The 56,451-nt window shown below is 67.0% G+C and carries 51 protein-coding genes and 2 pseudogenes (2 of these 53 cut by a window edge); 30 read left to right on the forward strand and 23 right to left on the reverse strand.

Going from position 1 to position 56,451, the window contains the following annotated elements:
• The 3 genes in view from AC1MFL_RS05270 to AC1MFL_RS05280 are tightly spaced (at most 43 nt apart) and all read left to right on the forward strand, a layout consistent with a single transcriptional unit that may run on beyond the window.
• Positions 1-60 carry the end of an acetamidase/formamidase family protein gene (locus tag AC1MFL_RS05270; RefSeq protein WP_479813822.1) on the forward strand. The gene continues 1,086 nt to the left of window position 1, outside the view, so 60 of the gene's 1,146 nt are visible here — the last part of the coding sequence; its start codon lies off the left edge, out of view; its stop codon occupies positions 58-60.
• Positions 57-1,310, forward strand: coding sequence for an amidase (locus AC1MFL_RS05275; RefSeq protein WP_479813824.1), 1,254 nt, complete (start codon positions 57-59; stop codon positions 1,308-1,310). The genes AC1MFL_RS05270 and AC1MFL_RS05275 overlap by 4 nt, the downstream gene beginning before the upstream one ends.
• Before the next feature lie 43 nt (positions 1,311-1,353).
• Positions 1,354-2,061: a YoaK family protein gene (locus tag AC1MFL_RS05280; protein WP_479813826.1), complete on the forward strand. Its 708-nt coding sequence runs from the start codon at positions 1,354-1,356 to the stop codon at positions 2,059-2,061.
• Here the strand turns inward: AC1MFL_RS05280 and AC1MFL_RS05285 are convergent.
• Together AC1MFL_RS05285 and AC1MFL_RS05290 are read right to left on the reverse strand one after the other, a co-directional pair.
• On the reverse strand, positions 1,985-3,346 hold the full coding sequence (locus AC1MFL_RS05285) for an MFS transporter (protein ID WP_479813828.1): 1,362 nt from the start codon (positions 3,344-3,346) through the stop codon (positions 1,985-1,987). The genes AC1MFL_RS05280 and AC1MFL_RS05285 overlap by 77 nt on opposite strands.
• A gap of 203 nt (positions 3,347-3,549) precedes the next feature.
• The gene (locus AC1MFL_RS05290; protein ID WP_479813830.1) at positions 3,550-4,725 is read right to left on the reverse strand and encodes an acyl-CoA dehydrogenase family protein; all 1,176 of its coding nucleotides are present in this window, start codon (positions 4,723-4,725) and stop codon (positions 3,550-3,552) included.
• Between the two features lie 228 nt (positions 4,726-4,953).
• On the opposite strand from AC1MFL_RS05290, the gene AC1MFL_RS05295 reads away from it, so the two are divergent.
• From AC1MFL_RS05295 to AC1MFL_RS05310, 4 genes are all read left to right on the forward strand, one after another.
• Positions 4,954-5,520 carry a MaoC family dehydratase gene (locus AC1MFL_RS05295; RefSeq protein WP_479813832.1) on the forward strand — a complete coding sequence of 189 codons (567 nt, stop codon included), beginning with the start codon at positions 4,954-4,956 and terminating at the stop codon, positions 5,518-5,520.
• On the forward strand, positions 5,517-6,395 hold the full coding sequence (locus AC1MFL_RS05300) for an HpcH/HpaI aldolase/citrate lyase family protein (protein WP_479813834.1): 879 nt from the start codon (positions 5,517-5,519) through the stop codon (positions 6,393-6,395). Before AC1MFL_RS05295 ends, AC1MFL_RS05300 begins: the two co-directional genes overlap by 4 nt.
• Complete coding sequence (locus AC1MFL_RS05305; protein WP_479813835.1) at positions 6,396-7,568, forward strand: CaiB/BaiF CoA transferase family protein; 1,173 nt, start codon at positions 6,396-6,398, stop codon at positions 7,566-7,568.
• 107 nt (positions 7,569-7,675) lie between these two features.
• Positions 7,676-8,368, forward strand: a complete 693-nt coding sequence (locus AC1MFL_RS05310; RefSeq protein ID WP_479813837.1) for a GntR family transcriptional regulator — start codon at positions 7,676-7,678, stop codon at positions 8,366-8,368.
• Positions 8,369-8,571: 203 nt separating this feature from the next.
• Here the strand turns inward: AC1MFL_RS05310 and AC1MFL_RS05315 are convergent, their stop codons facing one another.
• The 5 genes from AC1MFL_RS05315 to AC1MFL_RS05335 all read right to left on the reverse strand — a co-directional run bounded on the left by AC1MFL_RS05315 (position 8,572) and on the right by AC1MFL_RS05335 (position 13,883).
• On the reverse strand, positions 8,572-9,945 hold the full coding sequence (locus AC1MFL_RS05315) for an MmgE/PrpD family protein (RefSeq protein ID WP_479813839.1): 1,374 nt from the start codon (positions 9,943-9,945) through the stop codon (positions 8,572-8,574).
• Positions 9,946-9,991: 46 nt separating this feature from the next.
• Complete coding sequence (locus AC1MFL_RS05320; protein ID WP_479813841.1) at positions 9,992-11,443, reverse strand: aldehyde dehydrogenase family protein; 1,452 nt, start codon at positions 11,441-11,443, stop codon at positions 9,992-9,994.
• Positions 11,444-11,503: 60 nt separating this feature from the next.
• The gene (locus tag AC1MFL_RS05325) at positions 11,504-12,649 is read right to left on the reverse strand and encodes a zinc-binding dehydrogenase (RefSeq protein WP_479813843.1); all 1,146 of its coding nucleotides are present in this window, start codon (positions 12,647-12,649) and stop codon (positions 11,504-11,506) included.
• Positions 12,646-12,900, reverse strand: a complete 255-nt coding sequence (locus AC1MFL_RS05330; protein ID WP_479813845.1) for a hypothetical protein — start codon at positions 12,898-12,900, stop codon at positions 12,646-12,648. Before AC1MFL_RS05330 ends, AC1MFL_RS05325 begins: the two co-directional genes overlap by 4 nt.
• A 164-nt stretch (positions 12,901-13,064) precedes the next feature.
• On the reverse strand, positions 13,065-13,883 hold the full coding sequence (locus AC1MFL_RS05335) for an N-acyl homoserine lactonase family protein (RefSeq protein ID WP_479813847.1): 819 nt from the start codon (positions 13,881-13,883) through the stop codon (positions 13,065-13,067).
• A 565-nt stretch (positions 13,884-14,448) separates the two neighbouring features.
• Between AC1MFL_RS05335 and AC1MFL_RS05340 the strand changes: the two genes are divergently transcribed.
• Positions 14,449-15,558, forward strand: a complete 1,110-nt coding sequence (locus AC1MFL_RS05340; RefSeq protein WP_479813849.1) for an alcohol dehydrogenase catalytic domain-containing protein — start codon at positions 14,449-14,451, stop codon at positions 15,556-15,558.
• A gap of 157 nt (positions 15,559-15,715) precedes the next feature.
• On the opposite strand, the gene AC1MFL_RS05345 is transcribed toward AC1MFL_RS05340, so the two are convergent.
• From AC1MFL_RS05345 to AC1MFL_RS05360, 4 genes are all read right to left on the reverse strand, one after another.
• Positions 15,716-16,483: an amino acid ABC transporter ATP-binding protein gene (locus AC1MFL_RS05345; protein ID WP_319004579.1), complete on the reverse strand. Its 768-nt coding sequence runs from the start codon at positions 16,481-16,483 to the stop codon at positions 15,716-15,718.
• On the reverse strand, positions 16,480-17,517 hold the full coding sequence (locus AC1MFL_RS05350; RefSeq protein WP_479813851.1) for an amino acid ABC transporter permease: 1,038 nt from the start codon (positions 17,515-17,517) through the stop codon (positions 16,480-16,482). The genes AC1MFL_RS05345 and AC1MFL_RS05350 overlap by 4 nt, the downstream gene beginning before the upstream one ends.
• 6 nt (positions 17,518-17,523) lie before the next feature.
• Complete coding sequence (locus tag AC1MFL_RS05355) at positions 17,524-18,426, reverse strand: ABC transporter substrate-binding protein (RefSeq protein ID WP_479813853.1); 903 nt, start codon at positions 18,424-18,426, stop codon at positions 17,524-17,526.
• Positions 18,427-18,510: 84 nt separating this feature from the next.
• Positions 18,511-19,782, reverse strand: a complete 1,272-nt coding sequence (locus tag AC1MFL_RS05360; RefSeq protein WP_479813854.1) for an alpha-hydroxy acid oxidase — start codon at positions 19,780-19,782, stop codon at positions 18,511-18,513.
• A gap of 118 nt (positions 19,783-19,900) precedes the next feature.
• Between AC1MFL_RS05360 and AC1MFL_RS05365 the strand changes: the two genes are divergently transcribed.
• Complete coding sequence (locus AC1MFL_RS05365) at positions 19,901-21,550, forward strand: PucR family transcriptional regulator (protein WP_479813856.1); 1,650 nt, start codon at positions 19,901-19,903, stop codon at positions 21,548-21,550.
• A 9-nt stretch (positions 21,551-21,559) separates the two neighbouring features.
• Here AC1MFL_RS05365 and AC1MFL_RS05370 read toward each other — a convergent pair whose 3' ends face one another.
• Positions 21,560-22,912, reverse strand: coding sequence for a diacylglycerol/lipid kinase family protein (locus tag AC1MFL_RS05370; protein ID WP_479813858.1), 1,353 nt, complete (start codon positions 22,910-22,912; stop codon positions 21,560-21,562).
• 70 nt (positions 22,913-22,982) lie between these two features.
• Positions 22,983-23,318 (reverse strand): cupin domain-containing protein, encoded by a 336-nt coding sequence (locus AC1MFL_RS05375; protein WP_479813860.1) that lies wholly within the window; start codon positions 23,316-23,318, stop codon positions 22,983-22,985.
• 193 nt (positions 23,319-23,511) lie between these two features.
• On the opposite strand from AC1MFL_RS05375, the gene AC1MFL_RS05380 reads away from it, so the two are divergent.
• A complete protein-coding gene (locus AC1MFL_RS05380) occupies positions 23,512-25,308 on the forward strand; it encodes a RecQ family ATP-dependent DNA helicase (RefSeq protein WP_479813862.1) in 1,797 nt (598 codons plus the stop codon).
• Here the strand turns inward: AC1MFL_RS05380 and AC1MFL_RS05385 are convergent.
• Positions 25,283-25,588, reverse strand: coding sequence for an acylphosphatase (locus AC1MFL_RS05385; protein WP_479813864.1), 306 nt, complete (start codon positions 25,586-25,588; stop codon positions 25,283-25,285). The genes AC1MFL_RS05380 and AC1MFL_RS05385 overlap by 26 nt on opposite strands.
• A gap of 202 nt (positions 25,589-25,790) precedes the next feature.
• Between AC1MFL_RS05385 and AC1MFL_RS05390 the strand changes: the two genes are divergently transcribed.
• The 3 genes from AC1MFL_RS05390 to AC1MFL_RS05400 are packed head-to-tail and all read left to right on the forward strand — an operon-like array spanning position 25,791 to position 28,349.
• Positions 25,791-26,054, forward strand: a complete 264-nt coding sequence (locus tag AC1MFL_RS05390) for a YegP family protein (RefSeq protein ID WP_479813866.1) — start codon at positions 25,791-25,793, stop codon at positions 26,052-26,054.
• 52 nt (positions 26,055-26,106) lie between these two features.
• The gene (locus tag AC1MFL_RS05395) at positions 26,107-27,081 is read left to right on the forward strand and encodes an ABC transporter ATP-binding protein (protein ID WP_479813868.1); all 975 of its coding nucleotides are present in this window, start codon (positions 26,107-26,109) and stop codon (positions 27,079-27,081) included.
• Between the two features lie 2 nt (positions 27,082-27,083).
• Positions 27,084-28,349, forward strand: a complete 1,266-nt coding sequence (locus tag AC1MFL_RS05400; protein ID WP_479813870.1) for an ABC transporter permease — start codon at positions 27,084-27,086, stop codon at positions 28,347-28,349.
• 39 nt (positions 28,350-28,388) lie between these two features.
• Here the strand turns inward: AC1MFL_RS05400 and AC1MFL_RS05405 are convergent, their stop codons facing one another.
• The 3 genes from AC1MFL_RS05405 to AC1MFL_RS05415 all read right to left on the reverse strand — a co-directional run bounded on the left by AC1MFL_RS05405 (position 28,389) and on the right by AC1MFL_RS05415 (position 31,169).
• The gene (locus tag AC1MFL_RS05405) at positions 28,389-29,510 is read right to left on the reverse strand and encodes an alpha/beta fold hydrolase (RefSeq protein WP_479813871.1); all 1,122 of its coding nucleotides are present in this window, start codon (positions 29,508-29,510) and stop codon (positions 28,389-28,391) included.
• Between the two features lie 95 nt (positions 29,511-29,605).
• Positions 29,606-30,415 carry a hypothetical protein gene (locus tag AC1MFL_RS05410; protein WP_479813873.1) on the reverse strand — a complete coding sequence of 270 codons (810 nt, stop codon included), beginning with the start codon at positions 30,413-30,415 and terminating at the stop codon, positions 29,606-29,608.
• 1 nt (position 30,416) lies between these two features.
• A complete protein-coding gene (locus AC1MFL_RS05415; protein ID WP_479813875.1) occupies positions 30,417-31,169 on the reverse strand; it encodes a hypothetical protein in 753 nt (250 codons plus the stop codon).
• 188 nt (positions 31,170-31,357) lie between these two features.
• Here AC1MFL_RS05415 and AC1MFL_RS05420 point away from each other — a divergent pair, with 188 nt between their 5' ends.
• Both AC1MFL_RS05420 and AC1MFL_RS05425 read left to right on the forward strand, forming a co-directional pair.
• Positions 31,358-32,665: a mechanosensitive ion channel family protein gene (locus AC1MFL_RS05420; protein ID WP_479813877.1), complete on the forward strand. Its 1,308-nt coding sequence runs from the start codon at positions 31,358-31,360 to the stop codon at positions 32,663-32,665.
• Positions 32,666-32,810: 145 nt separating this feature from the next.
• Positions 32,811-34,577: a glycoside hydrolase family 13 protein gene (locus tag AC1MFL_RS05425; RefSeq protein ID WP_479813879.1), complete on the forward strand. Its 1,767-nt coding sequence runs from the start codon at positions 32,811-32,813 to the stop codon at positions 34,575-34,577.
• 472 nt (positions 34,578-35,049) lie between these two features.
• On the opposite strand, the gene AC1MFL_RS05430 is transcribed toward AC1MFL_RS05425, so the two are convergent.
• From AC1MFL_RS05430 to AC1MFL_RS05440, 3 genes are all read right to left on the reverse strand, one after another.
• On the reverse strand, positions 35,050-35,847 hold the full coding sequence (locus AC1MFL_RS05430) for an alpha/beta fold hydrolase (protein WP_479813881.1): 798 nt from the start codon (positions 35,845-35,847) through the stop codon (positions 35,050-35,052).
• Positions 35,848-35,995: 148 nt separating this feature from the next.
• A complete protein-coding gene (locus AC1MFL_RS05435; protein WP_479813883.1) occupies positions 35,996-36,910 on the reverse strand; it encodes a pullulanase X25 domain-containing protein in 915 nt (304 codons plus the stop codon).
• A 231-nt stretch (positions 36,911-37,141) separates the two neighbouring features.
• Positions 37,142-38,008 (reverse strand): DUF1295 domain-containing protein, encoded by an 867-nt coding sequence (locus AC1MFL_RS05440; protein ID WP_479813885.1) that lies wholly within the window; start codon positions 38,006-38,008, stop codon positions 37,142-37,144.
• 165 nt (positions 38,009-38,173) lie between these two features.
• Here AC1MFL_RS05440 and AC1MFL_RS05445 point away from each other — a divergent pair, with 165 nt between their 5' ends.
• From AC1MFL_RS05445 to AC1MFL_RS05465, 5 genes and pseudogenes are all read left to right on the forward strand, one after another.
• Positions 38,174-38,635 carry a MarR family winged helix-turn-helix transcriptional regulator gene (locus tag AC1MFL_RS05445; protein ID WP_479813886.1) on the forward strand — a complete coding sequence of 154 codons (462 nt, stop codon included), beginning with the start codon at positions 38,174-38,176 and terminating at the stop codon, positions 38,633-38,635.
• Positions 38,636-38,697: 62 nt separating this feature from the next.
• Positions 38,698-39,882, forward strand: a pseudogene (locus AC1MFL_RS05450) (AMP-binding protein); the annotation flags it as partial.
• 130 nt (positions 39,883-40,012) lie between these two features.
• Positions 40,013-40,126, forward strand: a pseudogene (locus tag AC1MFL_RS05455) (hypothetical protein); the annotation flags it as partial.
• Positions 40,127-40,354: 228 nt separating this feature from the next.
• Complete coding sequence (locus tag AC1MFL_RS05460) at positions 40,355-40,489, forward strand: hypothetical protein (protein ID WP_479815627.1); 135 nt, start codon at positions 40,355-40,357, stop codon at positions 40,487-40,489.
• Positions 40,486-40,920, forward strand: a complete 435-nt coding sequence (locus AC1MFL_RS05465; RefSeq protein ID WP_479813888.1) for a DUF2177 family protein — start codon at positions 40,486-40,488, stop codon at positions 40,918-40,920. The genes AC1MFL_RS05460 and AC1MFL_RS05465 overlap by 4 nt, the downstream gene beginning before the upstream one ends.
• Positions 40,921-41,027: 107 nt before the next feature.
• On the opposite strand, the gene AC1MFL_RS05470 is transcribed toward AC1MFL_RS05465, so the two are convergent.
• On the reverse strand, positions 41,028-42,761 hold the full coding sequence (locus tag AC1MFL_RS05470; protein WP_479813890.1) for a SulP family inorganic anion transporter: 1,734 nt from the start codon (positions 42,759-42,761) through the stop codon (positions 41,028-41,030).
• Between the two features lie 262 nt (positions 42,762-43,023).
• Between AC1MFL_RS05470 and AC1MFL_RS05475 the strand changes: the two genes are divergently transcribed.
• From AC1MFL_RS05475 to AC1MFL_RS05485, 3 genes are all read left to right on the forward strand, one after another.
• Complete coding sequence (locus AC1MFL_RS05475) at positions 43,024-43,998, forward strand: aldo/keto reductase (RefSeq protein ID WP_479813891.1); 975 nt, start codon at positions 43,024-43,026, stop codon at positions 43,996-43,998.
• A 303-nt stretch (positions 43,999-44,301) separates the two neighbouring features.
• Entirely contained in the window at positions 44,302-45,336 is a 1,035-nt protein-coding gene (locus AC1MFL_RS05480; RefSeq protein WP_479813893.1) for a TerC family protein, read from the forward strand.
• Positions 45,337-45,361: 25 nt separating this feature from the next.
• Positions 45,362-45,748: a helix-turn-helix transcriptional regulator gene (locus tag AC1MFL_RS05485; RefSeq protein WP_479813895.1), complete on the forward strand. Its 387-nt coding sequence runs from the start codon at positions 45,362-45,364 to the stop codon at positions 45,746-45,748.
• Positions 45,749-45,866: 118 nt separating this feature from the next.
• Here the strand turns inward: AC1MFL_RS05485 and AC1MFL_RS05490 are convergent, their stop codons facing one another.
• Positions 45,867-46,958, reverse strand: a complete 1,092-nt coding sequence (locus AC1MFL_RS05490; RefSeq protein WP_479813897.1) for an adenosine deaminase — start codon at positions 46,956-46,958, stop codon at positions 45,867-45,869.
• Between the two features lie 48 nt (positions 46,959-47,006).
• Here AC1MFL_RS05490 and AC1MFL_RS05495 point away from each other — a divergent pair, with 48 nt between their 5' ends.
• On the forward strand, positions 47,007-49,616 hold the full coding sequence (locus tag AC1MFL_RS05495; RefSeq protein WP_479813899.1) for an excinuclease ABC subunit UvrA: 2,610 nt from the start codon (positions 47,007-47,009) through the stop codon (positions 49,614-49,616).
• Between the two features lie 262 nt (positions 49,617-49,878).
• Positions 49,879-50,565, forward strand: a complete 687-nt coding sequence (locus tag AC1MFL_RS05500; RefSeq protein WP_479813901.1) for a transglycosylase family protein — start codon at positions 49,879-49,881, stop codon at positions 50,563-50,565.
• 191 nt (positions 50,566-50,756) lie between these two features.
• Here AC1MFL_RS05500 and AC1MFL_RS05505 read toward each other — a convergent pair whose 3' ends face one another.
• Positions 50,757-51,284, reverse strand: a complete 528-nt coding sequence (locus AC1MFL_RS05505; RefSeq protein ID WP_479813903.1) for a hypothetical protein — start codon at positions 51,282-51,284, stop codon at positions 50,757-50,759.
• 215 nt (positions 51,285-51,499) lie between these two features.
• Here AC1MFL_RS05505 and AC1MFL_RS05510 point away from each other — a divergent pair, with 215 nt between their 5' ends.
• The 5 genes from AC1MFL_RS05510 to AC1MFL_RS05530 form a co-directional block, all read left to right on the forward strand.
• Positions 51,500-52,402, forward strand: coding sequence for an MSMEG_6728 family protein (locus AC1MFL_RS05510; protein ID WP_479813905.1), 903 nt, complete (start codon positions 51,500-51,502; stop codon positions 52,400-52,402).
• Positions 52,403-52,449: 47 nt separating this feature from the next.
• The gene (locus AC1MFL_RS05515) at positions 52,450-53,412 is read left to right on the forward strand and encodes an SDR family oxidoreductase (protein WP_479813906.1); all 963 of its coding nucleotides are present in this window, start codon (positions 52,450-52,452) and stop codon (positions 53,410-53,412) included.
• A gap of 47 nt (positions 53,413-53,459) precedes the next feature.
• Positions 53,460-53,849: a DUF1622 domain-containing protein gene (locus AC1MFL_RS05520; protein ID WP_479813908.1), complete on the forward strand. Its 390-nt coding sequence runs from the start codon at positions 53,460-53,462 to the stop codon at positions 53,847-53,849.
• Positions 53,850-53,918: 69 nt separating this feature from the next.
• Positions 53,919-54,761 (forward strand): YqjF family protein, encoded by an 843-nt coding sequence (locus AC1MFL_RS05525; protein WP_479813910.1) that lies wholly within the window; start codon positions 53,919-53,921, stop codon positions 54,759-54,761.
• Positions 54,762-54,896: 135 nt separating this feature from the next.
• On the forward strand, positions 54,897-56,451 hold the 5' portion of the coding sequence (locus AC1MFL_RS05530) for an HNH endonuclease signature motif containing protein (RefSeq protein WP_479813912.1). 1,004 nt of this gene lie beyond the right edge of the window; the window shows 1,555 of its 2,559 coding nt (coding positions 1-1,555); its start codon is at positions 54,897-54,899; its stop codon lies beyond the right edge, outside the window.

The following is a 56,451-nucleotide window of genomic DNA, read 5'->3' on the forward strand; positions in this document are numbered from 1 at the left end:
GTGGTTGACCTCGTCAAGGGGGTCCACGCCCGCATCCGGGTCGAGGACTTCCTGCCGTGACCGCCGGGTCACGGGCCCCGGCGGCGGATCCGACCGTGTGGCGCGAAGCGGGCAGTCCCCTGCTGCCGGCCACCGGCGCGGGGCCGCTGACGGGGATGTCCGTCGCGGTCAAGGACCTGTTCGCGCTCGAGGGGTTCCGCGTCGGTGCCGGCAACGCGGTATGGCTCGCCGGGGCTGAAGCGGAATCGACGACGGCGCCCGCGGTCGCCGCGTTGCTGGCAGCTGGCGCGGTGGTGGCCGGGATCGCCCGGACGGACGAGTTCGCGTACAGCCTGGCCGGCACGAACGCGCACTACGGCACGCCGCCCAACCCCAGGGCACCGGGCCGGATCAGCGGCGGCTCCTCCTCGGGGTCCGCAAGTGCGGTATCGCTGGGACAGGCCACCATCGGCCTGGGGACGGATACCGGCGGGTCCATCCGGGTGCCGTCCGCCTACCAGGGACTCTTCGGCATCCGCTCCACCCACGGCGCGGTGTCAACCACCGGCCTGCTCCCGCTGGCCCCGTCGTTCGACACGGTGGGCTGGATGGCCCGGGACGCGGCGACTCTCGCCGCCGTCGGCAGCGTCCTGCTGCCGCAGCACCAGCCCGCGGCGCCGCTGGCGGACGCGGTGTTCGTGCCGGAACTGATCGCCATGGCGGAGCCCGACGTGGGCCGTGCCTTGAAGGAATGCCTCAACGACTGGGCCGGAACCCCGGGGCTCCCTAACCTGGACACAGCATCCCTGCGGACCGGCGAGCTTCCCGAGTGGCTCGCAGCCTTCCAGACCGTCCAGGGCCACGAGGCCTGGCAGCAGCACGGACCGTGGGTCAGCCGGCACTGGGACTCCCTCGGCGCTGACGTGGCCGGCCGGTTCAGGGCCGCGTCCCTGATTGGGCGCCGCCAGGCCGACGACGCGCGGGATGTGCTCCGCGCTGCCCGGCAACATATCCGGGCCGTGGTGGGCGGCGGCCTGCTGGTGCTCCCCTCGGCGTCGTCCGTGGCGCCGCTCCGCAGTGAGGCCGCCCTTGGCGGGGACGTCATCGAGCGGGTGCGCCGCGCCACCATGCGGCTGAGCTGCATCGCAGGGATCGCCGGGCTGCCCGCCGTGAACCTGCCCTTGACCACCGACGGCGGGCTCCCCTGCGGCCTGAGTGTCGTTGGCCCCGCCAACCGCGACGCCGAACTCCTCGCCCTGGCGGTCCGCCTCGGCGGCTCGCTCCTCCGGCCACTCCACCCACTACACCCACGAACGGCTTCCCTTGCTTAACCGCCTGAAACCCACCGATCACGGCCGCCTCCACTTGATTCTCATGCTGGCCCTGACCTTTTCCACCGGCGTCATCGACGCCGTGGGGTACCTGGGTCTGGACAGGGTTTTCACCGGGAACATGACCGGCAACGTGGTGATCCTGGGGATGGCCCTCGTCGGCGCGGACGAGCTGCCCGTGCTGGGCCCGTCAATTGCCCTGGCCGGCTTTGTGGCCGGCGCCGTGATTGCCGGCCGGATCCTCCGCCCCGAAACCGCGGGCTGGAGCCGGCGCACCACGGCCCTGCTGACCGCCGTCGGACTGGTCATGGCCGCTGTTGCTGCCGTGTTGTTCGTGTACCCGCCGCGGGCCGGGGCACCGACCACCCTGGTCATCACGGCGGCGCTGGCCATGGCCATGGGCATCCAGGCAGCGACCGCCCGGCATCTGAGCGTCAAGGACGTCACGACGGTGGTGGTGACGTCCACGCTGACCGGGCTGGCCGCGGATTCGCGGTTGGGCGGCGGAACCGGGGCGCACTGGGGCCGGCGGCTTGGCGCCGTGGTCCTGATCCTGCTGGGAGCCGCGGCCGGAGCGGCGCTGCTCCATGTCCATGTCGGGCTGGGCGTGCTGCTGACAGCGTTGCTGAGCCTGGGTGTGGCAGTTGCGGGTGGCATCGCCCGCCGTCGAACGCCTAGCCCCTCCGCTCCCGCCACAGCAGCGACACCACAAACACCACCGCACCGAGTCCCAGCATCACAAAGACCATGAGCCCCCAGTTGGCCTGGTTCACCCCGGTCCCGTAGAAGATCCCAATCAGCACGGTGGCCGTGATGGCGCCGAGGTACCGGCAAGTCTGGAAGATCCCGGCAGCCACGCCGCGCTCCTCCGGCCGGGTGGATACGTACATGCCCTGGCTGGAGGCGATGCTGACCACCCCGTAGGGCACGCCCAGCAGCGCGGTCAGCGCAAACACCAGCGGAACGGCCAATGAAGCCGTCAGCAGCCACATCACCCCCGACGCCACAAGGAGCAGTACGACGCCGGCGATCAGCACCCGCTTCACACCGAAACGGTCGATGGCGCGGACCGCGAACGGCGTCACCACCACCGACATCGCAGCCAGCGGCAGCATCAGCAGGCCCACGACGCCGGGATCGTAGCCGCCGGCTTCCTGCAGCAGCTGCGGCAGCCCGAAGAACGCGAAGTAATAGACGCCGCTGAAGACCGCGAAGCCCAGATAGACCAGCAGCAGCGGCCGGTTGCGGCCCAGCAGCCGCAGGTCCAGGAACGGCGGGGCGAAGCGCAGCTCGCGCCAGACGAACAGCACCGCCATCAGGGCGCCTCCCCCGAGCAGCCACCAGCGGTAGGCGGGCAGCACGTTCAGCAGCGCCATCATCACCAGGACCATGGAACCCAGGAACGCCAGGATCCCGGGGATGTCCGAGTCGCGCAGCAGTTCCGAGACCCGGCCGCGTTCCCGGTCCTCATCCGCGGGGGCGAAGCGGCGGACCAGCAGGATCGCGGCCAGTGACAGCGGGACGTTGACCAGGAACAGGGCCTGCCAGCCGACGAAGCCCACGAGCAGCCCGCCCACCACCGGCCCGACGGCGGCGGCGGAGGTGTTGGCCATCTGGATCCGGCCCAGCGGCCGGGTGGACTTCACATGCGCCTGCTTCGCCAGTGCCCCGACCATCACAACGGCGCTCGGGTACGCGGTGGCCGTGCCGAGAGCCATAAAGGCGCGGGCCACGCAGAGCACCGCGAAGTTCGGCGCGAACGGAGCCAGCGCGCAGGTCACGGCCACCAAGGCCATGCCGAGCATAAACAGCCGCCGCGGCCCGAACCGGTCCGCCAGCCGCCCCATCAGCGGCTGGCCTGCCGCGGAGGTGAGATAGAAGGAGGTGATCACCCAGGTGACGGTGGCGACGTCGAGCCCGAAGTCGGCGCGCAGCACCACGAGGGCGACGGCGATCATCGAGGAGTTCAGCGGATTCAATGCCGTGCCCAGGCTGAGTCCTGCGACGGCGAGGCCCGTCCGGGGAGAGTTGCTCACGGCAACAGTCTGTCCCACCGCGGCCGCCTAAATCGAACCGGACGACAAAATCCGACGGCGACACCGAAGCTGGCGCGTGACACAGGGCAGGCTTATGGCCTCGCGGCTGATGGGAATCCGGGGCCACCGCGGAAGATCCCGGGGCGGGGGATTCTCTGGATCAAACTACGGCCCTAACCCGCCGTTTGAACCGGGCTTCAGTTTTAGTATGAACGCGGCAAACCGAGCACCTTGGTGGCGACGAAGCTCTTGATCAGGTTGTTGTTGACCGGAGCCACCTGGAACATGCGGGTCTCACGGAACTTACGTTCGACGTCATACTCGTCAACGAAGCCATAGCCGCCATGCGTATCCAAGCAGGCATTGGCGGCGGCCCAACTGGCCTCGGAGGCTAGGTGCTTGGCCATGTTGGCTTCTGCGCCGCAGGGTTCGCCGGCGTCGAAGAGCCGCGCCGCCTCGTACCGCATCATGTCCGCGGCGCGGACTTTCATGTAGGCATCGGTGATGGGGAACTGCACGCCCTGGTTGGCGCCGATCTTTCGGCCGAACACTTCACGGCTGTTGGCGTAGTCCACGCCGCGCTGCGTGAACCAGTAGCCGTCGCCAATCGCTTCGGAGGCCAGGAGAATGCGTTCGGCGTTCCAGCCGTCGATGACGTATCGGAAACCGTTGCCCATGTCGCCGATTACGGCCGAGGCAGGGACGCGCATGCCCTGGTAGAAGATCTGGTTGGTGGCGTAGTTGAACATAGTGCGGACCTTAACCACTCTGAGAGTGTCCGGCTGTTCCGCCCGCACCTGTCGCAAGTCCACCAGAAACAATGTCAGGCCATGCGTCTTGTCAGAGCCCTTGCCCTCCGGCTTCTTTGACGTGCGGGCTAGGACCAGCGCGAGATCAGACTCGTCGATCCGGCTGGTCCAGCTCTTGTGGCCGGTTATGACGAAGTCGTCGCCGTCACGCACTGCTGCGGTTTCGATGCTGGTGGTATCCGAGCCGGCCTTGTCCTCGGTGATGGAGAACGCCTGCAGCCGTAGCTTGCCGGCGGCGATCTGCGGCAGGTACTCCTGCTTCTGGGCGGCACTGCCGTGGCGCAGCAAGGCGCCCATGGTGTACATCTGCGCATGGCAGGCCGCCGAATGCCCACCTGATTTGTTGATTTCCTCCATAATGACGCTGGCCTCGGTCAGGCCCAGGCCCAGCCCGCCGTAGTGCGCGGGGATCAATGCCGAGAGCAAGCCCGCCCTGGTCAGCGTGTCCACGAATTCCTGCGGGTAGCGGCGGTTGCGGTCCGTCTCACGCCAGTACTCGTCAGGGAATTTAGTGCAGAGGAGTCGGGTCTTTTCGCGCAGGTGTTCGAGTTCGGCAGTCTGTGTGGGCATCGATGTTCCTCCGAATTCGGGCCGGGCGTCCCGGCGTCACCTCTGGGAAATTGATACTACTGTAATATATTGAGCTCGGGCAAGGAACTGTCCAGCCACCTCCGTCAAGGGACAAAGCCTTGACATATAAGGCAAAAAGCAACAAAAATTGCAGAGGCAACTAATATATTGCAGCTCCCGCCGGAACGGGTGTTGCGGCGGCCGTACTGAACCTAAGGAGAGCAATCGATGACCGAAACAGCAACGCAGGTACCAGGCGGGGAAAGCCGCGTGGTACCGGGCTGGACAGGCCGCTTGTTCGAGGACTTCTCCCCCGGGGACATCTACTACCATCCGTTCGGCAAGACGGTGACCGAGGCGGACAACCAGAGCTTCACGCTGATGACCCAGAACGTGGCCAAGACTCATGTGGATCGCAATTTCGCCAAGGGAACCGACTTCGGCCTGCCACTGGTCAATTCGACATTCACTCTCGCCCTGGTCACGGGCCAGTCCACCATCGACCTGTCCATGAACGTCTTCGCGAACATGGGCTGGGACGAGGTCCGCATGCCCAACCCCGTCTTCGAAGGCGACACGATTTATTCGCGATCCAAGGTCCTCGCCGTGCGGGAATCGAAGTCCCGCCCCAACCTCGGCCTGGTGACGGTGGCCACCGAGGGCTTCAACCAGGACAGCAAAATCGTGATCAGCTACCGCCGCACATTCATGGTGTACCGCCAGGGCCACCTGCCCGGCGTCGAGTCGGCCCGCCCGGACGAGTCCAGCCTGCCGCAGCCCGGCGACTTCCGGTGAAGGCGCCGGCATGCCGCGTCGAGGTCGGCACCTGCACCTGCGCTGTGGCAGCGGCGGTCACCGCCCTGTTCGTCCCCGGTGACCGCCCCGAGCGGTTCGCCAAGGCCGCGGCCGCGGGGGCCGGCATCGTGATCATTGATCTGGAGGATGCCGTCGTACCGGATGCCAAGGCCGCGGCGCTGACCGCGGCGCTGGAGGCCGTGGCGCCCGCCGGCCTACGCGACCCTGTGCGAGCACTTGTGCGGACGAACCCGCAGGGAGTAAACGGGTACGACGCCGAGATCACCGCGTTGCTCGCCGTCGCCGATACGCCGGGGTCGGGCCTGCTCGGCATCATGGTGCCGAAGGCGGAAGATGCCGTTTCGCTGCGGCAGCTGCGCGCGAAGATGCCAGAGCGTCTGGCGCTGGTCCCGCTGATCGAATCGGCAGCCGGCGTGGTGAACGCACTGGATCTCGCACGGGTCCCGGGCGTGACCCGGCTGGCGTTCGGTGCCATCGACTTCGCCTTGGACATCGACGCCGACAGCGGGGACCGGTTCCTGGACCATGCCCGCGCGCAGCTGATTCTCGCCTCCCGCGCCGCGGGCATCGCCGCGCCGTTGGATTCGCCATGCACCGAGATCAGGGACGCCCGAACGGTTGCCGATTCCGCCCGGCTCGCCCGGAACTTCGGCTTCGGCGGAAAGCTGTGCATCCACCCTTCGCAGCTGGATGCCGTGCACGCGGCATTCGCGCCAAGGCAGGCCGACGTCGCGTGGGCACTGTCCGTGATCGGCGCCGAAGGCGGCGCCGCCCAAGTCGACGGACAGATGATCGACCGACCGGTGACCGAACGGGCCAAACGAATCCTGCATCGCGCAGGGAAGGATCAATAAATGAGCAGGCTACCACTAGAGGGAATCACCGTCGTCTCCCTGGAACAGGCCGTCGCGGCCCCTTTCGCCACCCGGCAACTCGCCGATCTGGGCGCGCGCGTCATCAAGGTCGAACGGGACACCGGGGACTTCGCACGTGGCTACGACGCCAAGGTCCACGGCATGGCCAGCTATTTTGTCTGGCTTAACCGGTCCAAGGAAAGCATTGTCCTGGACCTGAAATCCGCAGAGGGCATCGCCGTCCTGCGCGAGCTCGTGTCCCGGGCCGACGTACTGGTCCAGAATCTCGCACCCGGCGCCGTCGAACGTCTCGGCCTTGGCCCGGACGAAGCGCTGGAACTGAATCCCCGGCTCATCCATGCCTCGATCTCCGGCTATGGCCGCGGCGGAACTTACGAAGAGAAGAAAGCCTACGATCTGCTGATCCAGTGCGAAGCGGGCCTGCTCAGCGTCACCGGCACCCCCGAATCCCCCGCGAAGGTAGGCGTCTCGATCGCCGACATCTCCGCCGGAATGTACACATATTCCGGCATCCTGACTGCCCTGCTGCAGCGGGCCACCACCGGTCGGGGTGACGTGTTGGAGGTCTCCATGCTCGAGGCCCTCGGGGAATGGATGGCCCAGCCTTACTTCTATGCCGAATACGGAGGTGCCCCGCCCTCCCGCAGCGGCGCCGAACATGCCAGCATCGCACCCTATGGACCGTTCAGCGCGGCTGACGGAACCGTGTTCTTCGGCATCCAGAATGAGCGCGAATGGGCCCAATTCTGCACCGACGTGCTAGGGCAGCCCGCACTTGCACAGGACGCGCGCTTCGTCGGCAACGCCCTTCGGGTGGGCAACCGTCCAGCGCTGCACGAGGCCATCGACGCGGTCCTCAGCGCACTGCCTGCAGCCGAGGTCCTCTCCCGGCTCGACGCAGCTGGCATTGCCAACGCCCAGCTGCGGGATATGCACCAGTTCGCCGCCCATCCGCAGCTGACCGAGCGCAACCGCTGGCGGGACATTGATTCACCGGCGGGAAGGCTGCGCAGCCTGCTTCCGCCAGTCACGTCCCGGGAAACGGACGTACGGATGGATGCAGTTCCGGAAATCGGCGAGCATACCGAGAAAATCCTGGCCGAACTACGGCTAGACGGCCACAGCCTGGGCGCATTGGGCATCCATGGATAAACGACCCTTGTTTACTCATCAGCTACGGCGGACCCGCACCCCGGGCCTGTCGTGGCTGATGCAGTATATTTAGGCGCGTAGGAATGATCAGAAAGAGTCTGCAGACCATGAGTAGCCGCGTACGCCCGCAACTGAGCGAGAAAGCGACCGCCTATATTCGGGGCCTGATCATGTCCGGTGAACTGCGGCCCGGGACGGTGGTCCGCCCCGAGGTCATAGGCGAGGCCCTGAGTATCTCAACGACGCCGGCGCGCGAGGCGCTGCAGGCCCTTCGAGTGGAGGGCTTCCTGGAACTGGTGCCGCGGCGGGGGTTCCTCGTGGCGCCGCTGACCGGACAGGACATCCGCGACCTCTTCCAGGTCCAGGCCCTGATTGCCGGGGAATTGGCCGCTCTGGCGGCCGCCAAAGGGACCGAGCAGGAGGTTGCCGAACTCGAGGCATTGCACCACGAGCTGATCGCCGCCGCCGCCCGGAATGACCATGCGCTACTCGAAGAGAAGAACCACGCCTTCCACCGTGAGATCAACCTGATGGCCGGTTCCCGGAAGATCATCTGGGCGCTGGGTATGGTCACCCGGTACGTCCCGCGGCAGTTCTACTCATCCATCCCGGGCTGGCCGCGGGCCACAGTGGATGACCACGCCGAACTACTTAAAGGCATTCAGGCCCACGATCCAGAAGCAGCGCGAACCGCGATGCAGCGGCATATCGTCCACTCCGGCGAGCTGCTGGCCGCCAATTTCGACGCGCGCGTCGCGGCTGCCACGAGGGATAATGCCGTCGGCCAGGCTTCAGCCTGAACCGCACGCCGCCAGGACGATGGCACCGACTGCCCATCCTCATGTTCCCCCGCACGAACAACTGCGCACCGCCCATTCCACTAACCCCTTGGCGCCCACGTTGAAAATCCCGCGTCCTCCAGGGGGCGGCCTCACACCCTCTCCAGCGGAAGCAACGACTCCCGACCCCGAGCACGCAGGGCAGTCAGCGGCACCCGGTCACCCTACTTAGGTTCCAGCACCGATACTGCAAGGTCTGCAAGAAGCAATCGTGCGGGTTCCGTCCGAGGTTGTTCGAACACGTTGAGCAATTTCCGGGCCCGCTCAGCGCCGATGAGACCGGTCGCCTTCATGAGCAAGTCGTCCCGCGTGGGTCGCGCCCCGGGTGACCCTCGAAAGGCGTTCGTGCTTGATGTCAGCACTGTGCCATCCGCGAGCGTCACCCGCGCCTCGGCCGTCCATGCAGCGGGAAACGCCCGTTCAACAGCCGGAGACGTCACGCAGCGTACCTTTCGCATCAGCGGCAAGAGGTCGGCGGCGAGCTCCGCGGCATGATCGAACTGTTCGACGCTCGCCGTACCTGTCGTAAGTGCGAGTGCCGCGCCGAAGGGCATGTTGAACTGTGCATCGACAGCAGACTCGACACGAAGCTTGGCATCGGCGGGCAGGCTCACAAGCCGAGCCCCTGCCTCGATGACTGCGATTTCGACGTCTTCGATATCGGATGAAGTGAGTCCCGGCCGTTGGGCCGCGACGTCGAGCAAGAGATCAAGGTTGCCGTGCATATAGCGACAGCAGGGGTAGAGCTTGATGCTCGTACGCCAGGCATACTCCCCCGCTTCGATGGGTAGGACGCGGCCAGGCGTGAAGCCTTGGCCGTAGTTGACCAAGAAACCATCGCGCCCTTCCAGCGCAGCCTGCGGCGCAATGAATCCGGCACCTGCGAGACGAGCAGCACGCACGCCGACGGCGGCCGCGTGGCCGGCGTTCAGGCGTTTCGTCCATGCACCGTCCGAGAGGAATTCGAGCGATCCTGCAGCAAGATCGGCTGCCACGCCGATGGCGTTCCTCGTTTGGTCCTCACCCAGCCCACGAAGCCGCGAGACGGCCGCGCTTGCCCCGATCGCGCCGGTCACGCCCGTTGGGTGAAATCCTCGCCCGTAGCTTTCGGCCGCGCCGAGGACGACGCCGACGTGGCACATGATGTCATATCCGACGGCGGCGGCATCGAGCACTTCACCCAGCTCGGCTCCCTGCTCCTCGGCCACAGCGAGAAGCGCAGAGAACACAACGACGCCCGGGTGGAGCGATGCTTCCTCGAAAGTGTCGTCGAGTTCCAGACCGTGAGCCGTAATACCGTTGACGAGCGCTGCCTCCTCGGTTCCGAGCCTGTCCCCGACACCGATCATCGATGCGGGCCCATCCGATGATGTGAGCGGGGAGTAGGCCGCCCTGGCAGAGCGCGCAGATTCGCGTTCGACACCGCCGAGCGTGATTGCGAGGTAGTCAAACAACAGCGCGCGCATCCACTCGCTGCGCTCCCCGGAGAGCGTCAGCGGCGCAAGTGCATGGCGCGCATAGGTTAGGGCGAGGGACATGTCAGTCCTTTCAGATTCGGACAGCGAACTACTGGTTGGGTCCGCCTCAGAGTTTCACGATGACAGTCTTGGTCGCGGTATAGGAATCGAGCGACTCCACGCCCTTCTCTCGCCCGTACCCTGACTTCTTGAACCCGCCGAACGGGTACTCCACTCCGCCGCCTGCCCCGTATGCGTTCACGTACACCTGCCCGGCCTGCACACGCGCGGCGAGGCGGTGAGCCCGCGAAACATCGCTCGTCCAGATCGCCGCCATGAGCGCGTAGTCAGTGCCGTTCGCCAGGTCCACGGCTTCATCCTCGTCCTTAAAGGTCATGGCCACGAGAACGGGGCCGAACACCTCTTGTTGCGCTATGTCGGCCGCCGGGTTGACGTCGGCGATGATCGTGGGTTCGAAGAAGGCCCCGGCTTCGAACTTGGTCGGTACCTGGCCGCCTGTGACGACTCTCCCGGCTGCTCCCTCGACGAGTCCCATCACCCTCTGCTGCTGCTTGAGCGAGACCAGTGGTCCGAGGTCGGGGTCCTCCGACCCGGGTCCGAGTGTTACGGCCTCGAATGTAATCTTCAGTTTCGCCAGCAGTTCCTCCGCAACATCTGCGTGCACGAGAAGGCGGGAACCGGCCGAACACGTCTGACCTGCGTTCTGCAGTATCCCCTTCGTAATGTAGGTCGCCGCCTGATCGAGATCAGCGTCAGGAAAGACTATGTGCGGGCTCTTACCACCAAGCTCGAGTACTGCTGGGATCACGTTCCGTGCCGCGGCTGTTGCTATCGACGTGCCGACCGCGGTGGATCCAACGAATCCAATGTGGTCGATGCCGGGATGCGATGCAAGTGCCGCACCGGCCTCGATGCCGATTCCGGTGACGACGTTGAGAACCCCGGCCGGGATGCCGACCTCGACGGCAAGTTCCGCGATTCGTACTGCTGTGCGCGGGGTCTCGTCGGCAGGCTTGATCACGACCGTGTTCCCCGTGGCAAGTGCGGGGGCGACTGCCCGCCCGAACAGCTGCATGGGGTAGTTCCAAGCGATGACACTGCCGCAGACGCCGAGCGGCTCACGACGGGTGTAGACGTGGAAAGCCTCGTCGACGGGCAGACTCAATCCATAGTACGAGTCGATGGCGCGGCCGTAGAAGGTGAAGTAGCGGGCGACCACGGTAGCATCGGCACGCGCCTGCGTGGTCGGCTTGCCCGTATCCTCCGATTCGAAACGGGCGAGTTCGTCACCGTTCGCCAGGATCGCTGCGGCAAGAGCCTGCAGCAGGTCGGCCCGGACCTCGGGCTTGGTTGCAGCCCAGCCAGGCTGCGCTGCCCGGGCGGCTGCAACGGCACGGTCGACGTCTCCTGCATCGCAACGCGAGACGTCACCGAGCACTGCGCCCGTTGCCGGGTCGATGTTCTCGTAGGTGCCAGACGCGGCGACGTGCTTGCCGCCGATGAACGCAGTCGTGACGTCTGTCTTGGTTGCAACGGAGGCGTTAGTGGTGTGGGACATTGTTCTCCAGAGTTCGATGGGGGTCGTCGGGGGCGGCTTGGCCGCCCCCGACAATGCAGTTCAGTCGTCGATGATGATGCCCGCGCGGGTCACTTGCCGTGATTCGGCAGCAGCGACCGCGTCGGTCACCTGATCGAGGGTGTATTCAGCGTCGACAAGCGACTCCCACGGGAAGTGCGGGGTTTCTGCGATGAATCGCACCGCCTTCCCAAGCACCTCCAGCGGATAACGGATGGCTGCACGGATCTGGACGCCGGTGCGGGTGAACAGACCGGGGTCGAAGTCCGTGTACTTGTTCGGTGAAATATTGCCGATCTCGACGACGATGCCGCCCGAGCGGGCGGATCGAACCGACTCGGAAAACGCCGAGGGCACGCCCGTGACGTCGATGACGACGTCTGCGCCGCCGGTAGTCGCATCCTTGACGAGCTGAACGCGGCTGTCACCGTCTGCTGCCTGCGAAAGATCGATCGTGTGTCTGGCCCCGAACGCCGTTACCTTCTCGAGCCGACCGGGCACCATCTCCGCGACGAACACTTCGGCGCCGAAGGTCGACGCGACGGCAGCGGCACACACACCGAGGCCGCCCGCACCGAAGATGACGACCTTGTCGCCGTAGGAGACCTCGCCGAGGAGGCATCCGTAGTACACCTGCGACAGGGCGCAGTTGGCCGAAGACGCCGCTTTCGACGAGACACCGTTCGGCACTTTGTAGACGGCCTGGTTGGAGCCCACGGAGTAGTAGGTGCCGAAGGTTCCGAAAAAGTGCGGCGAAACGTCCGACGTCGTCGACCAGCCCGTGTAGGCGTTTCGACAGATGTTGCCGTGACCGTTGTTGCACTCCGGGCATCGGCGGCAGGCCTGGAAGTAGGTCGCGACGACTCGGTCTCCAACTGCGAGCGGCTCGCCCGCAAAGTCTGTCGTGACTCCCTCTCCCAACGCGGCAACCCTGCCGATTCCCTCGTGCCCCATTACGCAGCCGGGACGAACCAGCGGATGGTTCCCGTGAAGGATATGCACGTCAGAGCCGCACACATTGGCGCGGATCATCTTCATGACGAGGCCTCCCGCGACGGGTCTCGGCATCTCGTAGGTTCGGGATTCGATTCTGTCGACGTCGGCGAGGACGATCGCCGTCCCGACTTTGGTCCCCGTCCCGCCACTGGTCGCCGCTCCGACAGTGCTCGCCGTTACCGTTTCAGTCACTTTTCCTCCTTGGAAGCGATGTTTGATTGGAGCTGCGCGGCCGTGGTGGCCGCAGCAACCGACGCACCGATATCGTCGCCGGCCCGCAGGGGCCGGCCCGAGAAGATGCCCTCGTGGGCGAGGACGGGGCGTCGGTCGCCTGCGAGCTCGGGATATTTTTCCTCGATTTTCTCGCGCCCCTGGATCTTCTTTCGCCAGTGCGCCACGGCGTCCGGGTGTCCCCGGCCGATACCCTCCCAGCTGTGCGGCATCTCTGCCCGGCTTGGTCCAGAATCAGCCACACCCCCGATGTGCATACGACTCGGGATGCGGTTCGTCGCCGCCCCACATCCCGGGCATGAAGGGTTGGGCGCGCTCATTGACCCCACGCCGAATTCGAATCGGTGTCCGCTTGAGCAGCGGAAGTCGTAGATGATCACGAGTAGTAGCCGTTCGGCGCGAGCGTGAGTTCCTTCTTCTGCTCCTCGTCATGCCCGAAGATGACTTCTGCATTCGTTTCCTGCGCAATCTTGCGAAGCTTCTCCACCGATTCCAGCCATGCCAGGTTGTTCCAAACGATTGCGGCCCCCACTGCGGGCGGCCCCCAGGAGTCTGCGAGATAAACGGCGTCCGAGGTGAAAAGCTTGGTGCCGTCATTCTTCAGATCGACCCGCAACGACATGGTGCCCCAGGTGTGCCCGGGGGTCTGGATGACGCTCACCCCGGGCATGATCTCCTCGTCACCTTTGATCCCACCGATGTCGAGTCCCAGGAAATCGTCCGGTATGTGTGCGCCTTGGCTGTATCCCGTGATGGAAGCAACCCCATCGAGCTCTGCCTGGCTGGTGAAAATGCGCGTTTTGCCGTTGTTGAACATCCGCGCATTCGCCGCATGGTCGAAGTGAAGGTGCGAGAGTACGAGCACATCGATGTCTTCGGGCGCGAGTTCGAGTTGCGCGAGGCTCGAGTCGAGGTACCCAGTGTCGGCCGCAGGATCATCAAGCACGGGGAAGAATTTGTCGAATCCTGTGGGCGCCCAGTGCTTCTCCCAGTTCCGGGGCACGCCCGTGTCCCAAAGGATTCGGCCCTCGGGATGCTCGATAAGGACCGCGTGGGTCGGCACTTGCCCCCAGGCACGGTCCTCGTGCCGATGGTCCCGGTCCTTGATAACCCGGCCCGGCTTCAACAAGAGCCAAGACAAGTCAGCCTCCATCGTGCCCGATTCCAGAATGTGAAGCTTAATCTCATTCACCATGTGGCATCTCCTTTGATTGGCGTTCCGTTCGCCTCGCCAGCGGTAGTTGTCGCTCGGTTAAAGGAACGATGCCGGTCACGCTAGCCGAATATATTGAGACGGTCAATAGTGTTGTAAGAGGGTGATATGCCTGCTAGTTTCAGGGAATCCACAAAATATTGCATCTAGATGACGGTTCGATGACGGTTCGATGCCGGTTGCTGCAGCCTAGTCAGGAAAGTAAGTACCCGGTACGTTCGACCGGACAAAGGAGTACGCGTGTCGATCCGACCGAAAGGACAAAGCCGTCCTGATCTCCCAAGGTGGATCATCATTCGGGATGAGCCCACCTTGCTGGCGGTGAGGATCCACCTTGCATCCAGCCACGTGGTATCAGATTGGGCGGATTCTGACTGCCGCTGCCTGGGTCTACCGAGGGTGATGCGCGTCCAGTTGGCATCGGCGTCAGGGTGATCCGCCGGGAAGGAAAGCCGGCACGGTGGACGTAAGTCGAGCGGAGCGCATCCACCCGTGCCGCACCTCATCAACACCGACAACAACATTCTGCTAAATCCAAGGAGTCCCTATGAAAATCACCGGAGCTGTTCTCGAGGAAACCGGAATGCCCCGCCCATACGCGCAGTCGAAGCCGCTGAAGATCGTGGAGTTGGACCTCGACGAGCCCGGTCCGGACGAAGTCTTGATCCGAATCCGCGCCGCAGGTCTCTGCCACTCCGATCTCTCCGTTGTCGACGGCAATCGTATTCGCCCCACCCCCATGCTGCTCGGCCATGAGGCCTCGGGAATCGTGGAGAAGGTCGGTGCGAACGTCTCCGATCTCAAAATCGGAGAGCAGGTAACTACTGTCTTCCTGCCTCGTTGCGGCGAGTGCGACAACTGCCTCACGGACGGGAAGCTCCCGTGCACGCCTGGTACCGCCGCGAACAACGCTGGCTACCTCGTGGGCGAACATTACCGATTGCACCGCGACGGCGCCGACATCTCGCACCACGTCGGCGTTTCCGGTTTCGCGACACATGCCGTACTGAACCGGCAGTCGGTCGTCCCAGTCGGTGCGGACGTCCCGCCAGAGATCGCTGCCGTGCTGGGATGTGCAGTGCTGACCGGCGGCGGTGCCGTCATCAACGCGGGTAAACCAAAGGACGGCGACTCGGTGATGATCGTCGGTCTGGGCGGGGTGGGAATGGCCGCGCTCATCACCGCAATCTCGCTCGGCAAAGGCAAGGTTATCGGCGTCGACGCAAACCCCGAGAAGCTGACACGAGCCACCGAGCTCGGTGCCGACGCGGTGTACTCGCCTTCCGAACTCGAGGAAAACGGTATCAAGGCAACCATTGTGATCGAGGCAGCGGGGCACCCCCGCGCGTTTGAGACGGCCGTCGCCGCCACCGGCATTGGCGGTACGACTGTAACTGTGGGACTCCCCTCTCCCGCGGCACGTTCAACGATTGCACCTCTTGGTCTTACGGGTGAGGCCCGCACGATCGTGGGCTCCTATCTCGGCTCGGCAGTGCCTTCACGCGATATCCCCGTGTTTGCCCAACTGTGGCGAGAAGGCAAGCTCCCCATCGAGGAACTGATCTCGGGGCGAATTGCATTGTCTGAGATCAACGATTCCCTCGACCAGCTTGCCGACGGCCTGGCCGTGCGACAGGTGATCATGTTCGACAGCTAAACCCCCAGCGCGGAGAAGGCGGCGTGCACCACGGCGCCGCCTTCTCCATTTTTGGCAACGCGCCGATGGCTTCAGCTAAGGTCGTCTACGAAGGACGGGCCGGCCGGGTCAGAGATCCGCCGCCGCGTGGTCGGCTCCCGGCCTCAGCGAACCGGCGTCAGAGGACCTTGGAGAGGAACGCCTTGGTCCGGTCGTGCTGCGGATTGCTCAGGATCTCCCGCGGCGGTCCGGCTTCCACCACCACGCCCTCGTCCATAAAGACCAGGGTGTCCGCCACTTCGCGGGCGAAGCCCATCTCGTGGGTCACCACGATCATGGTCATGCCGCTCTTGGCCAGTTCCTTCATGACGTCGAGCACCTCGCCCACCAGTTCCGGGTCCAGGGCGCTGGTGGGCTCGTCGAAGAGCATCAGCTTCGGGTCCATGGCCAGGGCACGGGCGATGGCCACGCGCTGCTGCTGCCCGCCCGACAGGTGCGCCGGGTAGGCGTCCCCCCTGTCGCCCAGGCCCACACGCTCCAGCAGTTCCATGGCCCGGGCGGTGGCTTTGGCCTTGGAAATACCCTTCACCCGGATGGGGGCCAGAGTGATGTTTTCCACCGCGGTCAGGTGCGGAAACAGGTTGAACCGCTGGAAGACCATTCCGATTTCCTGGCGCTGGAAGGCTGCTTCCTTGAGCTTCAGCTCGTAGAGCTTGTCCCCCTTTTGGCGGTAGCCAACCAGTTGGCCGTCGACCGAGAGCCGGCCGCCGTCGACCCGTTCGAGGTGGTTGATGCACCGCAGGAACGTCGACTTGCCCGAACCGCTGGGCCCCACAATGCAGAGCACCTCGCCCGGGTCCACCTCCAGGCTGATTCCCCGCAGCACCTTGTTGGTGCCGAAATTCTTGGAGACCCGCTCCGCAAGCACCATCGGCGCGTCCGTCATCCTTTTCCTCCAAAGTCGTTTCCGAGCGGTGCCCCGGGCTCGCCGGGACCCGCCGTCGGTGCCGTTGCCGGCGTCGCCGGTTCCTTGCCTGTCTTGACCCGGCCGGTTCCGCGCGAGAAGCGCTTCTCAATAAAGTGCTGGCCCACCATCAGGACAGAGGTAAAGAGCAGGTACCAAAGGGACGCCACCAGCAGCAGCGGCACCGGAGTGAACGTCACCGCGGAGATACCGCGGGATACCCCATAGAGGTCGATGCTCAACGGAATAGCGGCCACCAGGGAGGTGGTCTTGAGCATCGAGATCACCTCGTTGCCGGTGGGCGGAATGATGATCTTCATCGCCTGCGGAACCACCACGAACCGCATCGTCTGGCCCCAGGACATCGCCAGGGCCGTCGAGGCCTCTGCCTGCCCCTCGTCCACGGACAACAGCCCGGCGCGCACGATCTCAGACATGTAGGCGGCTTCGTTCAGCGCCAGCCCAATCACGGCGGTGATGAAGAGGTTGGTGAAGATCTCATTCGGGATGGTCACCCACGGGTCCATAAACGGAATGCCCAGCGTGAACACCGGATAGATCAGGGACACGATGCCCCAGAACACCAGTTGCACGTAGACCGGGGTGCCGCGGAAGATCCAGATGTACAGCCAGGCGATGCTCTTCAGCACCGGGTTCGGCGAAAGCCGCATGATGGCCAGCAGCAGGCCGATGACGATCGCGCCGATCATCGCGTAGATGGTCAGCCACAACGTCACCCACGCCGCCTGGCTGATCCGGCGGTCGAAGATGTACTTGCCCACGTCCGGCCAGCCGTAGTCCGGGCGCTGGGCGGCGTCCAGCACGAAGACCGCCAGCCCGAGGACGAGGATTACTGCCACGACGTTCCGCCACGGGTGGCGCAGCGGGATGGCGACGATCTCTTCCGGCGGCGCGTCGTCGTCGTGACGGCCCCGGCCGGCCCGGGGCGTCCTGCCGGACTCCCCGTGCCTGCCGGGTTCCGCCTCAAGCATCCGGTCGGATTCCGGCTCGCTCATGCGCTATCACCCTTTGGCTGCCACGTTGAGTGCCGCCGTCTTGATTCCGCCGGCTTCCACTCCCCACTTGGACAGGATCTTGTTGTAGGTACCGTCGTCGATCAGCGTCTGGAGGGCCTTCTGCAGGACCGGGGTGAATGCGCTGCCCTGGGCCACGGGGATGCCGTAAGGGGCCACTTCGAAGGCGTTGCCGGCGGTCTGCAGCTTGTCCTTGGTCTTGGAGATCGCGTAGAGGGTGACGGGCGAATCGGCGCTCATGGCGTCTACCTGTCCCACCACGAGGGCGTTGGTCGCCTGGTCCTGCGCGTCGTACTTGAAGATGGTGATGGCCGGCTTGCCGGCGTCGGTGCAGGCCTTCGACTTCGCGGGCACTTCGTGGGTGTCCTCATAGGTGGTGGCCTGGACGGCGACCTTGAGTCCGCAGGCGTTGTCCGGGTCCACGGTCTTGCCCTTGGGTGAGGCCCACTGGATGCCGGCGGAGTAGTAGTTGACGAAGTCGACCTGCTTTTCGCGTTCCAGGGTGTCCGTGAAGGAGGACATGCCCATGTCATCCTTTCCTGCGCGCACGGCGGGAAGGATGTTGTCGAAGGTGCCGATGTCGAAGTTGACCTTCAGGCCCATGACCTTGCCCAGGGCGTTGGTGAGGTCCACTGACCAGCCTGCCGGCGCACCGTTGTCGTCCTTGAACTCGTTGGGCGGGTAGTTGTTGGCCATGCCGACGTTGAGCACGCCGGCGCTCTTGATTTTCTCCGGCAGCGACGCGGCGATGGCGTCGTTCTTTTTCACGTCGATGGCGTCCGCGGTTCCGGAGGCCGAGCCGGTGGCGGCCGGTTCGCTGTTGTTGACGCAGCCGGAGAGCGAGAGGGCCGTGGCTATGGTGAGAACGGGGAGGAGGTATCGGGTGCGCATGGTTTCCTTAGCTGTTCAGAGAGTCCCTTGGTTCCCGCAAGTCTGCGGGAGGAGGGCACTGTGTGCCTGCAAGTTCAGAACTCGTTAGTGCGTGTTGCCTGACGCTGTTGTTTCAAGAATTTCTCCGGAATGACGGATGTCCCGCAGAATTTCCCCGCCTCGAGCCTTCAACTCGGAAATGCTGGAAACGCCCACCAACGTCATCGTACGCCGCAGTTCGTCTTCGAAGATCTCAATGATGCGCCCGACTCCGGGCGAGCCCGCCGCCACCAGTCCGTAGAGGTAGGCCCTGCCGATTGAGCAGGCGTCGGCGCCCAGCGCCAGCGCCTTGAGGACGTCGCTGCCCCGGCGGATGCCCGAGTCCACATAGATCTCAATGGAATCGCCCACCCGCTGCCGGGATTCCTGCAGCACATCCATCGGGCTGAGCATGTGGTCGAGCTGGCGGCCGCCGTGGTTGCTCAGCTGGACGGCGTCCAGTCCGATCCGGGCGGCCTTTTCGACGTCGGCCGGGTTGACGCAGCCCTTGAGCACGATCTTTCCGTGCCACGCCTGCCGCAGGGCTTCCAGCTCGCCCCATCCGCTGGTCGCATCCGAATGGCCCAGGATGTGCTGCCACATCGACGGGGTGACCACGGAGGTGGCCGCGGCGCTGCGCGGGTCCAGGTTCGGGAAGCTGATGCCGTCCGATTTCAGGAAGTTGATCCACCAGGACGGCCGCCGGCCGATGTCCGCGATGGTTGACAGAGTCAGGGCGGGAGGCGCGGTGAAGCCGTTGTGCAGGTCCCGTTCCCTGGCGCCCAGGGCCCGGGTGTCGACGCCGACAATCAGTGTGTGGAATCCGGCGGCGTCGCAGCGCGCCAGTTTGTCCTTCAGGGCCTGGGCGTCGGAGGTGAGCCCGAAGTTGAACCAGCGGTCCAGGCCCGGGTGGTTCTGCGCAATGGTTTCCATGGCGACGGTGCTCAGCCCGGCCAGCCCGTAGGGAATGCGGGCCCGGTCGGCGGCAGCCGCGACGGCCAGCTCGCCCTCGGGATGGAACAGCCGGGTGGCGCCGGTGGGCGTCAACGTCAGGGGCAGGGCACTGCTCTTCCCGAGCAGGGTGGTGCTGGTGTCGGGTCCGGAGACCGGGCCCCAGCTGGGCATCAGCGCCCAGGAATCGAAGACAGCGCGGTTGCGGCGGAGCGTCACCTCGTCTTCGGAGCCGCCGTCGAGGTAGTCAAAGATCCCTGCCGGCAGCACCCGCTGTGCCGCTTTCCGGTATTCCTCCACATTGAAGGCGTTGGCCAGCACCCGGCGTCGTCGGGATAAGACGGGGGCTTTGACCTGGATGAGCTGTTTGGCTTCGCTGATTTTCAATGCCGGCCTTTCCCCTGCGTGCGTGCGTTACGGTTCAGCGTAGAAAGCGGAACCCCGTGCCACTATGGAGTTAACGACAAATTGAGGGGCCCGTCATTAGCAGCTGCTACCAAACAACGTGTCGGGCGAAACCGTGACCGGGTTCCCCGCGGCGGAGAGCCAGGCGCTGCCCACCCTTGCCGATGTGGCGCGCTCGGCCGGCTCGGAGATTGTCAGCCTCGTCGAAATGCCGGCCGATGACCAGCAGACGGTTGCCGGCTCGGTGCTGTACGACTCGACGGCGCCGCCCGCCAGGTTCCCCGGCGCTGTCGCCCTGGCCATCGGCCTGTCGCTGTCCGGGAAGCGGCTGCGCGGCAAGGTCCAGGAGCTCCACGACGCCGGATATGTCGCCATCGTCTATAAATCCAACGGCAGCCCGGACGCCGCCCTCCGCGCCGCTGCCCGGGAAACGGGGATGGCCCTCTTCCGGGCCTCCGACTCGGTGCCGTGGAACCAGCTGGCGGAGATCATGGACGCCGCCGTCGTCCCGCACCGCCTGTCGGGCCGCACCCTGGTGGACATCCGTCCCGGGGACCTGTTCGATCTGGCCAACACGGTCGCGGCCCAGGCCGGCGGCGCCATCGCCATCGCCGATCCGGACCAGTCGATCCTGGCCTACTCGACCCTCCCGGACCAGCCCATCGACGAGACCCGGCGAAACTCGATCCTGCGTCTGCATGTCCCGCATTCCGTCCAAACCGACAAGGACTACCGGCGCGTCCACGCCGCCAGTGACGCGGTGGATGTGGCGACGGAGGACCCCCTGCTCCGTCGCACCGCGATCGCCGTCCGGGCCGGCGGTGCCGTGCTGGGATCGCTCTGGCTCCTGGAACGCGCCGACCACCACAACGAGGACGCGCACCGGATCCTGCGCGAGGCCGCCAACGTTGCCGCGCTCCATATCCTGCACAAGCGCACGACGTACGTCTCGAACCTCACCCGCCAGATGGATCTGGTCCAGCCGCTGCTGTTCGAACCCGAGCGCGCCGAACTGGCCGCCCTCCGGCTGGGCATCTCGGCCGCTTCCATCCGGGTCGCCGCCCTCAGCGTCTGGCCGGCCGAAGCCGTGGCGGCCGAAACGTTGCAGTCACGCCTGCGGCTTTTCGACACCATCCGGACCGCCTGCGCCATCCGGCTGCCCTCCGCTGTCTGTGGGCTCTCGGACAGCATTGTGTACATCGTCCTGCCGCAAACCACGGAATCGTCCCGGCACTTCCAGCGCGGCGCGATTCTCAAAATCGTCCAGAATACGCGGCGACTGCTCGGACGCCCGGTATTGGCCGCCCTGGGCGTCCCGGCCACGATCGACCGGACCGCTGAGTCCCGGGCCAACGCGGAACTGGTCCTGTCCGAGCTGGTCCGCAACGTCGCCGAGGGCCGGATCCCGGCCGGCTCCGATGACGTGGTGGCCGACGACGACTCCCTCGGCGCACGCCTGCAGCTGCGCCAGATCGTGTCGTCGCTGACGGCGTCCGGCCAGCTTCCCGGGACCCACGCGCTCAGGATTGCCGAGTACGACGGACAGCATAAGAAGTCCTTCGAAGAGACCATCCACGCCTACCTGAGCTGCGGCGGCAACGCGATCGAGGCCGCGAAATCCCTGGATGTGCACGTCAACACAGTCCGGTACCGCTTGTCCCGGGTGGAGACCCTCTTCGGTCTGGACCTTGACGATCCCGAAATGCGGCTGCTCGTCGGGCTGCAGTTGTGGGCCCGGCACAACCAGTAGTTCCGCGGTTCAGGCCCCCGCGGCTGCCGGCGCGGACGACCGGGCCACGTGCCCCCATGCGAGCTCACGGAGCCGGACCAGGTCCAGCGCCGGCTGGGCGGGCGGGACGCCGGGACGGCTACGCGGCACCAGGACGCGCAGCGCGGCCGGTTCGATCGTGCACCTCACCGGAGTGGGAATCATCAGCGCCTCGCCGTCCACTCCGACGGGGATCTCGGGGGCATCGGCGTCGACCACCACCTCCGCGGCGGTGCGCTGGATCAGGCCACGCTTCGACGCCCGGCGCAGCAGGCTGACAGCCTCGCGGGTGCTGGAGGCGGAGAGCGCCACCGCACCGAGCACGCCCCGGTCGAGCCGGGTGCGGCGGCCCAGGCCGGCAAGGTCATGGCTGCCGTAGGGACAATTGCTCACCAGCACCGCCTGCGGCCCGTCCACCCTCGTGCCGTCCATCCGGGCGTGCAGCCGCGCGCCCTTGTCGCCCTTGATCAGGTCCGGGAGCATCTGCAGCACGGTGCCGGCTTTGTCGTCACGGTACTCCGGGCTCTGCACCACCTCGGCGTAGACCCCGAAGGAGGCATTGTTGACGAAGGTGCGGCCGTTGATCTTGCCCAGGTCGATGTGGAGCTCGACGCCGTCCCGGAGGGCATCCAGGCAGCCCGTGGGGTCCTCCCGGTCCAGGCCGAGGTCCAGGGCGAAATGGTTGCGGGTGCCGGCGCTGATCACCAGGAACGGCAGGTTGTGCTCGGCCGCGATGCCGGCCACCAGCGCCTGCGTTCCGTCGCCACCGGCGACGCCGAGCAGGTCCGCTCCCCGTTCCACCGCGTCCCGGGCCAGGGCGGCGACGTCGATTTTGTCCGGGCCCTCCAGCAGCGCCACCTCGGCGCCGAGTTCCTCCGCCTTCCGCTGCAGCTCGAACTTCACCACCTTGCCCCCGCCGGACCGCGGATTCATCACCACGAAGGGATGCCGCCAGGAGGGGGCCGGGTACTCGACCATCTTCGACCCTTCCCGCGGCTCCCGGAGGGCAGCGCGGGCACAGACCAGCGCCACAAAAACCAGCCCGACGGTGATCATGACCTCCAGCAGCAGGCCCGCCTGGATGAACAGGAACAGGACCACCAGCGGGGCGAGTACCGCCAGCGCCAGCGCAAACCAGCGCAGAAGGCCGCGGCTGATGAGGAACCAGTAGATCCCCGCCACCATCACCACGAGCCCGCCGGCCGCCGTCACCAGCAGCGCGATAGTGCCCGCCAGCCCGGCAGCCACCAGCGGGACCGCCGCCGCGCAGACGACCGCGACGAAGGCGAACCGAGCCCACCACCGCCGGGTCTCGGGGACTTCTTCGAGAGGGATGACAGTCATGTCCTGCTCCTTGCGGTAATCCGGCCCGGGGCCGGCACCTCGCCTGGTCTGCCGGCCTGCGGCCCAGCCGTCAGGTCTTTATTTTCGCGACGGTCATCAGGATCGCCGAGTCCTCTTCGGCTTCCAGACTGTGCAGCCCGTCCGGCACGATCAGCAGGTCCCCGGTCTTCCCCTGCCAGGAGTCATTGCCGGAGCGAAGCCGGACGCAGCCGCGGAGCACAAAAACGGTCGCTTCTCCCGGGTTCTGGTGCTCGCTCAACTGCGTTCCCGCCCGGAACGCCATCACCGTCTGGCGGAGGGTTTTCTCATGGCCGCCAAAGGCCGTGTCCGCGGCACGGCCGCTCGGTGCCGCCACCGCAGCCGCGATCTGCTGACGGGCAAGGGCGTCGAGCGATATCTTCTGCATGGGCCCACCCTACTCAGAAACGGGCCCGCTGCCGAGGGACCTTTGCCCCGGTCGGGGCTCGGGCTGCCTTTCCCGGCAACACCGCACTTTGTGCAACTTTCCCGGGAAGTCCTACCCTGAGACCAACGGCCCGCACCGTGGCCGCCCCTGTCCACCCCAACCTGTCGCAACCTGTCGCACTGGAGCTGCCCCCATGACCGAGGCCATCGACGACGCCGGGCTCCGCCGGCTCGCGGACGTCACCTTTGGCCTGACGCACCTCCGCGAGGGCCAGCTCGCCGGGATGCGCGCCCTCGCCGCCGGCCGGGACGTCCTTGCCGTCATGCCCACCGGCTATGGGAAGTCGGCCATGTACCAGGTGCCCGGCCTGCTGCTGCACCGACAGCAGCACCGGCCCACCGTCGTCGTGTCCCCGCTGATCTCCCTGCAGGAGGACCAGCTGGACGGGCTACGGGAAGCGGCGGGGCCCGGCGGCGCCGTCGCGGTCAACTCCTCGCACAGCGCCGCCGAGCAGGAGCGTGCGTGGCGGGCGGTGCAAGACGGCGGCGCGGCGTTCCTCTTCCTCGCTCCGGAACAGCTGGCCAAGCCCAGCACGGTGGAACGGATCGCGGCGCTGAACATCGCCCTCTTCGTGGTGGACGAGGCACACTGTGTCTCCTCCTGGGGGCACGATTTCCGGCCCGACTACCTCCGGCTCGGCGAGGTCCGCGAGCGTCTCGGCAACCCGACCACCGCCGCGTTGACGGCCACGGCCTCTCCCCCGGTGCGCGAGGAGATCCTGGGCCGCCTCGGCATGGCCAACCCGCTGGTCCTGGTCCACGGCTTCGACCGGCCCAACATCCGGCTGGAGGTGCTCCGCCACCATGAGGACAAGGAAAAGCGCCGGGCCGTTGTCGAACAGGTCGCCGGGCTCGTCACCGGAGGGCGCGGGCCCGGGCTGCTGTATGCCGCCAAGCGCAAGGACACCGAAAAGTACGCCCTGAAGCTGGCCCGGAACGGCCTCCGCGCGGCGGCCTATCACGCCGGCCGGACGTCCTCCGAGCGGGAGCTGGTCCACCAGCAGTTCCTCGACGGCGGCCTGGACGTGGTGGTGGCTACCACCGCGTTCGGCATGGGGATCGACAAGCCCGACGTCCGCTTCGTCGTCCACGCGGACATCCCGGAGTCCCTGGACAGCTACTACCAGCAGATCGGCCGCGCCGGTCGGGACGGCCAGCCCGCCCTCGCGGTGCTGCACTACCGTTCTGAAGACCTCGGGCTGCGGCGCTACTTCGCCACCCACAGCCCCGACGAGGCCGCGCTGCTGGCCGTCCTCACCGTGCTGCGCGAGGCGGGCAGGCCGCTGCCGCCACCAACACTGGCCGAATGGACCGCTTTGCCGCTCCGGCGGGTCACCGGCCTGCTGAACCAGTTGCAGGACACCGGCGCCGTCACCGCCGGCCACGACGGCGTCCGGCTCGACCCGGCTGCCGACCCCGCGCACGTGGTGAAACGCGCCGTCGAACTCGCCGCCGCCCGCGAGCGGGTGGACAAGTCCCGGATCGCGATGATCCGCAGCTACGCCGAGACGCACCGCTGCCGCCGCCAGTTCCTGCTCGGTTACTTCGGCGAGGACCTGGCCGGGTCCTGCGGGAACTGCGACAACTGCACCACCGGCACCACGCGGCTGCCGGAGCACGACGGTGTTGCTGCCGACGGTGTTGCCGCCGCCGGCGTTACTGCCGGCCTAGGTACTGCCTCCCCCGGCGGGGACGCCCAAGGTGCGGACGCCGACAGCGGGGACGCCGGCGTCGACGAGGCCAGCGGCACCGACGCGTTCCCACTGAACTCCCGCGTGGAGCATGCCCTCTGGGGACCCGGGCTGGTCATGGGGCACGACGGCGACCTGCTCACTGTGCTCTTCGACCGCGAGGGCTACCGGACGCTGTCCCGCAAAGCCGTCCTGGGCCACGGCCTGCTCACACTCAGTACACCACCCGGAAATTACTGAACGCCCCCGTGGCCCGGGAGATCGATTCCTCCACGGTCTCCACCCGCCCCGGCGCCTCCGGCGAGCGCAGCCAGCCCCGGAACTGGAGCACCACTGACTGGGGACCCTCCGCCACGATGCCCACCGAACCGTCGCTGTTGTTCCTGACCGTACCCGTCAGCCCCAGCTCCTCGGCCTGGCGCACTGTCCAGTAGCGGAAACCGACGGCCTGCACCACGCCGTCCACCCGCGCAGACAGCCGGACCCACTCGCCGGAATCACCCTTCGGAAACTCAGCCATGCTCCCAATGTAGCGCCCCTTCCGGAGACCACGGCCAGAGGAGAAACGCGCTATCCACATAGGGACCTTTGCCCCTTACCTCTCATGCACCCAGACGGGAACAATGGTCAAGTGCGCTGCGGGGACGTGTCGAGAAAACGGCATGGCACATGGATGTGCCTCACCCTCCCGCCGTGCTGCATTGCCCGAAAGGACAAAAAAGATGGCAGGACAATTCGAAATCTTCACGGACGCTGAGGACAATGTCCGTTTCCGGCTTCTCGGCGCCGACGGTACGGTTTTGGCGATTTCCAAGGCTTTTGATGACAAGCGCTCGGCCGCGGACGGCATCATGGCAGTCCGCGAATGCGCCGGCACCGGCCTGATCAAGGAAGCCCACACCAACGCATGGGGCGGCATAGGCCGGACCAGGGCTGGCCTGCCGACGCCGGCCCATCGCCGCCACCGGCATATCCCCGCCGTCTAGGCGGAGAAACAGCAAGACCCGGGCAGGCAGCCCGGCAGTATCGGGAGCCGCAATGGACGAAGCACGGGTCCACATCAGCGGCTTCCGAATGGACTTCGGTGACACCACCGTGGTCCGCGACCTCTCCTTTGACGTGCGCGCCGGGGAGACTTTCGGTTTCCTCGGCAGCAACGGCTCCGGCAAGACCACCACCATCCGGGCGCTGCTGGGCATCTATGAGCCCACCGCCGGAATCCTCCACATCAACGGCCGGGTCTTCAAACCCGAGCACGGCGACAGGCTGGGCTACCTTCCCGAAGAGCGCGGGCTCTACAAGAAGGAAAAGGTCATCGACATCATGACCTACTTCGGCCGGCTTAAAGGGATGGAGCGGCGGACCGCGAAGCGATGGTCGCTCGAGTACTTGGACCGGGTGGCACTGGCGGACCGTGCCTCCGCCGTGCTGGACAAGCTCTCCAGCGGGCAGCAGCAGAAGGTCCAGCTCGGGGTCACCATCATGAACAATCCCGAGCTCCTGATCCTGGACGAGCCCACGAAGGGCTTTGACCCGGTCAACCGGCGCCTTCTGATGGACATCATCGCCGAGCAGAAGCAGGGCGGTGCCACCGTGGTCATGGTGACCCACCAGATGGAGGAGGTGGAGCGGCTCTGCGACCGCGTCATCCTGCTCAAGGACGGCACCGCGGAAGCCTACGGGACGATCGATGAGGTACAGAACAAGTACGGCGGCCGCATCGTCCGGATCAGGCACACGGGTCCCATCCCCCGCTCACGGCACTACGAGGTGATGCTCGAGGAGACCAACTATTCGGAGCTCTCCATCACCGACGCCACTGACGAGGCCGTCATCCTCAAGGACCTGGTCGACGCGGGCGTGACCGTCCGGAGCTTCACCACCACGAAGATCTCCCTCGAGGACATCTTCATCCGGGTCTACGGCGACCAGAACCAGCCTTCCGGCTCGGGAACTGCCGGGGCCGCCGGCAGCGCCGCCCCCGCATCATCCCGGCCGCGGGAAGGGGGGTAGCCGTGGCGCAGCACAACCTCGGCACGGTGGTGAGCTTCGAGTTCATCCGCACCGTGACCAAACGCCGGTTCTGGATCGGCACCCTGTCCGTCCCGATCATCATGGCCGTGGTCTTCGGCCTGATTTACCTCAGCAACACCACCACGGACACCGCTGCCGCGGCCCAGAAAAGCGCCCAGTTCAGCATTTCCTACACCGATGCCTCCGGACTGATCACCGCCCAGGACGCCGCGGTCTTCGGGGCCGCCGCCGCTGTATCGCCCGACGCAGGGATCCAGGCCGTGCAGTCCGGCGCCGTGGACGCCTACTTCGCCTACCCCGCCCACCCCGAGACAACGGCCGTTCTGGTCCACGGCGCGGACAAGGGGATCTTCGAGAACGGCAAGTATGCCGCCGTCGCGCAGGCCATGCTGACGCACGCCGTCGAACAGAGGATCGGTTCACCCCAGCTGTCCGCGCTTGCGGCCGGGAAGGTGCAGGTCGAGACGGTCACCTATGACGGTGCCAAGGAGTCCGGCGGCCTTGGCTCGGTGATTCCGCCGCTGTTCTTCCTGGTCATCTTCTACGGGCTGATCGTGCTCCTGGCCGGGCAGATGCTCAACTCCACGCTGGAGGAGAAGGAGAACCGCGTCACCGAGATGATCCTGACCACCCTCAAACCGAGGACGCTCATTGCGGGCAAGGTGATCGCGTTGTTCGGGATCGGACTGGTGCAGATGCTCGTGTTCCTCTCCCCCGTCGTGATCGGCCGGCTGTTCTTCCCGAAGGAGCTCAGTCTCACGGCGCTGGACCTGCCGCCGCTGATCCTGGACCCGGTCCGGATGACGGTGGGGCTGCTGATCCTGGTCGGCGGCTTCGCCCTGTTTACCACCACCCTCGTGGCCATCGGCGCCGTGATGCCCACCGCCAAGGAGGCCGGGAACTTCATGGGCGTGATGATGGCGCTGATCTTTGTGCCCTTCTATGCCGTGGCCCTGGTGATCTCCGATCCGCAGTCCGTGATCGTGCAGATCTTCACCTACTTCCCGTTCTCGGCCCCGGTCACCGCCCTGCTGCGCAACGGCTTCGGCTCCCTGAGCTTGCCCGAGGCTGCGATCGTGATCGTGATCCTCTTCGTGGGCGCGGCCGTGATGCTCCGCCTCGCTGTCCGGCTGTTCCAGTACGGCTCGATCTCCTACACCTCGAAGGTCAACATCCGGACGGCCCTGCGTGCCGGCTCGCGGCACCCCGCCGCTGATAAGCCTCCGACGACGGCGGCGGGCAGCTGAGGACGAGCAGCTGAGGACGGACACCTAAGGGCGACCTGGCTACTGGGTTGCGAGAAACTTCCTGATCGCCTCGGCCATGGGCTTGGACTGGGTCCAGTGCAGGTAATGGCTTCCGGCGAGGGGGACGATGTCGTGGCGTTTGACGTTCTTCAGGAGATTCTCGAGCGCCGCAGCCTTGCCGGCGGTCTCCGGGGACCCGTCGTCGGCGACGAAAGCGAGCACGGGCAGCCCGTCGGGATAGCTGAGTCCGCGCAGGTCCGAGGCGTTGTTCCCGGTCCGTGCCGTCTCATCGGCGACGGCCTGGTTGCCAAAGTTCCAGCTCATCATCAGGCGCATGCGTTCGCGTTCCTGCGGCGTGTAGGCGTCACCGTCCGGTTCCGCGAGGCCGGGGGCCACTGCGAGGACGTCCCGGACCACTCCCGTGACCGAGAGCATGCGTGCTGCCGCGCCGAGGATTCCTGACTCCACGCTCACCGGCCCGCCCATGGCTTTCGGCACGGTGGCGTCGATCCCGATCACGGCTGCCACCTCCGCAGGGTAGCGGTTGGCGTAGTCCAGCATGTAGAAGCCGGCGATCGAGTGACCGGCCAGAACATACGGCTGGGTGATGCTGAGCTTTACGAGCACCTCGTGGAGTTCATTGTTAATGTTCTCGTTGCTGCGCTCGCTGGCGCTCATGTCGGAGTAGCCGTAGCCGAATCCCTCAACAACCGTGACGTTGTAGTCGCCCAGTTCGCGGACCAGCGGGGCGAAGTCCAGCGCCGGCGCGGCTGTTCCCAGGCCGCTGAGCAGCACGATCGGCTGGCCGGGGTGGCCGTTCCGGAGGACATTGACCGCTCCGCCGGAAATCTCAATCCGTTCGCCATAAGGGGTAATGCTGGCCCGTTCCTGCCGCTCCAGCAGCAGGTTGGCGCCCGTCGAGGCCAGGCACAGACCGGCGGCAACCAGGGCCGCCACGGCGAGGATCCGCCATCCCCTCCGCCGCCTCGGCAGGCGCCGGCCGGGAACGGGGCCGGCAGCGGCGGGGGTGGCATCGGCAGCAGCGTTGGCGGTGCTATCGGCGGGAACGTTGGTGCTAACGGCGTCGACAGCTTTGGGGTTGCCATCGGGGGCAGCCGGCTTGGGTGAGGAAGCGTCCGTGCGGCGAGGGTTGATCCTCATGGCGAGCCTCTCAGTGCCGAAAGCGGTGCCAGGACGAACGGGCTGGTACGGCAAGGGTAGCCCCGCTGGCACTGCGCGGGACAGGCCCGGAACGGCTATTTCCCGGCCGGAGCACCCGCCGGGTTCCCCACCGGCGCACCCGCCGGACGCAGCGAGGTGATCATCTTCCGGATGTCCTGGTACTCCAGGGTCGAGGTGTACAGCCTGGCCTTCTCCAGATACGGCAGCGCGGGACCCCCGGGCGTGACATTGTTCTCCGGGTTGTATGTCCCGCCGAAGAAGGCACCGCCCGGCGGCCAGAGGAACAGGTGGAACATCGGGCACGCCGTATCGCCGGCCCCTTCGGGGACCGTGGTGATGCCGTAGGCGGCGATGGTGGACTGCGTGGCCGCCGCGCCGGCGTCCTCGCCCCGGGACTCGAACACGTAGCGGGGCACCCCGCCGTCGCCGGCCCCGCTCTCGGCTAGGGCAAGCATGGGCGCCGAATCGTAGACCTGGTACGGGGCCTTATCGAGGCATTCCGCCCCGGTGACGATGTTGGTCCGCAGACCCGCCATCGGTTTCCCCGCGGCATTCAGCACGTCCACGAAATCTCCGGCGAGCGCCCCGCCGGGGTCCTTGACCGTCCAGCCGGCGGGGTAGTCGAACGACAACTCCCCATTCGCCGTCGTGAACGTCGCCCAGCCCGGTGCGGGTCCCTCCGACGCCGGGCCGTCGGCCGGCGTCGTGGCGGATGGCGTCGTGGCGGGCGGGGACACAGTGTTTCCCTGGCTCTGGCTTTCCGAGGCGGCGCCGGCCGGCGGGGCCGGCGCCAAACCGCAGGACGTTAGCAGCAGCACCGCACTGAGGGCGGCGCCGGCAGCGGCGCAGAGGGCGGCGCCGGGTGAAGCCGCCGGAATCCTCACGTCATTTCTTTCCGACCGGCCGCAGTGAAGTGATCGCCTGCTTGACGTACTTGTATTCGGTGGTGTCCTTGTACACCTCGGGGGTATCCACGTGCGGGGGGCCGCCCGGGGTGGTGTCGAACGGGTCGTAGACACCGCCGAACGCGGCGCCGCTGGGCGGCCAGGTGAAGACGTGGGAAATGGGGCAGGCCGTATCCCCAGTGGGTTCCGGCGCGGAGGTGATGCCGTAGGCCAGGCTCACGGACTCCGGCGGATCAGTCGAGGACGGGTCCCCTGGATCACCCGGGGACGGGTCGGTCCGCCCCTCATAGACGAACCGCGGCGTCACCCCGCCCTGGGCCAGCGCCGGGACGGGCTCGGCGTCGTACACCATAAAAGGGACCTTCTCCGTGCATTCGTCCCCCGCCGCCACATTGGTCCGCAAGGTCGCCATCGTCTTGCCGTAGTCACTGACGAGCTCCACGAACGCACCGTCCTCCGCGGACTGACCAGCCTTGACCGTCCACGCCTCCGGGTAGTCGAACGCGAGCGTGCCGTCCGACGTCGTGAACGTCTTCCAGCCCGCCGGGACCGTGGCGGTGGGCGCGGGGGCGCTGGTCTGCGGAGGGCTGGCTGTTGCGCTGGCCATCGCGCTGGCAGCCGGTGCCGACGGGGAGCCGGTGGCGGGGGCCTCTGCGGGTGACCCGCAGCCGGCAAACACGGCAGCGGCGCAGACAGCGCAAAACGTGGTGACAAATGACGCAGCCCGGCGCATGGCACCCTCCCCCTGGGAAAATTGCGTGGTTGGACAATTCTCTGGTCTTTGGCCGCCCAAACTAGGGCCTTAGGACCCTTAGCGCTCAGCCGCGCAGGCGACGAAGCACCCCCGCTCCGGCCGTGATGCTTCCCACGTTGCCCCCTGCAGATTTCAATTGGCCGCGGAAGCTTGCTAGAGCTTAAGTAATGCAAGACGTCCTTGATCCCGCCATGCCCTTCCTGGCCCCCATCCTCGCAGTGGCTCTCGCCGTGGCCTGCGGGCTCCTCGCCTCCTGGCTGGTGCGCCGGATTGTGCTCCGGCTCAACCGCAACCAGCCCGCCCTCCGCGAGACCTCCCGGGTGGCGCGGCTGCCGCTGCGTTTTGCGCTCTGCCTGATCGCCGTCCGGATCGCCCTGGGCCTGACCACGGACGACGCCGAGTGGCGCCGCAACCTGGACCACGCGCTGCAGATCGCGCTCATTGGGTCCCTCGCCTGGCTGGCGATCGCGGTGTTCCTCATCATCGAGACCATGGTGCTCTCGCGCTACCGGGTGGACGTGGCGGACAACCGCCGCGCCCGGAGGCTCCGCACCCAGGTCATCCTCGCCCGCAGGATCGGCGTCGCCCTGATCGTTATTGTGGCCCTGGGCGTCGCCATGCTGACGTTCCCTGCGATCCAGGCCCTCGGCGCAGGGCTGCTGGCCTCCGCCGGCGTGATCTCGATCGTCGCCGGCCTCGCCGCGCAGACCTCGCTGGTCAACGTCTTCGCCGGCATCCAGCTTGCCTTCACCGACGCGATCCGGGTGGACGACGTCGTGGTGGTGCAGAAGGAATGGGGCCGGATCGAGGAGATCACCCTGACCTACGTGGTGGTCCACATCTGGGATGACCGGCGGATGATCCTGCCCTCGACCTACTTCACCACCACCCCGTTCGAGAACTGGACCCGGCGGCAGTCCGAGGTCATGGGGACCGTGGAGTTCGACCTCGACTGGCGCGCGCCGGTCGAGGACATGCGCGCCGAACTCAAGCGGGTCCTGGCGGGCACAGAGCTCTGGGACAAGCGCGTGGGCATCCTGCAGATCACCGACGCCACCGCCGGTTTCGTCCGGGTCCGCATCCTGGTCAGTGCCGCCGACAGCGCCACGCTCTTTGACCTGCGCTGCCTGATCCGCGAGGAGCTGGTGCTGTTCCTGCAGCAGGAGCACCCGACGGCGCTCCCCCACGTCCGGCTCGAATCGCTCAGTGCCGCTGCGCTCGGGTCCGGCAGCACCGCCGCGTCCGGTGCGTCCGGCGGCTCCGGCGGTTCCGGCGGCTCCGGCGGCTCCGGCGGCTCCGCGAAGCGGCCGGGCAAGATCTCCGCCGCGGACGAACACAGCCGGCACCCGGCCGATCCGCACGACTCACAGCTGTTCACGGGATCGATCGAGGCGATCGAGCGCTCCAAGGCGTTCACCGGCCCCGGCGAGGAAGTGTTCGAGGACCGCGACAAGAACATCGCGGCGCAGAACTAGGGGCTCCGGACGGCTGCCCGTGCTGGCCCGTCCACATAGCTCTGGCGGGGTCTTCCCTGCCTGCGGGAACTGTTCAATAATCAGACGTTGGTGAGTCAGCGTCGATGCTGCCCGCCGGAGCCCGCTGAAGCAGCTGAGGAGTCCCATGACGGTAGAACGGCCGACTGACGAATCCCTGACGGCTCCTGCCCGCGGTTGGTTCCAGAGCGCCGTCGTCTACCAGATCTATCCGCGAAGCTTCGCCGATTCCAACGGGGACGGCATCGGGGACCTGCGCGGCATCATCAGCAAACTGGACTACCTGCGCAACCTCGGCGTCGACGTCGTCTGGCTGTCCCCGATCTACACGTCGCCGCAGGATGACAACGGCTACGACATCAGCGACTACCGGAACGTCGACCCGATCTTCGGCACCCTCGAGGAACTGCGCGAACTGACGGACGGCCTGCACGCCCGCGGGATGAAGCTGGTCATGGACCTCGTGGTCAACCACACCTCGGACGAGCACCCCTGGTTCGTGGAATCGCGCTCCTCCAAGGACAACCCCAAACGGGACTGGTACTGGTGGCGGCCGCCGCGCGGGACTGCTGCCGACGGCTCCGGCGCCGAACCGAACAACTGGGGTTCAGCGTTCTCCGGCCCCGCGTGGGAGTTCGACCAGTCCACCGGCGAGTACTACCTCCACATCTTCTCCAGGAAGCAGCCGGACCTGAACTGGGAAAACCCGCAGGTCCGGGCTGCGGTGTACGAGATGATGAACTGGTGGCTGGACCGGGGCGTGGACGGCTTCCGGATGGACGTCATCAATTTCATCTCCAAGGACACCCAGCTGCCGGACGGGCCCATCGCCGCCGGCAAGCTCTACGGCGACGGCACCCCGTTCTACATCGGCGGCCCCCGCATCCATGAATTCCTGCAGGAGATGCACCGCGAGGTCTTTGCCGGCCGCCCCGGACCGCTGCTGACCGTCGGCGAAATGCCCGGCGTCACCGTGGACGAGGCCATCCTCTTCACCGACCCGGAGCGCGCCGAGGTGGACATGGTCTTCCAGTTCGAGCACGTCGCCCTGGACCAGGAGGACGGCAACAAGTGGCGGCCCAAGAAACTCAAACTCACGGACCTCAAGAAGACTCTGGGGCGCTGGCAGACCGGCCTGGCCGAGCGCGGCTGGAACAGCCTCTACTGGGGCAATCACGACCAGGCCCGCGCGGTCTCGCGCTTCGGCGACGACGGCCAGTACCGTGAGCTCTCCGCTAAGATGCTCGCCGGCATCCTGCACCTGCACCGCGGCACGCCCTACGTCTACCAGGGCGAGGAACTCGGCATGACCAACATGACTTTCGGGGCGATCAGCGATTACCGCGACATCGAGGCCCTCGACCACCACCGCGAGGCCACCACGCACCTGGGCCACACCGACGCCGACGTCCTCGCCGCGCTGGCCCCGCTGAACCGCGACAACGCCCGCACCCCGGTTCAATGGGACGCGTCCCGGCATGCCGGATTCACCACCGGATCGCCCTGGATTGCCGTCAACCCGAACGCCAACCACATCAATGCCGCCGCCCAGATCGACGACCCCGACTCGGTGTACAGCTTCTACCGGAAGGTGATCGAGCTGCGGCATGCCGAGCCCGTGGTTTCGCATGGGGATTTCACGATGCTGCTGCCGCGGGACGAGCACGTCTATGCCTTTGTCCGGTCGCTGCCGGACACCCGGCTGCTGGTGCTCGGCAACTTTTCCGGCCAGGACCAGGAGGTGGCGCTCGACGACGCCGACGTTCCGCTTGCGTGGGGCAGCGCGGAACTGGTGCTGGGCAACTACCCCGCCGGGGCCACAGTGCCCCGGCTGCATCTGCGGCCGTGGGAGCTGAAGGTCCTGCGCGCCGGAGCAACTGGACCCGCCCGGTAAGCCCGGATCAACCATCCCGTACAACGTTCAACGATGAGTGAGGGAGCCTGACATGACCATTCCACCGGCCCGCGAACCTGAGCCTTTTCCGCCGGAACCCGGGCCCACCCCGCCCGAGCCACAACCCGGGGACCCGTTCCCGCCGGAGCCCGGGCCGGTCCCGCCGCCGGCGCCGATTCCGGAACCGGGCCCCTCGCCGGCGCCCGGTCCGTTCCCGGTACCCGGTCCGCTGCCGATTCCGGATCCCGGCCCGGTCGCGCCTCCGCGGCCGGACCCGACGCGGTTCTAGAGCTGCTCAGTCCGCGGGCCGGTACGGTTCTAGAGCTGCTCAGTCCGCGGGCCGGTACGGTTCCAAAGCCGCTCGATCGGCGGGCCGGCACGGTTCCAGCCGCTCCGTCCGCGGGCCTGCACGGTTCCGAAGCAACCGGTCGGCGGGCCGGCACGGTTCCAGCTGCTGAGTCCGCGGGCCTGATTACGCCGCGGCGATGCCGTGCAGGAAATTCCGCACTTCCGTGTTGAAGGGGTCGGGCGCTTCCATGGGGGCGAGATGCCCGACGTCGGGAATCACCGCCAGTTGTGAGCCAGGAATCTGGCGGTGCAGTTCGCGGGCCACGCTCAGCGGAGAGCGCTGATCGTCGGCGCCATAGAGCAGGAGCGTGGGAATGCTGATGGTGGGAAGCACCGGGCGGTAGTCGGCCCGGCCGCTGGCTGAGAGGAGGGCCCGCATCCCGGCCGGGCGCACGTCGGCCATGATCCGGCTGGCAGCTGCAACCACGGCGGGATCGGCCTTGTCCGTGAAGAGGGTGGGAAGCCACTCATTGATGAACTTCTCCGGCGGCTGGCCGATCTCGGCCAGCACCTGGGCGTAGCGCCGCTCCACCTCCTCGGGCGGCAGTGAGCCCGCCCAGCCGGCGTAGGCGGATGCCAGCACCAGGGAGGCGGGCATTCCGGGATACCCGCGGTACAGCTCCAGGGCCACCAGGGAACCCCACGAGAGCCCGAGAAGGTGCGGCTTTGCCGGCACGGCCGCGCGCAGGTATCCGGCCGTGAGTGTGCCGAGCTCCTCAGCGGACAAGTCAGGAGCCGAGTTGTCCGACTGCCCGCACCCGGGAGCGTCCCAGACGAACACTGTGAACTCGTCCGAGAGGCCTTCCAGCTGCCGACCCCAGATCCGGCTGTCCTCCCCAACGCCGTGGAACAGGACCAGTGCCGGTCCCTGGCCAACCCGCTGATACCCGATCCGAAGCCCATCAACCTCGACGGTGTCCATAATCCAATGCTAGGCCGGTCACCCGTGCCCGGGCAGGACCGCGACGCGCCAAACCGCCCGCGACGCGCAAAAGACCCCTCGACGCCGGAATTCGGCAGCGAGGGGTCTTTGGCGCGACAGCAGGAAAAATACGCGTCGCTGGCGCTGGCTACGGCAGGATGATATCCCGGGTCCGGTGGTCGTAGTGGATGACCAGCAGGCCGCCGGGGTGGTGCACCTCGTGGTTGGCGCCATCGAAGGCACCGAAGGCGCCGAAGTTCTCGTCCCAGGAGCGGTTCAGCGCGATCTTGAAAGTGTAGGAACCGGCCGGGAGATCCGCCGCGATCTTCCAGAGCTGATCGACGAGGTCCAGTTCCATCTGGGATTCATCGTATTGCGGGGCCCAGTTGGCCGGCGCGCCCAGCAGGACGTTGAAATCGCCTGCGACGGCAACCGCTTCCGGCTGCTCAATGGTCTCGACGCTGACGGCGAGTGCCTCGGCCGCGGGGGCTGCCGCACCGGCCGCAGGAGTCGCGGCCGTTGCCGTTTCGGCGGCCGGGGTCGTTGCGGGTGCCTTGCGTTTGCGGACCGCCTTGGCGACGGGAGCAACCGCTTCTTCGACCAGTTTGGCAGCCTTGCCGGCGACCTTTTCGGCAACCTTTGCCGCCTTCGGGGCCGTCTTCGGGGCGGCGGCCTTGGCAGCAGGCTTCACGGCCGGTGCGGACGGAAGGGGTGTGTCGGCGGGAACGGGAGTTCCGGCGTCGAGCGCTGCGGCGAAAGCGGCAGGGTCAGCGAACGCGACGGTGGCGCGCTGGCCGTCCTCGGTGATCGTCCAGCCCGAACGGCCCTTGACGAGCCAGCCTGCCTTGACCAACTTCGCCGTGGCGCTGGTCAGGGTCTTGTGGCCGCGGGGAATTCCGCCGCTGAGCAGTTCACGCTCGAACTCATTGAGCGGAACGCGTGCGATTGCTTCGCCCAGGACTGCACCGGCATTCAGCTTCTCGCCCGTCCACACCTCCTCTGCCAGAACGTCCAGTACGGCCTTCAGTCGACGGTTGGTGTTTTCGGCAGTGTTCTCGGCCATGGGTCTCCTTTAGAAGCAATTGATCCACCTGCATTTTGCCAAGGATCATCGAGTTTCCGCGAGTCGGGATCGGTTAACTCTGTGTGTCGTGACCCACTATTACACCCCAAACCGGGGTCCGCGAGGGGCGAACGCACGGTACCCGCCAGTAGCAAGAGCAACGCGGGGTCACCTACGGCCCATCCGGCACCCCGGGATGGGCCGTAGGTGACCCCGCGTTGCTGGATGGTACTAGGGCTTGGGGATCAGGACGGGGGTGCTCCGCTTGTAGGCCTCATAGTCGGCCTGGCCGCCCCATTTCCTGTCCGACTTCGTTTCCAGGAGCGGCACGCCGCTGACCTTGGTGAGCAGCAGTGTGACGAACACCGGGGAGATCAGGGCAACCCACTGCCAGCCCTGCAGCGCCGGCAGGGCGATGATCGCGACACCGATCCAGAGCAGGATCTCGCCGAAGTAGTTCGGGTGGCGGGACTTGGACCACAGCCCGCTGGAGATGAATTGGCCTTTGTTGGCGGGGTCGGCGTTGAAGCGGCTCTTCTGCTTGTCGGCCACAATTTCGAATCCGAAGCCGACGGCCCAGACCAGGAAACCGACCAGCGCGAACCAGTCGAGGCCGACCCTGGTGGCCGACGTGATGGCCACCCACGCTGCGGCCGCAGTAAGAACAACCCAGAGCCCCTGGATGGTCCACACGTTGAGGAACCGCACGAAGGAGGGCTTGATCTCGTCGAAGCGGTCGTCCTTGCCGGCCTTGCTGATGCGGCGGAACAGGAAACTCCCAAGCCTCACGGCCCAGGCGAGCACCATAGCCGCCAGCAGCAGCGCCCGCGCGTCGACCCCCGGGGTGAGCAGGACCAGCAACAGTGTGATGGCGATATAGGTCAAGGAACCCGTCAGGTCGAAAAACCTCTCGGTCTGGGCTTTGAACGAGGGAATGAACACCAGCCACTGAATGAGGAACGCGGCCCCAACTGCCATGGCGAAAACGGGAATCCCTCCCAGGGTGGCCCCGCCCTGCGAGCCTGCCGCGGCGACGAGTGCCGCCAGCAGCACCACCACGGGGAGGACGATGAGCGACTTACGGTGTGAATCCTTCACCAGGATTTCCTTTCATCCGCGGAGCGGGCCGCGGCCAATTCGGCTGGAGACGTCGTTCCGGGCATCACCATTTTTAGCAATCCAAGGAGATGATCAAATAAGATTGAATAATAGTTCATCGAACTAGATTGTCGAAGAACGGGATCCGGAACCTAAGGAGTGGACATGAGCGCGCCGCAGCACCACCCGGCCACGCCGGCCCTGCAGAGCCTGTTCACCCTCGCCAATGAAACCGAGTGGGAGATCGCCCGCGGCATGGGGCTGACACTCACTGATTACCGGGCACTGTCCGCGCTCGGACGTTCGGGGCCGGTCACCGCGGGAAAACTCGCCGAAGAATTGGGCGCAACGCCCGCCACCACCACCGCCATCATTAGCCGGCTGGAGTCCCGCGGCTTCGTGGCACGCCACCGGAGCACCGATGACCGCCGCCAGGTCCAAGTGAGCGCCACACCGGCGGCCTCCCGCGGAATGATGAACCTGATGCGGCCCCTCCTGGACGCCACCAACGAGCACATCAATGCCCTGGCCGCCGCCGACCAGGCCGCCGTCGCAGACTTCCTCGACGTCGCCCAGCACCTGATGCGGGACCACTTGCACACACTTTCGGAGAAGGACGCCCGATGAGAGAGTTCACCACCCCGCTGCTGGCCGATCCGTCCGGTCACCGGAACGCGACAGACCTGCTCATGCAGCGGTTCCGGGCCTCCCCCGAACACATAGCTTTCGAGGTACGGTCTGCGGATGCCGCGATCACGGACCCCTGGCGCCAGGTGAGCACCCGGCAGTTCGTTGACGAGGTCCGGGCCCTGGCCAAGGGCTTCATCGCGGCAGGCCTCCGGCCCGGCGAATCGCTCGCCATCATGTCCCCCACCCGGTACGAGTGGGCGCTGGCGGACATGGCAGCGTGGTTCGCCGGCGCCGTCGTCGTCCCGGTTTACGAGACGTCGGCCGCTGCCCAGGTGGCTGCGATCCTCGCCGACGCCGACGTGCGCCTCGCGGTAGCGGGCACCGCTGGGCATGCTCTCCTGCTGGAGCAGGGGTTCGAACAGGCCGGGACGCCGGGCCTGGGGGTCTGGACCATGGATGCCCGCCCGGGAGCGGACCTGGCCGAGCTGGTGCGTCTTGGCGCCGGGATACCCGACAAGGCGGTCGAGGAGCGGCGCCTGCTGGCAGATCTGGACTCGGTGGCAACCATCGTTTACACCTCCGGCACCACGGCCGCGCCCAAAGGTGCCCTCATCACCCATGGCAACTTCGTGGGACAGGTGCTGAACGTGGCGGCCGCCTACACCGGCGTGGTCCGCGAGAGCGGCAACACCATCATCTTCCTGCCGATGGCCCATGTGCTGGCCCGCGGGCTGCAGCTGACCTGCGTGGCCAACGGGATGCGCATCGCGCACCTGTCCGACCCCCGGGAGGTCGTGCCCGCCCTCGGCGCCCTGAAGCCCACCTTCCTCGTAGTGGTGCCCCGCGTGCTGCAGAAGATCCAGGCGTCCGCGGCGGCCGCCGCGGCGAAGAAGAACCTCGGACCGGTGTGGGCGGCAGCGCAAAGCACCGCGGTGGCCTGGGGCCGGTTCGCCGAAGCCCGCGACGCCGACCCGGCCGCGCGGGCCGGGCTGGGCCTGCGGGCCAGGCACGCCCTGTTCGATCTCCTGTTCTACGCACGGCTCCGGAAGCTGATGGGCGGACGCCTCGACTACCTGCTCTCCGGTGCCGCCGCGCTCGACGCCGAGCTGTCCCTCTTCTTCCGCGGCCTCGGCCTGCCGGTCATCGAGGGCTACGGCCTTACCGAAACAACCGCCCCGCTGACCGGGAACATGCCCGGGGCGATCAAGGCCGGGACGGTGGGCATTCCGATGCCCGGCACAACAGTGCGCCTTTCGGACCGGGGCGAGGTGCTCGCCCGCGGCGTCGGCGTGTTCGCCGGCTACCGCAGACCGGCCGACAACGCCGATGCCTTCGTGGACGGGTTCTTCCGCACCGGCGACCTCGGCGAACTCGATGAGCTGGGACGGCTCACCCTCAAAGGACGTCATCGTCACCGCCGGCGGCAAAACCGTCACCCCCGCCATCTGGGAAGGCTACGTCGAGGGCGACCCGCTCGTGGCCCACGCCGTGATGGTGGGCGACGGCAAACCCTTCCTCGGCGGCCTCGTGTTGCTGGACCCGGAGTCCGTCGCGGCCTGGGCGGAACGGGAGGGCATCGCCGACCTGGCCGGCCTGCGGATCCCGGACGACGGCGGCGCCGTCCAGATCGACGACGCGCGGCTCCTCACCGCAATCGGCAAGGCGGTCAGCGCCGCCAACGCGAAAATCGCCCGCTCCGAACAGGTGCGCCGGTTCGTGCTGCTGCTCGCCGACCTCAGTGAGGCCAACGGCATCGTGACCCCCACGATGAAACTCAAGCGCGGAGCCTTCACCGAACGTGTCCGCCACATCGTCGACAACCTCTACGCCGACACCAGGAGCCAAGCATGAGTATCCAAGTCAAGAGGTGGCTGCTGTCCTACGCGGTCGCCGCCGTGATCTTCGCCGCCATCGACGTCGTCTGGATCGTCACCGTGGCAAGCAACCAGTACAAAAGCCAGATCGGCGACCTGCTCGCGCCCAGCGCCAATGTGGCGGGCGCCGTCGTCTTCTACCTCGTCTACGTGGTGGGGATCCTGCACTACGGCGTCCGGCCCAACGACCCGGACGCCACCCCGCGCCAACGGGTGGCGGGAGCCGCCATCTTCGGATTCTTCACCTACGCCACCTGGGCCCTGACCGGGCTCGCCGTACTCAAGGACTTCCCCCTCATGGTGGCCGTGACCGACATCGCCTGGGGCGTCGCGGTGTGCAGCGCCGTCACGTGGCTGACGGCCGCCCTCCTGCGGCGCACGATCGCGCGGACAAGAACACCGGAGTAGCAACAGCGGAGTAGCACCAGCGGAGTAGCAACAGCCACGCGGGGTCACATACGGCCCATCCGGGACCCCGGGATGGGCCGTATGTGACCCCGCGTTGCTGGTGGCTGTTAGTCCCCGGAGCTCCAGTCGGCCCCGGTCTCGGCCATGTAGGCGGCCACGGCTGCGTCGATGGTGCGGTAGAAGTGGCGCGGATTGATTTGGCGGGTCAGTTCGTAGCGCTCGATCTTCGCCCGGACGCCGTGTTTGAGCTCCGCGAACACGAGCGAGGTGCCGTGCGCGTTCAGCTCCACGTCCAGCTCCAGCAGCACATCCGAAGCGGTCGTGTCGACGTCGGTGATGGGTTCGGCCGCGATAACGATCCACCGCGGTTTGGGTTCGGTACGGGCCAGCCGCCGGATGTTCTCGCGGAACGGCCTGACGTTGGCGAAGAACAGCGGCGCGTCGAAGCGGTAGATCACCAGGCCGGGCAGGTGCTTCGCGTCGGGGTGGACGTGCACGTCATGAAAGCCCTCCAGCCCCGGCACCCGCCCGATCACCGTCTCGTAGGGCCACCAGGCGCGGCGGAAAATGTTGAGGACGGAAAGCCCCACCGCAATGCCGATGCCGGGCAGCACGCCCAGCAACGCCACCCCGAGGAAGGCCGCAATCGACAAAGAGAACTCGGTCTTGCGCTGGTGCCAGAGACGGACGGTGCCCGGGATGTCGGCCAGGGAAATCGACGCGGTGATCACAATGGCCGCGAGGGCCGGCTGGGGCAGGTTCCGGAAGAGCCCCGGCAGCAGCACCAGCATGAGCAGGATCAGCAGGGCCCCCGTCACGCCGGTGAGCTGGGTCTTCGAGCCGGAACGTTCCGCCACCGCCGTCCGCGAGCCGCTGGTGCTCACCGGGAAGCCCTGGAAGAGGCCCGCGGCCAGGTTCGCGGCACCGATGCCGATCATCTCCTGGTTGCCACGGATCTCCTCACCGGAGCGCGCGGCGAACGACGACGCCGTCGAGATCGTGTCGGTCAGCGACACCAGCGCGATCCCCAGCGCGCCGGCGAGCATCAGGGCGATGTCCGAAAATGCCAGCGTGGGGATTGCGAACGGCGGGAAGCCCTGCGGGAGTTCCCCGACGAGTGAGACGCCCCGGTTGGCGAGGTCGAAGAACGAGGCCGCCCCGATCGCGAGCACCACCATGACGAGCACCGACGGGACCTTGGGCAGCCACCGCTGCAGGGCCAGGATCAGCACAATCCCGGCGATCCCGACGGCGGCCGCGGCCACCACCGTTTCGCCCGCGGCCAGGCCCTGGATGAAGCCGACGAGGTCCCCGATGAAGCCCTCGGCGCTCACTTTGAACCCGAAGAGCTTCGGGAGCTGGCCGACCAGGATGGTGACCGCGAGACCGTTCATGTAGCCGATCATCGTGGGCTTGGAGATGAGGTCCGCGATGAAACCGAGCTTGGCCACCGAGGCGAGGATCATGATGGCGCCGACCATCAGCGCGAGCATCGACGCAAGCACAACGGCCTTCTGCGGGTCGCCGTCGGACGCGACGAGCGGCAGGACCGTCGCGGCGATCATCGGGCCAAGCGAGGAGTCGGGACCGAGCACGAGAATGCGGGACGGACCAAAGACTGCATAGGCGAGCAGGCAGAGGACGGTGGTGTAAAGCCCGGTGATCGGCGGCAGCCCCGCCAGCTCCGCGTAGGCCATGCCCTGGGGAACCAGCAGCGTCGCCAGCACCAGTCCGGCGACGATGTCCTTGCCGAACCAGTTCCCCTGGTACTGCGCGGCGACGTCGAGTCCGGGCATCAGCTGGCGCAGCCAGCCGCCCCGCCGTTGTCCCGTCGTCGTCATATCAGCACTCTGCCCGGGCGCCGGCGCCCGGTGCATCCTCCGACGGGGGTGATCCGGCGGCCCATTAGCGGGGCAACCGCGGGCTGCAACCCGCGGCAGCTCCCGCCGCCCGCAGGGCTGCAACCCGCGGCAGGTCCGGCCCGACCACCCGTTGTGTCCCACGCCCGATGGGCCTAGAGTGGCCGTCTGCCAAGTGCGTGCCGTCCCGCTGCCCGATCAGGTACCGGGGGCCGTCCCCGCCGTCCTCGTAAAGGAAATTTCTATGAAATCCCGTACGCTCGGTTCGCTCACCGTCTCCGCCCTGGGTCTGGGCTGCATGGGCATGAGCGAGTTTTATGGCCCCGGCAGGGAAAACGAGTCCATCGCCACCATCCAGGCCTTCCTCGACGCCGGCGGAAGCCTGCTCGACACCGCGGACATGTATGGCCCGTTCACGAACGAGGTGCTCGTCGGCCGGGCCATTGCGGGCCGGCGGGACGACGTCGTCCTGGCCACCAAATTCGGCAATGAACGCCGGGCTGACGGATCCTGGGTGGGCATCAACGGCTCCCCGGACTATGTGCGTGCCGCATGCGACGCAAGCCTGCAGCGGCTGGGCGTGGACCACATCGACCTGTACTACCAGCACCGGGTGGACAAGACTGTCCCGATCGAGGAAACCGTCGGGGCCATGGCGGAGCTGGTCCAGGCCGGCAAGGTCCGGCACCTTGGCTTATCAGAGGCAAGCGCCGACACCATACGCCGGGCCCACGCGGTGCACCCCATCACCGCTCTGCAGACCGAATACTCGCTCTGGGAACGCGAGCCGGAGACCAAGGTCTTCCCGGTCCTCGCCGAGCTTGGCATCGGTTTTGTTCCTTACAGCCCGCTGGGCCGGGGCTTCCTGACCGGCCAGTTGCGCAGCCCCGATGACTTCGCGGCGGATGACTTCCGCCGGCACTCCCCGCGCTTCCAGGGCGAGAACTTTGCCCGGAACCTGGAACTCGTGGACCGCGTCAAAGAGTTGGCGGATGCGAAAGGATGCACCGCGGCGCAACTGGCACTGGCCTGGCTGCTGGCCCAGGGCGAGCACATCGTTCCCATCCCGGGCACGCGGAAGCGCGAACGCCTGCGGGAGAACCTGGGCGCTGTCGACGTCGAACTCTCCGCCGAGGACCTCCACCGCCTGGACGAGCTTGCCCCCTCCGGGGCGGCGGCCGGAGCGCGTTACCCGAACATGGGCACGATCGACGTCTAGGCTCGCAGCGGTTCACCCGAACCGCCTCCACTGACAACGCGGGGTCACTTCCGGCCCATCCCGCGCCCCGGGATGGGCCGGAAGTGACCCCGCGTTGCTGTGCGGTACTTCACGGGCGGCGGTCGGCCTCCGTCGCCTCTTGCCGCCATAGATGAAGTATGTTTCACTAATTGGACGGAGGGGAGTATCCCCAGAATGTCCCGTCGTCAGTACGGCCGACCCTGAGCGGCCCGGCGGGCCAGGCCCCTCGGGGCCGGGAGAGACCTCCAGTTAGTAGAACTGACTGGAAAGTGGTGCTCCCTGATGAATGTTCCACTATGGGCCTGGTTGGCCGTTCTTGCCGTCATTGTTTTGATGCTGGCCGTAGACCTGTTCGCGCACCGCAGGGCGCACGTTATCGGGGTCCGCGAAGCCGCGTTGTGGTCCGGAATCTGGGTTGCTTTCGGCGTGGGCTTCGGCGCCCTGGTCTGGCAAATCTACGGAGCGGAATTTGGCCAGCAGTACTTCGCCGGGTACCTGATCGAGAAATCCCTGGCGGTGGACAACGTGTTCATCTGGGCGATTATCTTCACGTATTTTGCGGTCCCCCGCGAATACCAGCATCGGGTGCTGTTCTTCGGGGTGCTGGGCGCCCTGATTTTCCGGGGCATCTTCATTGCGGCGGGCTCCGCGATCATCGCCAGCGCAGGGTGGGTGCTGTACATCTTTGCGGCGTTCCTGCTCCTCACCGGTTACCGGATGATCCGCCACCGCAACGACCACCTGGACCCGGAAAAGTCCCGGGTTCTAAAACTCTTCCGCCGGCGCGTGCCCATGACGGACGACTTCCACGGCCAGCGTTTCCTGATCCGCAAGAGCGGCGCCGTGTTGGCCACTCCGTTGCTCGCCGTACTGGTCCTCATCGAGGTCACCGACATCATCTTCGCAGTGGACTCCATCCCCGCGATCTTCGCCGTCACCGACGAGGTGTTCCTGGTCTTCACGGCCAACGCCTTCGCCATCCTGGGCCTCCGGGCAATGTATTTCCTGCTCGCTGACCTGATCCACCGCTTCATCTACCTCAAGATCGGACTTGCGCTCGTCCTGATCTGGGTCGGTATCAAAATGCTCCTCAAAATCGATATCTACTACATCCCCACCCCGGCATCCCTGGCCGTCATCGCCACAATCCTCGGGGTGTCCATCGGCGCAAGCCTCTGGGCCACCCGCGGACAGAGCCGCAAGACACCCGCGGTGCCGGCGCACGCCCCGTTCGGCACCGCCTCACCCGAGGAAATCGCCGCTCTGGAACCACTGTGGCGCAAGCGCCCCGACACGAAAGCTTCGTCGTCGGCCTAGCCGGAAACGTCAGTAAGGAAAAACCATGACAGCCGCCCCGCCGGGTCCGGAAAATGGCTCGGAACCCCCGGTTCCCCCGGCACCCGCACGTCCCACGTGGACCTTTCTCACGAACCACGGGCACGTGCTGCTGTCGGTGGCCGCAGACCCTCAAGTCCGCATCGCCGACATCGCCGCGAGGGTCGGCATCACACCGCGCTCAACCCTCCAGATCCTCAAGGATCTCGAAGAGGGAGGCTACCTTCAACGCATCCGGGCCGGACGTCGAACCCGCTATGCCATCGAACCGCACCAGCACTTCCGTCACCCAGCGACCGCATCTTGGGAAATCGACGGCCTGATCGGCCTCTTCTCGAACGTCACACCTTCAGCCGAAGCGGTGCCACCAAAGGAGGTCCCCGGCCGGGGATGAGCCGCAACTGACCCCGTGTTGCCCTGTCAGTTCTGGTTCCCATCCGCCGGTTTTGGCAACCAGGAGTGATAGGGCAACTGGGGGTTAGGGCAACTGGGGGGATGGGGCAACTGGGGGGTTAGTGGCCGGACGAGGCGAGTTCGGCCAGCATCTCCGTCTTGCGTTCCTCGCTCGCGAAGGAGGAACGGATCGAGTTCGCCGCCATCCGCACGCAATCGAACTCGGACAGCCCAATCACCGATTTCAGCTGCGCAAAGTTGTCGTCCACGTACCCGCCGAAATACGCCGGATCATCGGAGTTCACGCTGACGTTCAACCCGGCCGCGAGCATGGCCGGCAGCGGGTGCTTCTCCAGGGTGTCCACGGCGCGGAGCCGGACGTTGGACAGCGGGCACACGGTCAGCGGTGTGAGCTCGTGCACCAGCCGTTCCACCAGTTCGGGATCCTCCATGCAGCGGATGCCGTGGTCGATCCGTTCCACGTCCAGGAGATCCAGCGCGTCAATAATGTACGACGGCGGGCCCTCCTCGCCCGCGTGCGCGATCCGGTGCAGCCCGGCCTCCTTCGCCCGGGCGAAGAGCCGCTGGAACTTGGCCGGCGGGTTGCCCACCTCGGCCGAGTCCAGGCCGATGCCCGCGATCGGTGCATTCATGGCGAGGAGCTGCTCCAGCACCTCCAGGGCGGAGTCCTCGGACAGGTCCCGCAGGAATGCGGCGATGAGCAGCGTGGAGATCCCGAACTCCTGCTCCGATTCGGCCAGCACCGACGCCACGCCGTTCACGCAGGTCGCCAGGGCCACCCCGCGGGACAGGTGCGCCTGCGGGTCCAGCATGATCTCGGCGTGCCGGACGCCGGCGAGCGCAGCCCGGGACAGGTACGCCCGGGTCATGTCCGCGAAGTCCTGCTCCGTCCGCAGCACGGCCATGTTGGCGTAGTAGAGGTCCAGGAACGACTGCAGGTCGGTGAACTCGTAGCGGGAGCGCAGCTCGTCCAGATCCGCGTACGGCAACTGGATGCCGTTGCGTTCGGCCAGGGCGAAGATCAGCTCGGGCTCAAGGGTTCCCTCGATGTGCAGATGGAGTTCAGCGACCGGCAGCGGAGCATGAACTTCCTCGGGAACCTCGGCGAAGTCGGGAATGTCAGGGGTGGACGTTTCTGCGTTGTCCGGTGCAGCGTCCCCGGTGGCAGCGACGCCGTCGTTAGTTTCCATTCGGTAAGGATATGCCCGCAGGCAGCAGACACCGATAGAGTCGATTGGATGCACACTGCTCAGCATGCTTCCGATCATTCCGCCGCGCCCATCCCCGGGCTGGACTCCCACCATCCCACAGACGGCTTCGTCCGGGTGCGCGGCGCCCAGGAGAACAACCTGCGGAACGTGGACGTCGATGTGCCCCGCGACGCGATCGTCGCCTTCACCGGGGTTTCCGGTTCCGGCAAGTCCTCGCTGGCCTTCGGGACCATCTACGCGGAGGCCCAGCGCCGCTACTTCGAGTCCGTGGCGCCCTACGCCCGGCGGCTGATCCAGCAGGGCCACAACCCCAAGGTGGAGATGATCACCGGGCTGCCGCCCGCCGTCGCGCTGCAGCAGCGCCGCGGGACGCCCAGTTCCCGGTCGACCGTCGGCACGGTCACCACACTGTCGAACTCGCTGCGGATGCTCTTCTCGCGCGCCGGCAGCTACCCCGACGGCGCGAGCCCGCTCGATTCGGACGCGTTCTCGCCCAACACCGCCGCCGGCGCCTGCCCGGAGTGCCACGGCCTTGGCATCGCGCACACGGTCTCCGAATCCTCGCTGGTCCCGGACACCTCGCTGAGCGTCCGCGACGGCGCGATCGCCGCGTGGCCCGGCGCCTGGCAGGGCAAGAACCTGCGCGACATCCTGACCCAGCTGGGGCACGACGTCGATACCCCCTGGCGGAAGCTGCCCAAGAAGGACCGCGACTGGATCCTCTTCACCGAGGAACAGCCCGTGGTGGAGGTGACGCCCCAGCGCGACCGGGTCGCGAAACCGTACAAGGGCCGTTTCTGGAGCGCGAAGAGCTATGTGCTGCACACCCTCGCCGATTCCAAAAGCACCACGATGCGCGACCGGGTGCTGCGGTACATGGAAACCGGGCCGTGCCCGGTCTGCGCCGGCAGCGGCCTGACCCCGGCCGCCCTCGACGTGACGTTCGCCGGCCGCACCATCGCGGAACTCAACGCCGTCCCCATGACCGAACTTGCCGGGATCATCCGCCCCACCACCGAGCTGAAGTCCGCCGGGACCGCGTCGCGCAAACAGAGCTCCGGCGAGGGCAACGAAGTGGCCGTCGCGATCACCCGGGACCTGCTGCAGCGGGTCACCGTGCTGCTGGACCTCGGCCTGGGCTACCTCGCGCTGGGCCGGTCCACCCCCACGCTCTCCCCCGGCGAGATGCAGCGGCTCCGGATCGCCACCCAGCTGCGCTCCGGCCTCTTCGGCGTGATTTACGTGCTGGACGAGCCCTCCGCCGGCCTGCACCCGGCCGACGCCGAGCCCCTCCTCGAGGTTCTGGACCAGCTCAAGTCCTCCGGCAACTCGGTCTTCGTCGTGGAGCACAACATGGACATCGTCCGCCACGCGGACTGGCTGGTCGACGTCGGCCCGCGCGCCGGCGAAGGCGGCGGCGAAGTGCTCTACAGCGGCCCCGTCGCCGGGCTCGCCGAGGTGGAGGAGTCCGTGACCCGGCCGTTCCTGTTCCCTGACGGGTCAGGTTCGGCGGCGCTCCCCGGGACTGCGGACGACGCCGGTTCCTCCGGGGGCGGTTCCGCCCCGGCCCGCGACCGCCGGGAAGCGGCGGGCTGGCTGGAGCTGCGGGACATCAGCCGCCACAACCTGCGCGACCTCGACGCCGACTTCCCGCTCGGCGTGCTGACCGCGGTCACCGGCGTCTCCGGCTCCGGCAAGTCGACCCTGGTCAGCCAGGTCCTCGCCGAGGTCGTCGGCGCCCGGCTGCATCCCGAAGCCGACGCCGCGGCGAAAGCCACGGAGGACCTGGAGTCCGCGGTTGACGAGTCCGGCGGTCCGCTCAGTGTTGGCCCGGTCACCGGGCTGGACCAGCTGGACCGGCTCGTGAAGGTCGACCAGAAACCGATCGGCCGCACCCCGCGCTCCAACCTCGCCACCTACACCGGCCTGTTCGACGCCGTCCGCAAGGAATTCGCGGCGACGGATGAGGCCCGTGCCCGCGGCTTCGGCGCGGGCCGGTTCTCCTTCAACGTCGCAGGCGGACGCTGCGAGACCTGCCAGGGCGAGGGCTTCGTCGCCGTCGAACTGCTGTTCCTACCCGGCAGCTACGGGCCCTGCCCGGAATGCCACGGCTCGCGCTACAACCCGGAAACCCTCGAGGTCACCTACCGCGGCAAGAATGTGGCCGAGGTCCTCGGCCTGACGGTCAACGCCGCCGCCGAGTTCCTGGACGGGGTCCCCGCCGCCGCACGCAGCCTGCAGACCCTCCGCGAGGTGGGCCTGGGGTACCTGAGGCTGGGCCAGCCCGCCACCGAGCTCTCCGGCGGCGAAGCCCAGCGCATCAAGCTCGCCACGGAACTGCAGCGCGCCCAGCGCGGGCACACGCTCTACCTGCTGGACGAGCCCACCACCGGCCTGCACCCGGCCGACGTCCAACTCCTGATGGCGCAGCTGCACCGGCTGGTCGACGCCGGCAACACCGTGATCGTGGTGGAGCACGAGATGGACGTGGTGGCGGCCGCCGACTGGGTGATCGATCTGGGTCCTGCCGGCGGTGACGCCGGCGGCAAGATCATCGCCGTGGGGACGCCCGCCGTCGTCGCCCGGTCCAAAAAGAGCCGGACGGCGCCGTATCTAGCCGCGGTCCTCGGCGGCTGAGCAGCCTTCGTCCTCCGGGAGAGACCGGCTGACAATGCCGAAGATAAAACGAATTTACTGACTATAACGACTTGATCACGGCCGGGCCGTGGCTTAGCGTGGAGTCCGTGCCCTGACAAGGGTACGAATGCCCGGTGCTGCCACCACCACATACTGCCCGACCGGTAGACACCGCAACGACCTCTATTGTCAGGGGCGGGCAGTAGTGCGACAACGTCCGGGGACGGACCGAGCACCGGTGGCCCTCAGGAGCATCTGTCCCATGAAGAAATCTACTTACAGCACTGCCGCGCGCCGCGGAGTCACTTTTGCGGCCGTCTCGATCGCCGGCGTCGCACTGTCCGCCTCGGCTGCCAACGCAACTGTCCCGGCCGCCACCGCCGGTTCCGTCTGGGATTCCCTCGCCCAGTGCGAAAGCAGCGGCAACTGGGGCATCAATTCAGGAAACGGTTTTGCGGGCGGGCTGCAGTTCACCCCGAGCACCTGGGCTGCCTATGGCGGAACAGGCTCTGCAGCCAGCGCCAGCCGCGAGCAGCAGATTGCCGTTGCAGAGAAGGTCCAGGCCAGCCAGGGCTGGGGAGCGTGGCCGTCCTGCGCCGCGAGTCTGGGCCTGTCCGGCGGTGCAATAGCTCCGCAGAGCACGCCGGTGCAGGCCGCTGCGGCCCCGGCAGCCAAGGCGCCGGTCCGGTACGCCGCCCCCAAGGCAGCCGCACCCAAGGCCGTGGCCCCCAAAGCAGTCGCGCCCAAGGCTGCCGCCCCGGCACGCCACGTGGCGTCCGTGGCCCTGAGCGGCCAGAGCTACACCATCCAGAGCGGCGACACCTTGAGCAAGGTCGCTGAGAAGCTCAACATCGCCGGCGGCTGGCAAATGCTGGCTGACGCCAACGCCGCCACCATCAGCAACCCCAACCTGGTCTTCCCGGGCCAGGTGCTGCAGCTCCCCGCCTGACCTGCGCCGGGCGTTCCTCGGCAGCATTAGTTAAACCACGACGCCGGAGCGTTCCCTTGCGGGGAACCTCCGGCGTCGTGTTGTCCGCTGTCGGTGTTTAGCTGATTGTGCACTCGGCGTCGTGCAGACTCTGTGCTCGGTGTCGTGCTGACTGTGTCGTGCCGTCTTTCGGGAGCCGTGGCCGTCCGGACCTACGCGACCTGCGGAATCTCGCGGACAATCCGGACTTTCCAGGCGGTGTCGTCACTGGTGTCCAGCAGGGCCACGGTGCCCATGGCGAGGTGCAGGGCCACCCGTTTGGCCGCGAGCAGCTCAAGGTAGAGGTTCTCGTTCATCCGGGCCGGGGCATCGATGACGTACTTCACGGCGTCGCGGACCTTGCGGTAGTTGGCGCTCTTTTCGCGGTGCAGGTGCAGTTCCAGCAGCCCTCGCTCGCGGATCTTTGGCTCATGGCGGTTCAGCCAGGACACCGCGGCGTGGACCGCCACCACGACGGCCAGGGAGACAACATAGATCTCCCAGCCGCTGGAGAGCAGGAACAGGGGAAGATTGGCGATCGCAATAGCGGCGATGACGAGCCGGAGCGCGAGGATGCGCCGCATGGTCAGCGCCACGGAGGCAAGGGCCGTCCGGAAACCGTACTGTTCCTTGCGGGCAGCAGCCGGATCGATGGTGAACTCCTCCAGGACGAGGATGCCGTTCGCTTCGGGGCTCAGCATTTGTCCGTATTTAGGGAGTTTTGCGGGCGCGAGATCCGCCCGGGCTGTGGTTACTGGATTCGTCGACATGAGGCGTGTCTTCCGGGCGGCAGGGGCGTTTTGTGCTAGTTTACGCGCCGAAGCTGAGGGTTGTCTGTCCCGGTCCGAAATGTGAACACGCTCACCCGCGGCTGCCTGCAATTGGCGCATTGGCTTCATGGCCTCAAACTGGAGAGATGCAGACTTTTCTCCCCTTCCCCGATTTCCAGCAGAGCGCCGCGGTTCTTGACCGCCAGCGGCTCGGCAAGCAGCGTGTTGAAACGCTGCAGACCCTCCGCGCGCTGGTGATCCCGGAGTACGGCTGGCAGTCGCACCCGGCCATCCGGATGTGGATGGGGTACGTCCCGGCGCTGACCCTTTACGGCCTGACCGTGGTCGACGAATGGACGGCCAGAGGCGGCGAGGACACCACCCGCGAGAAGATCATGGAGTTCGCACCCCAGGCCGCGCACCCCGACTATGCCGCGAAGATCCCTATGCCGCCGTGGCTGGGAGCCCCCGAACTTCACCTGAGCCACCGCTCCCGGCTGATCGCCAAGGACCCGCGGTTCTACACGGACCTGTTCCCGGGCACAGAGCCTGACCTGGAGTATGTCTGGCCCGAGCCCAAGCTTGAGCTGGTGCCGGAGGATCCTTCCGGGGACCGCATGTGGGTCCTCCGCCTGCCGCTCGGCGACACCGATCCGGAGAAACTGGACAAGGTCAGCCTGCCCCTCGTGGGCAAGGCGAAAGCCGCCGCGGCCGCAGACGACGACTACCAGTTCGTGTATGCGGACTCCGGTGCCCGCCGGCCGGCGAAGGTGCGCAAGCTCCCGCCGAAGCAGCTCGTCAAGAAGCCCACCCGCAAACGCCAGCAGCAGGAGGAAGCGTTCAACACGCTTCCCGGCAACTCGATCGTTGCGGTCCCGTTCGACGACGGCGCGTCCTTCGCCGTCGGCAAGGTCCTGGGCCGTCCAATCACTGTGGACGGCCGCTTCGCGCGTAACTTCCAGGTCGACGAGATCCTGGACCGCTCGTCCTTCGATTACCCGGCGCTGCTGCAGGATCCGCGGGTCTTCTTCCCGATCCCCGCGCGGTAGCCCGGCTTCGGCGGCCGAGGCCGCCGAAAACTGGCAGACTGGCCACCATGACTGTACTTATGGCCGGTTGCGGCGATCTGGGCACCGAGGCCGGGCTGCGGTTCGCCGCCGCAGGACACCGGGTGGTGGGCTGGCGGCGCTCTCCGGAGAAACTTCCGGCCGCCATCGAAGGTGCCGCGGCTGACCTGAGCTCCGGTGAACTGCCACCCATCCCGGCGGACACCACCGCCGTCGTCGTCGCGATCGCGGCGGACTCCCCCACCGAGGCTGCCTACCGGGCGGCCTACGTGGACGGGCTCTCGAACGTTTTGGACGCCGTCCTCGGTTCGGGCGCGCCCGTCCGGCGGGTGCTGTTTGTCTCCTCGACCGCCGTCTACGGCGACGCCGGTGGGGACTGGATTGATGAACGCACGACGCCGGAGCCCGGCGGGTTCTCGGGCCGCATTATCCGCGAGGCGGAGGAGCTCCTCTCCGGTCGGCTGCGCGGCACCGGAATCACACCGGTGGTGCTGCGGCTCGGCGGCATTTACGGCCCCGGGCGGACCCGGCTTATTGACCAGGTCCGCAGCGGATCCGCAGAGGTTCCGGCAACGTCACGGTTCACGAACCGGATCCACCGGGACGATGCCGCCGCTGCGATCGTCCACCTGTGCACGATGGATTCCGCCCCGGCACCGGTGTATCTGGGCGTGGACAACGAGCCTGCCGAGATGGGCGAGGTGCTGCGCTTTCTGGCCGCCGAGCTGGGACTTCCCCTGCCGCCGTCGGAAACGGCTGAAAGCGCCACGCAGGCCGGCGCGGCACAGCCCGGCGGCACCGCACAGCCCGGCGGCACGCAGGGCAGCGGCACGCAGGGCAGCGGCGGCCCGAAGACCGGCGAGCCGTCCCGCGGCGGCAACAAACGCTGCAGCAACGCACTGTTGCGGGGCACCGGATTCGAATTCACCTACCCGAGCTTCCGGGAAGGCTACCGGGCCATCCTCGCCGGAGTGGGCGCACGGCACCCCTGAGACTGCCGCTCCAAACAGCACCCAGCGAGTTTCCAGTGAGGGGAACAATGGATTTTCAGCACATGATTGAAGCGGTCGGCGGATTCATGGACATCGCAGGAGTGGCCGTGATGGTGATCGGCGCCGTCGTCTCCATCCCGCTGGCGATCCGCGGCTTCCAGCCGCGCAAGCTGCCGGCAGGATCCGAGCCGCTGTCCGTCTACCGCTCGTACCGGCAATTGCTGGGCCGTTCGATTCTCCTCGGGCTGGAGCTCCTGGTGGCGGCGGACATCATCCGGACCGTCGCCGTCACCCCGACCTTCGAAAGTGTCGGTGTGCTCGCCATCATTGTGCTGATCCGGACCTTCCTGAGCTTCTCACTCGAGCTCGAAATTACCGGCCGCTGGCCCTGGCAGAAGCAACCAACAAGCTCCGCGGCTTCCTCACCTGCGGGCTGAATCGTTTCCGGGCGTCGCAGGCTCCGGTTAGGCTCGGGGCATGACTGACTCCGCAGCGGATGCCGACTGATGGGTTTTGATCCCTGGCCAAGTGCCCCTGAGCTTCCGGCGCCGATCATCATGGATCAGCGGTGGACGGATGCCGTTTTCCTGCACTGGCGCATTCCGGAGGCCGTTGCGGCACCGTTCATGCCGCCGGGCGTGGTGCCGGACACCTTTGACGGATCCGCCTGGGTGGGGCTGATCGGATTCCGCATGCAGGGCGCTGGCCCTGGCCGCGGGCCCGGAATCCCCTATTTCGGGAGCTTCAACGAGATCAACGTGCGCCTCTACTCCCGGGAGCCGGACGGCACGCGGGGTGTGGTTTTCCTTAGCCTGGATGCGACGCGGTTGGCCGTGGTGCTTGCTGCGCGGGCGGCCGGGATTCCGTATGTGTGGGCGCGGGCCGGCTTCCGGGGTGTGGGGGCCGTGGACACTTCGACCGGTGCCGTTCCGGCGGGGCCGGAAGGGCCTTCGAGTCTTGCGAGGCCCGGAGGGCCGGCGGGCCTTGCGGGCCCCGCGGGGCCGGCGGGTCTTGCGGGCCCCCGAGCCGGGTACTGGGTGCGGCGGTTCCGGGGCGGCGCACGGAGCAACTTTGCGGTAGCACCGGAGTTCGACGCCGAAGCCACCGACCCGCTGTCTCTCCACCTCACCGCCCGGTTCGGGCTGCACACCCGGTTCCGGGGCAGGACCATGTATGTTCCCAACACCCACACTGCGTGGCCGTTGTACCGGGCCGAGCTGACTCAGGTTGAGGATCAGCTGGTCGCTGCTGCCGGAATCACCGTCTCGGGACCGCCCGAATCGGTGCTCTTCTCCCCCGGAGTCCGCACGCAGTTTGGCCGGCCAAGGTTCCTGGACGGCAGGTCCTGAGACCAGGGTCCGGATTCGACTGAATAGGGCTGAACCGCGGGTGCCGAGCCAGCCAGACTGCGGGAGTCTGGCGCCGGCCAGTGCACTCCGGGTGGAGTCGCTAATAATGTCCGAGCCCTCTGGCAGGGTGGTTCCATGGAAGCCGCCAGGGATTTCATAGATTTGCAGCACACGGACCCGGGCGCGGAACGCGGCACGGTCTCCGGCGCCGTCTGCCGCACGGAGCGGGCTGCGCAACCCGGGGTGCACGGGGTGGATGAGACCTTGGCCGGGCTGCGGGGTGTCAGTTCGACGCCGGCCGGGGCCGCGGCGTGTGCCCCAGGGAGAATTCCGGCCGCAACCCTGCGGCCGGTGTCCGCCCCGGCCCTTATTGTCGGAGCCCTCTGGCAGGGTGGTTCCATGGAAGCCGTCAGGGATTTCATCGACTTGCAGGGCACGGACCGGGGCGCGGAACCCGGCACGGACCGCGGGACCGCCCGGTCCGGGGTGTCCGGGGTGTCCGGGGTGGATGGGGTGTCCGGGGTGTCCGGGGTGGATGGGGTGTCCGGGGTGTCCGGGGTGTCCGGGGTGGATGGGGCCCTGGCCGTGCTGCGGGTCGTGAGTTCGACGCCGGCCGGTGACGCGGTTTGTGCCCCAGGGAGAATTCCGGCCGCACATCTTCGGCGGGTGTCCGGGGTGGCTAATAATGTCGGAGCCAACTGGCAGAGTGATTCCATGGAAGCCGTCAGGGATTTCATGGATTTGCAGGACTCGGAACGCGGCCCGGACTGCGGTACGGTCTGCGGGACCGCCCCGTCCGGGGTGTCCGGGGTGTCCGGGGTGAATGAGGCCCTGGCCGTGCTGCAGGATGTCAGTTCGACGCCGGCCGGGGACGCGGCGTCTGCCCCAGGGAGAACAACGGCCGCAAATCTTCGGCCGGTGTCCGGCCCGGCTAATAATGTCGGAGCCAACTGGCAGAGTGATTCCATGGAAGCCGTCAGGGATTTCATCGACTTGCAGGGCACGGACCGCGAGACCGCGCAGCCCGGGATGTCCGGGGTGGATGGGGCCCTGGCCGTGCTGCGGGATGTGAGTTCGACTGCCGTCGGGGACGCGGCGTTCCGCGGCTTCCAGGCCGCCTCGGATTTCGCCGGCACCGTGGAGGAACTCTCACGGACCGTGGAATACCTGCAGCTCGTGGCAGCCGGGGCCGTGGACCGGACCCGGAAGCAGGCCGCGGCTACCGCCGCGAAGGCCAGCACCTCGTGGACCACCGGCTGGCGTGAGGCCCCCGCCCCCGGCGCTACGGCTGCGGCTGCGGCTGCGGGGCCAGCAGGAGTAGGATCCGCGGCCGCAGCGACGCCGGGAGCACCGAACGCTCCGGCCACCGGTGATGGCTCAACTGTTGCCGTGGACGACGGTTACCGGAACACCACGGAATTCCTCAGGGCGCGGCTGCGGATCAGCGCCGCCGAGGCCCGGCGCCGGTTGTCCCTGGCCGAGAGTCTGCTGCCGCGCCAGGGATTCACCGGCGGGCCCTTACCGGCCGTGCACGGGGAACTCGGGGCCGCCGTGGCCTCCGGGGAGGTCGCGTCCCGGCCCGCGACCATCATCACCCTGGCACTGGACCGTGTCCGGCACGTCTGCGACGCCGGCGCCGCCGCCGGGATGGAACACGCCCTGACCCGCACCGCGGCGGAGAACGACACGG

This window comes from Arthrobacter sp. BG3, assembly GCF_056680185.1.

Excerpts from the sequence above, each read along its gene's own strand:
- AC1MFL_RS05280 (WP_479813826.1), top strand. The coding sequence starts at position 1,354 with ATGCTGGCCCTGACCTTTTCCACCGGCGTCATCGACGCCGTGGGGTAC.
- AC1MFL_RS05290 (WP_479813830.1), bottom strand. The coding sequence starts at position 4,725 with ATGCCCACACAGACTGCCGAACTCGAACACCTGCGCGAAAAGACCCGA.
- AC1MFL_RS05295 (WP_479813832.1), top strand. The coding sequence starts at position 4,954 with ATGACCGAAACAGCAACGCAGGTACCAGGCGGGGAAAGCCGCGTGGTA.
- AC1MFL_RS05305 (WP_479813835.1), top strand. The coding sequence starts at position 6,396 with ATGAGCAGGCTACCACTAGAGGGAATCACCGTCGTCTCCCTGGAACAG.
- AC1MFL_RS05310 (WP_479813837.1), top strand. The coding sequence starts at position 7,676 with ATGAGTAGCCGCGTACGCCCGCAACTGAGCGAGAAAGCGACCGCCTAT.
- AC1MFL_RS05315 (WP_479813839.1), bottom strand. The coding sequence starts at position 9,945 with ATGTCCCTCGCCCTAACCTATGCGCGCCATGCACTTGCGCCGCTGACG.
- AC1MFL_RS05320 (WP_479813841.1), bottom strand. The coding sequence starts at position 11,443 with ATGTCCCACACCACTAACGCCTCCGTTGCAACCAAGACAGACGTCACG.
- AC1MFL_RS05330 (WP_479813845.1), bottom strand. The coding sequence starts at position 12,900 with ATGCCGCACAGCTGGGAGGGTATCGGCCGGGGACACCCGGACGCCGTG.
- AC1MFL_RS05335 (WP_479813847.1), bottom strand. The coding sequence starts at position 13,883 with ATGGTGAATGAGATTAAGCTTCACATTCTGGAATCGGGCACGATGGAG.
- AC1MFL_RS05340 (WP_479813849.1), top strand. The coding sequence starts at position 14,449 with ATGAAAATCACCGGAGCTGTTCTCGAGGAAACCGGAATGCCCCGCCCA.
- AC1MFL_RS05345 (WP_319004579.1), bottom strand. The coding sequence starts at position 16,483 with ATGACGGACGCGCCGATGGTGCTTGCGGAGCGGGTCTCCAAGAATTTC.
- AC1MFL_RS05350 (WP_479813851.1), bottom strand. The coding sequence starts at position 17,517 with ATGAGCGAGCCGGAATCCGACCGGATGCTTGAGGCGGAACCCGGCAGG.
- AC1MFL_RS05355 (WP_479813853.1), bottom strand. The coding sequence starts at position 18,426 with ATGCGCACCCGATACCTCCTCCCCGTTCTCACCATAGCCACGGCCCTC.
- AC1MFL_RS05370 (WP_479813858.1), bottom strand. The coding sequence starts at position 22,912 with ATGACTGTCATCCCTCTCGAAGAAGTCCCCGAGACCCGGCGGTGGTGG.
- AC1MFL_RS05375 (WP_479813860.1), bottom strand. The coding sequence starts at position 23,318 with ATGCAGAAGATATCGCTCGACGCCCTTGCCCGTCAGCAGATCGCGGCT.
- AC1MFL_RS05380 (WP_479813862.1), top strand. The coding sequence starts at position 23,512 with ATGACCGAGGCCATCGACGACGCCGGGCTCCGCCGGCTCGCGGACGTC.
- AC1MFL_RS05385 (WP_479813864.1), bottom strand. The coding sequence starts at position 25,588 with ATGGCTGAGTTTCCGAAGGGTGATTCCGGCGAGTGGGTCCGGCTGTCT.
- AC1MFL_RS05390 (WP_479813866.1), top strand. The coding sequence starts at position 25,791 with ATGGCAGGACAATTCGAAATCTTCACGGACGCTGAGGACAATGTCCGT.
- AC1MFL_RS05395 (WP_479813868.1), top strand. The coding sequence starts at position 26,107 with ATGGACGAAGCACGGGTCCACATCAGCGGCTTCCGAATGGACTTCGGT.
- AC1MFL_RS05405 (WP_479813871.1), bottom strand. The coding sequence starts at position 29,510 with ATGAGGATCAACCCTCGCCGCACGGACGCTTCCTCACCCAAGCCGGCT.
- AC1MFL_RS05415 (WP_479813875.1), bottom strand. The coding sequence starts at position 31,169 with ATGCGCCGGGCTGCGTCATTTGTCACCACGTTTTGCGCTGTCTGCGCC.
- AC1MFL_RS05420 (WP_479813877.1), top strand. The coding sequence starts at position 31,358 with ATGCAAGACGTCCTTGATCCCGCCATGCCCTTCCTGGCCCCCATCCTC.
- AC1MFL_RS05425 (WP_479813879.1), top strand. The coding sequence starts at position 32,811 with ATGACGGTAGAACGGCCGACTGACGAATCCCTGACGGCTCCTGCCCGC.
- AC1MFL_RS05430 (WP_479813881.1), bottom strand. The coding sequence starts at position 35,847 with ATGGACACCGTCGAGGTTGATGGGCTTCGGATCGGGTATCAGCGGGTT.
- AC1MFL_RS05435 (WP_479813883.1), bottom strand. The coding sequence starts at position 36,910 with ATGGCCGAGAACACTGCCGAAAACACCAACCGTCGACTGAAGGCCGTA.
- AC1MFL_RS05445 (WP_479813886.1), top strand. The coding sequence starts at position 38,174 with ATGAGCGCGCCGCAGCACCACCCGGCCACGCCGGCCCTGCAGAGCCTG.
- AC1MFL_RS05465 (WP_479813888.1), top strand. The coding sequence starts at position 40,486 with ATGAGTATCCAAGTCAAGAGGTGGCTGCTGTCCTACGCGGTCGCCGCC.
- AC1MFL_RS05470 (WP_479813890.1), bottom strand. The coding sequence starts at position 42,761 with ATGACGACGACGGGACAACGGCGGGGCGGCTGGCTGCGCCAGCTGATG.
- AC1MFL_RS05475 (WP_479813891.1), top strand. The coding sequence starts at position 43,024 with ATGAAATCCCGTACGCTCGGTTCGCTCACCGTCTCCGCCCTGGGTCTG.
- AC1MFL_RS05480 (WP_479813893.1), top strand. The coding sequence starts at position 44,302 with ATGAATGTTCCACTATGGGCCTGGTTGGCCGTTCTTGCCGTCATTGTT.
- AC1MFL_RS05485 (WP_479813895.1), top strand. The coding sequence starts at position 45,362 with ATGACAGCCGCCCCGCCGGGTCCGGAAAATGGCTCGGAACCCCCGGTT.
- AC1MFL_RS05490 (WP_479813897.1), bottom strand. The coding sequence starts at position 46,958 with ATGGAAACTAACGACGGCGTCGCTGCCACCGGGGACGCTGCACCGGAC.
- AC1MFL_RS05495 (WP_479813899.1), top strand. The coding sequence starts at position 47,007 with ATGCACACTGCTCAGCATGCTTCCGATCATTCCGCCGCGCCCATCCCC.
- AC1MFL_RS05500 (WP_479813901.1), top strand. The coding sequence starts at position 49,879 with ATGAAGAAATCTACTTACAGCACTGCCGCGCGCCGCGGAGTCACTTTT.
- AC1MFL_RS05505 (WP_479813903.1), bottom strand. The coding sequence starts at position 51,284 with ATGCTGAGCCCCGAAGCGAACGGCATCCTCGTCCTGGAGGAGTTCACC.
- AC1MFL_RS05510 (WP_479813905.1), top strand. The coding sequence starts at position 51,500 with ATGCAGACTTTTCTCCCCTTCCCCGATTTCCAGCAGAGCGCCGCGGTT.
- AC1MFL_RS05515 (WP_479813906.1), top strand. The coding sequence starts at position 52,450 with ATGACTGTACTTATGGCCGGTTGCGGCGATCTGGGCACCGAGGCCGGG.
- AC1MFL_RS05520 (WP_479813908.1), top strand. The coding sequence starts at position 53,460 with ATGGATTTTCAGCACATGATTGAAGCGGTCGGCGGATTCATGGACATC.
- AC1MFL_RS05525 (WP_479813910.1), top strand. The coding sequence starts at position 53,919 with ATGGGTTTTGATCCCTGGCCAAGTGCCCCTGAGCTTCCGGCGCCGATC.